Here is a 56,829-nt window from a genome sequence, read left to right on the forward strand (position 1 = left end):
AACACAACGGCCCGGCCAGTTCTCTAACTGGCCGGGCCGTTTGCCTGTGTGACGCTGCGGACGGAATTATTTCTGGTCGATTCCCGAAAGCCGCCACGGGTTGTTGCCCACCGGCCGGGTAAAGGTCCAGAACTCCTCGAATTTCACCGGATCGGTCTTGCTTCCCTCCACCACCTGGCCGCTCGCGTCGTCGGTCGTATAGTCCAGCAGGTTGGCGTAGATCAGGGCCGTGATATAGTCCTGGCCCGACTCCTGCCACGCCTCGCTGACCTCCACGTTGCGCACGGCGATATTCTCCAGCCGGTTCACCCTGTGCTCACGCAGCAGCCGGTCGATATCCTCCTGGAAGATGCGCCGCATATCCGGGGTCAATAACGGCGTCACACTGCTGAGGTCCCGGTTCATCCAGGCACCCTGGATCTTGAAAAAGATATCCATGACCCCGTCCGCGAAGCGTTGTTCATCAAAACCCGGGTCCATCTGCCTGATGTGGGAGAGGCCCGCTGCAAGGTCGCCGGCGGTATCGGCGTAGGCCGACTGGATGGGCCGGGGTGCCTCGGGCTCGGAGTACCCTCCCATGGCAGAGGGGCTCTGGTAGGGGGCGGCTTCATTACGCCTCCCTTTGACGATCCGGTAGACCAGGTAAATGATCCCGGCGATCAGGATGATCTCGAACAGCCCGATCCCGCCGCCAAAGCCTCCCCCCATCCCGCCGCCGAAACCCATGCTGCGGAATAGCATACCGCCCAGCAGGCCGCCCGCAAGACCGCCGGCCATGCTGCGCAGGAAACCGCCGCCGGCAGGCTGGGGGGCCTGGTAGGGCGACGGCGAGAACGGCTGGGGCGCAGCCTGCTGGCTGGGGCGGGGCTGCGAAAAAGGCGACACCGGCTGGGAATAGCTGCGCGACCCGCGGCTGCCGAAGGATTTTCCGCCGCCGGCGCGGGCCTCTGCCTCGACGGTGACGAGGGTTGCGCCTGCCAGCATGGCCACCAGGCTGAAAACCACCACCAACAGATATCTATTTTTCATCGTGACTCCTTTTTAACCGAGGTATGCTTTGCAGAAAGGGTAACCACTGCTGCGCCATATGTCAATGCAGGCGGCGCGCTCCCCGGTATACGAAGGCTGGGCGGCGGCAGGCAGCGCTACATGATGCCGTTGAGTTGCCTGCGCAGCCCGGCGTGGTCCGGCACGTAACGCTCGACCAGGTTCCAGAAGCCGGGTCCGTGGTGCCGCTCCCTGATATGGCACAACTCGTGGATGATCACGTAGTCGAGACACGCCGGAGGGGCTTTGATGAGGTGGAGATTGAGGGCTATGCGGCCGGTGCGGTACGAATAGCTTCCCCAGCGGCTTTTCATGGAGCGGATCACGATGGGGGGAAGGGGAAGGTCTTCCGCCCCCATCCTCCGATGGCACTCGATTGCCCGTTCCCGAAAGAGCCCCGCCGCCTGATCGCGGTACCATGCGTCGATGAGCAGGCGCGTGGCCCGAGGGCCCAATTCGTCCGGGGCGGCAACCACCAGCGTGTCCCCCCTGAGCGCCACCGCTTCCGCCGTGCCCCGCTCCAGGCTTAATCCATACCCCCGCCCCTGGAACCAGAAGGTCGCGCCGGGGTCGTATGTTTGGCAAGGCTTGGGCGGCGCGCTGTCGAACTCCCGCCATACCTTGGCGATCCACGCGGCCCGCCGGGAGACGAAGTCCCGTATCTCCCCGAGGGAGGTGCGTACCGGAACCCTGACGATCACCGACTTGTCCGGCCTGACCGTCATGCCCAGGGTCCGGCGCCGGGCATGGCAGTACTGGAACGGGATCACCATGCCATGGCATTCGATGGCGTCGAGGCGAAGTTGTACTTTGGAAACGGTCACGATCTCCCCTGCCTGATCCAGCCGATCAGGCTGCCCATGGCGTAGAGCCCCCCCATGGGTACGGCCCAGGCGACAAAGAGCCAGCCCGACAACTTCAGGCGTCTCGATGTCAGGGTTTCCACGGCCTGGCGGTATTCCCTCCCTATCCTGTCAAAGCCCCCATCACCCTCCCTGCCGATCCGGTAGGCCTTGCGGACCTGGGCGATCCATGGGCCATATCCCTGGGTGCGGGCCGCTTCGAATATCTTCTCGGGGGAATCACCCACGAAGGCGAGACCGTCGTACCGGCGCGCCTCTTCCGTAACGGCGAACACCATGGCCTTGTCCACCTGCCGGCGCTCCGGCATGAGCAGCCAACCGGTGGCGACAAGCATGAGCAGATACGCGCCCCCCGTCACCAGCCAGAGACGCTGCCAACTCTTCAGGTCGCAGCGCCGTTGCGCACGGCTCCAGATGCCGGACCGGTCCTTGTGGAGCGTAACATTCATGGCCGTTTTCCCGGCATTGCCGGCGGTCCTTTCCGAGGTTGCCCATTGAGAAGTATGGTACGCCAGAGGCGCCCTCCGGTCAAGGTGATGGGCGTCTGAGCCCCCTGCCCCACAGCCGGTGGCGCGAAACCCGCGTCTGTTCTTGAAAGGAGCTTCTCCGGCGGAAAGAGTGGCAAAATCGGAAAGTGCCATCCTTATGCTATATCGTGTCTATATGCTTACAATGGCTTATATGGGGCAGGCAATACCTCATTTCAGGTACAAAAGATCCGCCCCCTCAAAACAAGGAAAATACAACACGCTGATTATTCATATTTTTTATACATCGACCACAATTGGCACCACTTATGCTCTTTCTTTCGCAGGTTTTTAAATTTCTTCGGAGGTAGTACAAATGAAAAAAGTTCTCTCCACCATCGTTGCCGCTATCGTAGCCCTGTCCTTCTCGGCTGTTGTTTTCGCTGCTGACGCTGCTGCTCCTGCTGCTGACGCCGCTGCTCCGGCTGCTGAAAAAAAAGAAGTGAAGAAACCGGCTAAGAAAGCCAAAAAAGCAAAGAAAGCCAAAAAAGCTGAGAAAAAAGAAGCCGCTCCGGCTGCTGACGCTGCTGCTCCGGCTGCCAAGTAATTCCTTTTCCTCCTAAAGGAAAACAAAAAAAGGCCGCATACATCACTGTATGCGGCCTTTTGCGTCCCGACCCAGACCCTACCGCACGCAGGACATCACCGTTATCCATCGCTTCAAACCACCGACCGGTGCAGCCCCGAACCGGTTTCGCAAAAAAATCCCCCAGCTAATCATCAGCTAAGTTTCCCCCTATAGAGTCCTATCATACGACATCGCCGCAACGATGCCCCAAGGAGAAAATAGTAGAATTCGCAGGAAAAAGATTGAGCCATCTTAGAAAGCAGAGGAAATCACCGGCCGCACCCCCACCTCCCGCCGCGAAATTGCCATGGAAAAATTTAACGAAGCACTGTTTTTGACGATCAACGCCCCGGCGCACCCCCAGGCATTGCTACTGGCCTCAGCGCGTGGGCTGGCCGAGTGGACGATCTGGCTGATACCGCTGATCCTGGCACTCGGCTGGCTCCGCGGGGATGGACGACAGCGCAGGCTGATGCTGGAGGCGGCGGCATCGGGTGGAGCCGGGCTGCTGATCAATCAGGGGATCGGCCTCTTCTGGCAGCATCCGCGCCCCTTTATGATCGGCCTGGGGCACACCTTTCTCGCCCATGCCCCGGACTCATCCTTCCCCAGCGATCATGCGACCCTGATCTGGGCGGTGGCCTTCAGCCTTCTGTTGCACGAACGCACCCGGGCCGCAGGTCTTGCCCTCGCGTTGTTGGGGCTGCCGGTGGCCTGGGCGCGAATCTACCTGGGGGTACACTTCCCACTGGATATGGCCGGCGCGGCCCTGGTATCCCTGACGGCTGCCCGACTGGCCCTGTACCAGAGACGGCACCTTATCGGGCGGCTCTACCGGCCCATCCTGGCATGCTATCGCTTGGCGGCCACGCCGCTGATCCGGCGGGGCTGGATATTGAAGTAACGTCATACGTAAAAAGCTTCGGAAAACTCACATGAAATCACCGCACGAAGAAGGATCAAGCATGAACAGCACCGTTAAAGAGAACGTAAGCAAGGTTCCAGAGGCGGTACTCGTCTTCTGGATCATCAAAATCGCCGCCACCACCCTTGGTGAAACCGGCGGCGACGCAGTATCCATGTCCATGAACCTGGGCTATCTTGTTGCGACGGCACTCTTCGCCGCACTTTTTGCCGCCGCCGTCACCGCCCAGGTCTCAGCCAAGCGCTATCACCCGCTTTTGTATTGGACGACCATCATCGCAACGACCACAGTGGGTACTACGCTGGCCGATTTTTTCGATCGTTCCCTGGGTATCGGCTATGCCGGGGGCGCATCGCTTCTGTTTGCCCTACTCGTGGCTTCCCTGTTCACCTGGTATCGCACCATGGGGTCTGTCTCCATCGATACGGTACGGACAAAAAAGGCAGAGATCTTTTACTGGGTGACGATCATGTTTTCCCAGACCCTCGGCACCGCGCTTGGGGACTGGACCGCTGATACGGCAGGGTTTGGCTACGCGAAAGGCGTCGTTGTGTTCACCATGCTGCTGGTGGCTGTTGTTGCCGCATATTACTGGACACGCATATCCCGTACGACGCTTTTCTGGACGGCATTCATCCTTACGCGCCCGCTCGGGGCGGTGGTTGGCGACCTGCTCGACAAGCCGCACAGTTCCGGAGGACTGGCGCTCAGCCGTTACTCGGCGTCGGCGGTGCTTCTTACGTTGATACTGATAAGCCTGTACAGTTTTCCGCAAATGGCCGCACAGAAACACCACTGATTGAGAACGGGAGACTCTATGCAGGCGAACACATGGCGCGAGGCGTTGCTCGTACTGGTATTTCTGACGGTAGCCACGGCCGTAATTGCCGCTACCGGGGCAGATCTGGTGGTCTCGTCCCATTTCTACCGGTCCGGCGGGTGGCCGGTCGGGGAGCGGTTCCCCTGGAAACTGCTCTATCGCCTGGACCGGTACCCGGCACTCGCCATAGCGCTCTTTGGCCTGTGTGCCGCCTGCTACGGCAACTCGAAATCTTCGTGGCGCCCGTGGCGCCGTCGAGGAATTTTTCTGGTCCTGCTCCTGGCCCTGGGGCCGGGGGTTGTGGTAAATGGCGTTTTCAAGGATCATTGGGGCCGGCCACGGCCCCGTGAGATCGTGCAATTCGGCGGCTCCAAGCAGTTTCTCCACCCCTGGCAGCGGGGCATCGACGGCCAGGGGCGCTCCTTCCCCTGCGGCCACGGTTCGGCGGCGTTCTACCTGGCTGCGCCGTTTTTCATCTATCGCCGCACCAAGCCTGCGCTTGCCGGGAGGTGGCTGGCGGGCGGCCTTGTCTTCGGCCTGCTCATGAGCTACGCCCGCATAGCCCAGGGTGGGCATTTCCTGAGCGATATCCTCTGGGCCTGGGGGATGGTCTATCTGACGGCGCTGGCGCTGTCGGCCCTGCTGTTGCCGCGCGGGGTGGATGTGGTATATTTGGCGAATCACGGTGAATTACAGGAGATCTGATGCGGGTGCTACTGGTTGAAGACGACCGGATGATCGGTGAAGCGACGATGCAGGCGTTGAAGGATGCCGCCTATGCCGTGGACTGGGTGCGGGACGGTGACCAGGCTTTGGATGCCGTCGAGACCGGCGAGTACGACGTGATGCTCCTTGACCTGGGGCTGCCCAAAGAGGACGGCTTGGTGGTTCTGGAGCGGATGCGCAGCCGTGGCGACGCAACCGCCGTGCTGATCGTTACGGCTCGGGACGGCTTGGATGACCGCATCAGGGGGCTGGATCTGGGGGCGGACGACTATCTGGTCAAGCCGTTCGCCGCGGGGGAGTTGCTGGCCCGCATGCGGGCCGTTGCCCGACGCAAGGGGGGGCAGGTTGCAGTGCTGTTAACCAACGGTGCTCTGTGTCTCGATCCGGTGACCAAGGAGGCCGGCTTCGGCGAGCGGCGCTGCCGCCTGTCCGCCCGGGAGTTCGCCCTATTGCAGGCGCTCTTGGTGCGGCCCGGCGCCATCCTGTCGCGCCAGGATCTGGAAACCCGCATCTATGGTTGGAACGAGGAGGTCGAGAGCAATGCCGTCGAGTTTCTGATCCACTCCGTGCGCAAGAAACTCGGCAGTGAGGCGATCAGAAACGTGAGGGGGTTGGGATGGATGGTGGATCGGCACCCATGAATAGGTCTCTGCATCGCCAGCTTTCCGGCTGGATTGCCCTGGTAACGATCATCAGCGGCATAGCCGCCGGCGGATGCTCCTTTTTTTTGGCCTTCCGGGAGGCCCAGGAGCTGCAGGATGACCAGCTCCAACAGGTGGCACTGCTGGTCGGGCGTTCCGACAAGGCCGTGGAGCCCTGGGCCGGAATAACCAAGGCAGAGAAACGGCACGACCCCGATGCGCGGATCATCATCGCCCCTCTGGGGACGCCGGTGTCGGCGGGGCAGAACGTCCAGGTTACGCGGCCCGCGATTCCGCCCGACCTCCCGGAAGGGCTCCAGACCATCGACAGTCAAGGCGAGACCTGGCGGTTGTTTGTTCGCACCCTGCCGTCGGGCTTGAGGATTGCGGTGGGGCAGCCGACGGCCGTTCGCAACGAGACCGCCCGGGAGAGCGGCCTGCGCACCCTGGTGCCGGTGTTGCTGCTGGTGCCCTTCCTAAGCCTTTTGACCGCCTGGCTCGTCCGGCGCGCGCTGGCACCGGTCGCCAGCCTTTCCCGGCAGCTGGACCAACGGGACGACACCAATCTGACAACGCTCCCCGAAAACGGCGTTCCTAAGGAGATCAGGCCATTTGTAACGTCCATCAACGGCCTGATGCAGCGGCTCGACGATACGCTCGCCCAACAACGCCGTTTCATCGCCGATGCCGCCCACGAGTTGCGCTCGCCTTTGACAGCCCTGACCTTGCAGGCGGAAAACCTGGAGCGGAGCGACCAGCCCCGGGAGCGCGAGGAGCGCCTCCGGCACCTCAAGGAAGGTCTGGCCCGTACCCGCTCGCTGCTGGATCAATTACTCTCTCTGGCGCGGCAACAATCCAGTGCCGTTCCCGCGGTCGAATTTCGCCTGGACCGTCTCGTCCAGCAGGTGCTCGAGGATGTGATGCCGATGGCCGCGGCCAAGGGGATCGACCTGGGTTGTGAACGTCTTGAGGAGGTAGTCGTGAATGCCCCTACCGACGCGCTGACCATCCTGATGCGTAACGCCGTCGACAACGCCGTCCGCTATACCCCGGCCGGCGGGATCGTGGATGTGGAACTGTACCGCGAGGAAGGCCGGGTGGTCTTTCAGGTGGCCGACAACGGCCGGGGGATTCCGTCCGACGAGGAGAAGAGGATCTTTGAGCCGTTTTACCGGGTCATTGGCACCGATGAAACCGGCAGCGGCCTGGGGTTGGCCATAGTGCGCAGTATTGCCGACCGGTTGGGCGGGACCGTCACGCTTCGTAATCGGGAAGGTGCCGCAGGAGCCCTGTTTCGTTATCTATTTCCGCCCGGCTGACCCGCTTGAGGAGGCCCCCTCACGGGTTCAGGATTCTTTCCTTCAACCTCAGAATGTGCGCACTCCCTAAGGTCTTCATCCCTATGGTCACCTCAGAGGGCATTGCTGCGCCGCTCACGTCGTGGTTGACCCCTCTGTCAAAAAATCGCACATCATTTTCCCCCTCTTTCGGCTAAATTTTTACACATGCAGTGGCACCCTAAGCTGTCCCAAACGGCCACATCATGGTTCCGGTAACACTGCCCTGTAAAAAAACCACCGCAGCTGTGTCACTCCTTGCACACTTTCCGTTTTCAGTATAGTATCCCACAATAACACTCCATAAAATGCAAGGGACACCGCCATGGAACCGATCATCACCTTCAAGGAGCGCTGCCGGCTCTGCTACTCGTGCGTACGCAGCTGCCCGGTAAAGGCCATCAAGGTCGATAACGGATTTGCCCAGATCATGTACAACCGCTGCATCGGCTGCGGCAACTGCCTGAGCTGCCCGCAACAGGCAAAGGCCGTGGTGGACAGGATGGGGCAGACCCAAGAACTGCTGACATCGGGCGCGCCCGTTGTGGCCGTGCTGGGGTGCTCCTTCCCGGCATTCTTCCACGCCATCACTCCCGGGCAGCTGGTGGCCGCGCTGAAAAATCTCGGTTTCCGCGAGGTGCATGAGGGGGCCTACGGCGCCCGCATGATTGCCGACGCGTACAAAGAGGTGCTGCAACAGACCAAGATTCCCCTGGTCTCCTCCCACTGCCCTGCGGTGGTCAGCCTGATCGAACGCCATTACCCCAAGCTGATCCCGAACCTGGCGGGGGTCGTTTCACCCATGATCGCCATGGGTCGTTTCATCAAGGGCATCCTCGGCAAGGATACCAAGGTCATCTATATCAGCACCTGCATTGCCGGCAAATTCGAGGTACAGGCGGCGGAATCGTCCAGCGCCATCGATGTGGTCCTCACCTACCAGGAGATCGATAAATTTTTCAAGGGGCGGGGCATCAACCCGGCATCCCTGGCGGAAGCGCCCTTCGATGGCCTTGACCCGGACAACGCACGCATATTCACCCTTACCGGCGGCCCGCTCAAGGTGTTCGAGGTTGAACCGGATTTCCTGGATACGGAGATCATCTCCGCCGAGGGCGAAAATCACGCCATCGACATCATCCGCGATCTTGCTGCCGGGCGGATCACGCCATCTTTTGTGGATTTACGGCTCTGTGACGGCGGCTGCGTCGACGGCCCCGCCCGTAATCAGGCCCTTAATCATTTTTATAAACGCAAACTGATCGTCAATTACAACGACAGTACGCTCCCCTACAAAACGGCGCCACACTACCGCTCCACGGCATCCATACCCGACCTGATGCGCCCTTACTCGGACAAATCGTGCCGGCTGCCGAGTCCGGGCAAAGACGACATCAAACGCATCCTGCACTCCACCAACAAGTTTACGCAAAGCGACGAGCTCAATTGCCGCGCCTGCGGCTATAACACCTGCCGGGAACATGCCGTGGCCGTTTTTCAGGGGTTGGCGGACATCGAGATGTGCCTCCCCCACAATTTGCAGCAGGTTGAGGACGACCGGGGGCGGTTGATGCAGAAGTACGAGTTGATCCGGCGCGAACTGGACCGGCAGCTGGGCGACGACCCGATTGTGGGGAACGACAGCAAGATCCAGGAGGTGCTGGAACTGATCCGCCAAGTGGGGCCGACGCCGACCACGGTCCTCATCAGGGGCGAGACCGGCACCGGCAAGGAGTTGACGGCCCGGGCCATCCACCGCCTGAGCCTGCGCAACGACAAGCCGCTGGTCACGGTCAACTGCACGACCATTACCGACTCCCTGTTGGAGAGTGAGTTGTTCGGTCACAAGAAAGGGGCATTCACCGGCGCCATCGGCGACAAGAAGGGGCTCTTCGAGGCCGCCAATGGCGGCACCATCTTCCTGGACGAGATCGGGGACATCACCCCCAAGCTGCAGGCGGAGCTTTTGCGGGTTCTCGACCTGGGCGAGGTGCGGCCGGTGGGGGGGGCGGCGCCCAAAAAGGTGGATGTGCGCCTGATTGCCGCCACCAACAAGGATCTGGAACAGGGCGTGAGCGAAGGGTGGTTCCGTGAAGACCTCTACTACCGTCTGAACGTCTTCAATATTCATCTGCCGCCGCTGCGCAACCGGCAGGACTCCATCCCGAGCCTGGCCGAGCATTTCCTCGACAAGGCCCGCAAAAAATTGAACAAGAACATCGCCGGGATCGAGGACCGGGCCGTCAAGGCCATGCAGCACTACCCCTGGCCCGGCAATATCCGCGAGATGCAGAACGTTATCGAGCGCTCCTCGGTCCTCACCAAGGGCACGATCATCAGGCTGGAGAACCTTCCCACCATCTTTGCCGACACCTACGAACGGTGCAGCAACGGAGAGGTCAACCGCCGCCATGCCTCGTTCAAAGCCGAACGGGAGCTGCACATCAGCCGCACCGAAAAAAACCTGATCCAGCGCTATCTCGAAGAAACCGGCGGCAACGTGGCCAAGGCGGCCCGGCTGGCCAATATCCCCCGACGGACCTTTTACCGCCTTCTGGAAAAACACGGCCTTGAAATCGTCCAGCGGGTGCGGACCAAGTCAGCGGAACAGGAGACCCCGGAATAGTGTATACTTTTGACCATGCGTGCGCCAGATTGTGCACACTTTTCTTCCAAGCCAAGGACGAATGGCTTACCTCTAATCAGTAACATACCGTTTATATTACTTAATTTTGTGTATACTCCGTTTTGGCATAGATATGGCAATAGAATGAGCACTTACTTAAGCGTGCCATATCACACCACATAAAAAAAACGGAGGAACCGAACATGGGCAGAATGAGAGAAAATCCGCGTTACAACGTAATTTCGATGCGCATCAGTGACGAGGAGCGCGAGCACCTGGAAAATCTGATGAGCAAGACCAAAAAGAGCGTATCCGACATCATGCGCGAGGCCATGGAATACTTCTCGGCCCAACATGACCAGCAGACGAACCTGGAGCAGAAGGCCGCCTAAGACCTCATTCTACAGGCATACGGGACACACGCAAAAGGCGTGGGTAGTTATATCTACCCACGCCTTTTGTTTCGCAACCACTGGCCACAGAGCCGTTCAGTTTATCAGGATCTCGAACTGCTCCTGGTGGAAACCGGGCTTGGCCCGCACGGTAATACGCTTCTTGAAGCGCTTTTCCAACTCCTCCAGCCCCCGCCGCTCCTCATCGTAGAGCAGGTCCGCCACCTGGGGATGGACCGACACCGTAGCCTTGGTCCCCTTGATATCCAGCATCTCGCGGCGCAACTCCCGGAAGATCTCATGGCACACCGTAATCTTCGACTTGATGTAACCGCGCCCCTCGCAGTACGGGCACGGCTCGCACATCATCCGACCGATGCTCTCCCGTACACGCTTGCGGGTCATCTCCACCAGGCCCAGTTCTGAAATTTTGAGGATGTTGCTCTTCGACTTGTCCCCCTTGAGGGCCTCCTCCAGCGCGGTGAAGACCTTGTCCCGGTTGACCTCTTTCTCCATGTCGATAAAATCGATGATGATGATGCCGCCGATATTGCGCAGCCGCAGCTGATAGGAGATCTCCTTGACCGCCTCCAGGTTGGTCTTGAGGATGGTGTCCTCGAGATTATGCTTGCCCACGAAGCGCCCGGTGTTCACATCCACGGCGGTGAGCGCCTCGGTCTGCTCGATGATGATATAGCCGCCGCTCTTCAGCCAGACCTTTCTGCCCAGCGCCCGGCTGATCTCCACCTCCAGACCGAAATGGTCGAAGATCGGCTCCTCGTCATCGTAGAGCTCGATGGAATACTTCATCTTGGGCATGAAGGTGGAGATGAACTGGACGATCCGGTCAAAATCCGGCTTCGAGTCCACGATGATCCGGTCCACCTGCTCGGTAACGATGTCGCGCACCACCTTCTGGACCACGTCCAGGTCGGAATGGACCAACGAAGGGGCCGCAGCCTTTTCCCTGCGCTTGGCGATCTCGGCCCACAGCGTGGAAAGATACTGCATGTCCGACAGCAGGTCCTCTTCGCTTTTCCCTTCCGAGACCGTCCTGACGATATACCCCGAGCCGCTCTGCTTGAGGCGGTCGACGATTTCACGCAAACGCTCCCGCTCGGCCTCGTCCTCGATGCGGCGGGAAATGCCCACATGGTCCACCGTCGGCATGTACACCAGATGGCGGCCCGGCAGGGAGATGTGGGAGGTGATGCGCGCACCCTTGGTGCCGATCGGCTCCTTGGAAATCTGGACCAGCAGCTCCTGTCCCTCCTGAAGCAGCTCTTCAATGGGGTGCAACGGCTTGTAGTCGGGATGGGCGGATTCCGGCTGCTCGACGTTGGGCTCATGTTCCTTCTTGCCCTCGTCCAGAAGCGACTCATACTCCTCAATGGCGTCAAAGACATCCGCCACGTACAAAAATGCCGCCTTCTCCAGGCCGATGTCCACGAAGGCAGCCTGCATACCGGGCAACACCCTGATGACCCGTCCCTTGTAGATGTTGCCGACAATCCCCCGTTCGCGGCTGCGCTCGATATAAAGCTCGGCAATGGTGCCGTTTTCAATCAGCGCGATACGCGTCTCGTGGGAGGCGGCGTTGATAACCAGTTCTACTCCCATACAATTTGTCTCCGTCTATATAAAATGCATTCAAAATCAGTCACGTGGCGACGGCGCGGCAAAAACAACATCGAGCTTTTCAACCCGCAGGTCATCCATGGCGAGCGTATCGTTGCCGGTAATGGCGCGGGCATACTCCACCGGCTTGCCCCTGCCGGCAACCAGGTCCAGCGAGTCGGGCCCGGCAACGAGCGAGACGGTTTCCGACCGTAGATCAATAGTTTGACGTTCGCCCTTTTTAATCCGTTGAATGACGAAATCACTGTGCGCCAAAAACTGCTCACATTTTTGAGGCAGATCGCCACAGGGCGCTTTAGTAAAGGTTATGCGATAATGGGTGGCGATCATCTGGGGCGAAAGAGATGGTGATTTCACGTCCACCCGTTCCGCCTCCAGAATCCGCAGCCCCTCGGGCAGGACGCCGTTCAGCCGGCGCTGCACCTCAGCCGCTTCGCAGCCGGCCGCCACAACCATATCCATGTATTCCGCCCTGGATTCTATACCAACCGAGGTGGCGGTGGCAAAGGAGAATTTGGGATGGGGGTGGAAACCTTGGGAAAAAAGGATCGGCACCCCCGCCCGGCTGACGGCGCGCGTGAAGACCGTAATCAGCTCAAGATGGCTCAGAAAACGCATGGCGCCGGTTTTCGCAAAGCGCAGCCGGATACGGGCCGGCAACGGCTCGAACAGTGCCGCGGCAGCCGGTGCCGCCACGGCGTCATGGGGCGAGAGGCGCGGCTCCACGGCGCTGAAGTCGCAGACGCCGCAGGCGCTGCACCGGCCGTGACGGCAATCCTCGGTCGCCGACTCCGCGAAGGCGCGCTCCCGCTCCGCCAGCAAAAACTCCCGCGTAACGCCGCAGTCGAGATGGCCCCACGGCAGGACTTCGTCCAGGGCCCGCCGTCGCAAGTACCATTCGGGCTCGATGCCGCAGTCGGCGAAGGCTTGCCGCCAGCGTTCCGGCGAGAAGTGCTCCCCCCAGCCGTCAAAACGGCAGCCCAGTTCCACCGCCCGCGCCAGCACCGGCGCCAGCCGCCGGTCGCCCCGGGCAAAGACCCCCTCCATGAATGAAAGCGGGGCGTCCTGCCACTTGAAATTGAGCTTGCGTCGTTTCAATTCGCCGCGCAACAGCCCCTGCCGCTCCCTGATCTCGTCCTGGGAGATCTGCGCTTCCCACTGGAAAGGCGTATGTGCCTTGGGAACGAAACTGCTGACCGACACGTTGACCTCGCCCGAAACACCCGACCCTTTGGCCTGGTCCTTGACCCGGCGCGCCAGGGCGGGGATTTCCAGCACATCATCCAGGGTCTCCCCCGGCAGGCCGATCATAAAGTAGAGTTTGATGAGCCGCCACCCGGCCCCATAGACGTTGGCCGCCCCCTCCAGGAGGTCCGCCTCGGTGATGCCCTTGTTGATCACCCCGCGCATCCGTTCGCTGCCCGCCTCCGGGGCCAGGGTGAACCCGGTCTTGCGCACCTTCTTGATCTCGTCGATCAACCCTTCGGTGAGGGTTCCGACCCTGAGCGACGGCAGGGAAACAGCCACCCGGTCATGGGCATAGCGCTCCATCAGCCCGGTCAAAAGCGGGGCGATACAGGAATAGTCCCCCGAAGAGAGCGACAGGAGCGACACCTCGTCATAGCCGGTGGCCTCCAGGGACTTTTCCACCAGATCGAAGATGGTTCCGGGCGAACGCTCGCGCACCGGCCGGTAGATATAGCCGGCCTGGCAGAAACGGCAGCCGCGGGTGCAACCCCGGGCAATCTCCACCGCCACCCGGTCATGGATGGTCTTCATGAAGGGGACGACCGGCGCAGCGGGATAGGGTGCCGTGTCGAGGTTCGCGAGAAACCGGCGGCGCACGCGCCCCACGCCGGGCTTGAGCGGGACAATCTCCGCGATGCTCCCGTCCGGGTGGTAGCGGGGTTCAAAATACGAGGGGACGTATACCCCCTCGATGGCGGCCAGACGCTCCAGGAGCGCCGCCTTCCCCAGGCCTGCACGCTTTGCCAGACGCGCAGCCTCGGCGATCTCCAGCACCGCCTCTTCACCGTCGCCCAGCAGGAAGGCATCGAAGAACGGGGCCAGCGGCTCAGGGTTATAGGCGCACGGGCCGCCGGCGATGACCAGCGGGAAAACGTCATGGCGCTCGTCGGCCAAAAGCGGTATGCCGGCCAGGCGCAGCATGGTGAGGATATTGGTATAGGAGAGCTCGTACTGCAGGGTAAAACCGATGATATCGCAGGCCGCCAGCGGTGTAGCGCTTTCCAGGGTCGCCAGGGGGGAGCCTGCGGCCTCCATCTGGGACTCCATATCCGGCCATGGGGCATAGACGCGCTCCGCCGCAATCCCGTCGGCGGCATTGAGAACATGATACAGGATCCGCAGCCCCAGGTGGCTCATGCCGACTTCATAGACGTCCGGGAACGCCAGGGCAAAACGCAGTTCGGCCTCATCCTTGCGAATGGAGCCCATCTCTCCCCCCATGTAACGGGCGGGCTTTTCAACGGCAAGGAGGTTCATAAATGGAAGACAATCCTTAAGAATGTGATGGCAAGGCAAGGGACTGTAACAAATCGGAAGGGATGATGGCAAGGGAAATAGCCATTTTTTTCTTGCATCGGTTTGTCATTAATGGTAAAGAGAAGATTCTCGTTGCCGAAGTGGCGGAATTGGTAGACGCGCCAGATTCAGGTTCTGGTTCTCGCAAGGGAGTGCTGGTTCGATTCCAGTCTTCGGCACCAGTTAAGGAATTAAGGCTTTGCAGACTTCTGCAAAGCCTTTTCCATTTTCAACCAGCATCCACGCAATCCACGCACGCAGGGCGGCCTTCCGAAACCCGGGCGCCACGACCAACCCCGGGATGGTTTCTCACCGACAGACAACGCGGGTATTCGATCCGCACGGGAAGCAACATGAAGATAATGGTATGGGATCTCATCGAATCGGTTTCAAATGCCCTGGACATGATCAACAGCAACCTGTCCGAGCACCATGGCAAGGTCGCCTATATCTCCATGCGGATCGGCACCATGCTCGGCATGAGCAACAACGACATCGAGAGGATGATCTATGCCGCACTGCTCCACGACTGCGGCGTCTTCACCGGCGACGAGGCGAACTCGATCACGCGCTTTGAATTCGACACCACGGCGAACAACCATGCCGAGATCGGCTCGAAACTCCTCAAGGGCCTTACGTTCATCGATATCTCCGAAATAGTCCGATTCCACCACACCTCCTGGAAGCATGGCGAGGGGGCCGGCACCGGGGACGGCCGCGCCATACCGTTCACCAGCCATATCATCCACCTGGCGGATCGCGTAGCAACCCTTTCCGCGGTCAACAACAACATCCTCTTGCACTCCCACGACATTTTGAAGACCGTCGAAGCGCACGCCGACAGCGTGTTCCATCCCGATATCGTGGCCGCATTCCATGAACTGGCCCAAAGGGATTCGTTTTGGCTCGATATGAACAGCAACGACGTCAAATATCTGGTCAACGGTTCGATCCGTTCTTCTTCCATCGACATCGGCATCGACGAACTTTACGAATTTTCCCGCCTCATCTCCAACATCATCGACTACAAGTGCCGGTTTACGGCGACCCACTCCATCGGCGTCGCCCGGGTGGCACAGGCTGTCAGCCGCAAAATAGGCTTCAGCAGTGCCGAAGGGACCCTTTTCGAGATCGCCGGCCATCTGCACGACCTCGGCAAGCTTTCCGTCCCGGCCGAGATCCTCTACAAGCCGTCGGGCCTGAACAGGGAGGAAATGGCGGTCATGCGGTCCCACTCCTACATAACCTTCGCGGCGCTCAGAAAGGTGCGAGGCATGGAAAACGTCGTCAAGTGGGCGTGCGAACACCACGAGAAGCTGGACGGCAGCGGGTACCCCTTCAGGCGCACGGACAGCGAACTCTCCCTGGGGTCCCGGGTCATGGCGGTCGCCGATATCTTTACGGCCCTCTCCGAGGACAGGCCCTACCGCAAGGGGATGTGCAAGCGCGACACCATCAGCACCCTGAACAGCCTCACCGGCACCCACCTGGACCCCTATGTCACCTCGACGCTGGTCTCGGCCTATGACGAGATCAACGACATCAGGGCCCTGTATCAGAAAAATGCGTTCGACATCTACATGGAGGTCCTCAACTAGGGCCACCAGGGCCGCGCCCCCCTCTAACCGGTGCCTCCCCGCTGCGGGAAATTGTGTTGCCTCGCGGCGTCAATCCTCTTATGCTGTAGCGGTAGCATCATTCCCCCTAAACGAAATGGAGTTGTCATGATTACCCGATTGAAAACGCTTCTCGTCGCTGCCCTTGTCGCAAGCCTCCCCGGCTTGGCAGCCGCTTCCGACCCGGCTCCGGCAGCCGGCACAAAGCCTGCCGCAGCAGCACCCGCCCCCATCGCCCCCGCGCCGGAGAAGAAAACCTCCGAGGCCGCACCGCTCCGCCAGACAACCAAGCTCGGCACCGTTGACCTGGCCCGTGTCGGCGACGAGACCGAACAGGGCAAAGCGGTTCAGGCCAAACTCCAGGCCAAGAAGGACAAGCTCCAAACCAGGGTCGACGGCAAGCGGAAGCAGTTGGACAAACTGCGCGCCGGCATCCAGGCCAAGCTCCCCTCTCTCTCCCCGGCCCAACGCGCCGCCAGGGAAAAGGAATTCCAGAAAAAGGTGGAAGAGTTCCAGAAGTTCGGCAGGCAATTGGAAGAGGAATTGTCCTCCCTGCAGGAAAAGGAAACCAAAGCGCTGTACGATGAAACCGAGCGGGCGGCCGCGGCCTACGGCAAGGCCAACGGCTTTGCCATTATCATCATCAAAAAGCAGATACTCTTCGTCGGCAGCGATGTGGACGCTCAGGACGTGACCGACGCCCTGATCAAGGCGATGGACGAGGCGGCCAAAAAGAAATAGCTTGCCCGCGAAACACGAAACGAAAAGGGGGGCGGCATCGCATGATGCCGCCCCCCTTTTCGTTGTGCTGCCCTGCCCCGTTATGCGGGCCGGATCAATACCGGTAATGCTCCGCCTTGTAGGGGCCTTCCTTCTTCACCCCGATATACGCGGCCTGTTCGTCGCTCAGCACCGACAGTTGGGCATTGAGCTTCTTGAGTTGCAGGCGCGCCACCTTCTCGTCCAGATGTTTGGGCAGGGTGTAGACCCCCACCGGGTATTTGCCCGGATTGGTGAAGATCTCGATCTGGGCGATGGTCTGGTTGGCGAACGAGGAACTCATCACATAGCTGGGGTGGCCGGTGGCGCAGCCCAGATTGACGAGGCGCCCCTTGGCCAGCAGGATGATGCGTTTGCCGTCCGGGAAGATGATGTGATCCACCTGGGGCTTGATCTCCTCCCACTGATATTTCTCCAGGGCGGCAACCTCGATCTCGTTGTCGAAGTGGCCGATGTTGCAGACGATGGCCTGATCCTTCATGCGGGCCATGTGGTCGTGGGTGATGACGTGGTAGTTGCCGGTGCAGGTGACGAAGATGTCGGCCTTGTCGGCGGCGTACTCCATGGTCACCACGCGGTAGCCTTCCATGGCGGCCTGCAGGGCGCAGATCGGATCGACCTCGGTCACCCATACCTGGGCCGACAGCGCCCGCATGGCCTGGGCCGAGCCCTTGCCCACGTCGCCATAGCCGCAGATCAGGGCCACCTTGCCGGCGATCATCACGTCGGTGGCGCGTTTGATGCCGTCCACCAGGGATTCGCGGCAGCCGTAGAGGTTGTCGAACTTGGACTTGGTGACCGAGTCGTTGACGTTGATGGCCGGGAAGCGCAGTTCGCCGCGCTCATGCATCTGGTAGAGGCGGTGCACGCCGGTGGTGGTCTCCTCGGTCACGCCCTGGATCCGGGCGATGCGGGTGGAGTACCAGCTCGGGTCGGCGGCCAGCTTTTTCCCGATGGCGGCGAAGAGGATGGTCTCCTCCTCGGAACCGGGGTTATTGAGCACGCTGCCGTCCTTCTCGGCCCGTGCGCCCAGGTGCAGCAACAGGGTGGCGTCCCCGCCGTCGTCCAGGATCATGTTGGAGAAGCCGGCGTCGGGCCACTCGAAGATCCTGTGGGTGTAGTCCCAGTACTGTTCCAGGCTCTCCCCCTTGACGGCGAAGACCGGTACGCCGGCGGCGGCAATGGCGGCGGCGGCGTGGTCCTGGGTCGAGAAGATGTTGCAGGAGGCCCAGCGCACCTCGGCGCCCAGGGCAACCAGCGTCTCGATCAGCACGGCGGTCTGGATGGTCATGTGCAGCGAACCGGTAATGCGGGCTCCCTTGAGCGGCTTGGCGGCGGCATACTCCTCGCGGATGGCCATCAGGCCCGGCATCTCGGTTTCGGCAATCCTGATCTCCTTGCGGCCCCAATCGGCCAGGGCAAGGTCTGCGACGATAAAATCTTTGGACATCCGTTTACTCTCCTTTATCTGGTATTGTTGTAGGTGCTTCCCGCTTTGGAACCGCCACCCGACGGCATGCTCTTCCCGGCATTGTCACGATGCCCTCACCAGCAGCACCGTCTCCTGCCCGGGCGCTCCTTCGATCCTCTCACAGCGGATGTGGACGAAGCCGGATTGCGTAAGCCACGAGCCCAGCTCTGCCTCCTCAAACCCCAGCCACTGGTCGGCCAACTGTTCCCGGGCCGCTTCCCGTTCATGGCGGGCAAGATCGGCCAGCACCAGTACCCCCCCGGGGGCCAGTACCCGCCTGATTTCGGCAAGTACGGCCGCCGGATTGGCGGCATGATGCAGCACCATGTTGGCCACCACGCACCCCACCGAGGCGTCGGACAGGGGCAGGTGGGTCATCTCCCCCAGGCGCAGCTCGATGCCGCCCGCGCCGTCGTGCGCCAGCCGGCGACGGGCCTCCTCCAGCATGGCGGGGGAATGGTCCACGCCGATCACCCGCGCCGCCCGGGCCGCCAGTTCAGTCAGCAGCCCGCCGGTGCCGGTGCCGATCTCTAAAACGGTACCATCATCGGGCACAAGTTCAAGCAGGTGCCGGCGATACTCCGGGACCGGCAGGAGCGTCCCGGCCAGGTCGTCCCACTGGCGGGCATGGCGGTCGAAGAACTCCTGGCTGCGCCGCCGGCGTTCCTCCAGCACCTCGGCCACTGCGGACAGGTCGCGGCCCCGCTCGGGCAGGCCGGTCAACTCGACCTCGAAAGCCGGGCGGACGGCGGTGAAGAAACGACTCGCCTCGCCCACCCGGTAGTAGCTCCAGGTCCCCTGGTGCTTGACGGTCAGCACGCCGGCCCCGGTCAGGATCTTCAAATGCCGGGAGATGCGAGACTGCCCCATGGCCAGGATGCGGGTCAATTCCTGCACGGTGAATTCGCCGTGCAGCAGCACCGCCACCAGACGGAGGCGGGAAGGGTCGGCAAGGGCTTTGAGGGTATCCAGCAGGTCCATATCATGATTACCAATTTTATTATATCAACTTTTCTTTATATAACATCGGGCCTGGTGACGGTCAAGGGAAAACGGGAGGGGACAGGGTGGTCATGTCAGCGGAGCGCGGAACGGAAACGGCCCGCCGGAAGGAATTCCGGCGGGCCGAGGCAGGTACTCTGTCGTGCAGCGGGGGATAAGAATCAGGCTGCTTCCTGCAGCGCCTCTTCCGCCTCGCCGAACAGCTCGTCGAAGATTTCCTGCACGGTGGTGATGCGATCGGCTTTCCAGGCATTGGTGCCGCAGAAGACCAGACCGGTGTCCACCTCCCCCCGCTGGGCGCGATCAAGGGAGGAAACGATGCAGAAACGTTCGCCGGTTTCCTTGTAGGAGCATTTTTTCAGGCAGCCCATGCGGCAGGGGGTATTGTTCTCCACATCATAGCGGCGGATGTTGTCCTTGTTGCTCAAAATGGCCCGCCCCGGCAGGCCGGCCGGGCTCATGATCAGCCCGATATCCTCCCTGGTGCAGTCAAGGTAGGCCTGCTTGAAGGCATCATCGGCATCGCACTCTTCGGTGCAGACAAAACGGCTGGCCATCTGCACGCCGTCGGCGCCTTCCGCCAGGGCATGCTCCAGGTCGGCCCGGTCCCATACGCCGCCGGCCGCGATCACCGGGACCTCGACGCCGCAGTCGTCGCGGAAAAAAGCCTTGACCTGGCGCACGGTGGCATACTGGTCATACTCGCCGGTGCCGATATTCTCCATCTTTTCACCCAGGTGGCCACCGGCGGTATCCGGGTCTTCCACCACCACCGCATCCGGCAGGCGCTTATAGGCTTTCAGCCATTTGCGGGCAATGAGTTGGGCCGCCCGCAGGGAGGAGACGATCGGCACCAGGGCCACATCGGGATGCTCGGCGGTCAACTCGGGCAGACTCATGGGGAGTCCGGCGCCGCAGACGATCACCTTGGCGCCCGCTTCCACGGCAGCCCTGACGAGTTGTTCGAAATCGGACAACGCGACCATGACGTTGACGCCGATGACCCCGTTCGGTGCAATCTCATAGGCCTTGCGAATCTCCGCCTTGAAGCCCTCGGCATCGGCCTGGAAGAAATTCCGGCCGTTGTAAAAACCGCTGCCCAGGCCGATACCGGCCGCCGCAACCAGCCCTATGCCTCCGCACTTGGCGACGCTGCCGGCCAGACGGCCGGCGGAGATGCGCACCCCCATCCCCCCCTGGATAATCGGATACGGGACGGTGTACTTTCCTATCGTCAACGACTGCGCCATATTTTCCTCCAAAGAGACTCGGACATCTTTGAAGTTATCATACAAGGGATCGGATTTGATGTTTGTAATAGTTTTGTAAAAGCGCCCGGCACCAAGAGCCTTTCCCGGTTGACTCTCCATGGCCGATAAGGAATAATGTCCCTGCCGTCGATGACCCCAGGGAGCAGGAATGAGAAAAACGTTTGTGCACTGCCTTTCGATCCTTCTGGTAAGCACCGCTCTCGCCCATGGCGAGGGGAATGCCGGACCTGCAGAAACACCACCACCGGTGCCCTCGGGGACCATCGCCACCTTCTGGCCGCTGTTCGATTATCGTTCCAGCCCGGCGACCGGCTACAGCAACCTTTCCATCCTGGGGCCGCTCTTCAAACATGAGCACAATGGCGACACGACCAGGACCGCCGTCAGGCCGCTCTTTTTCAAGCAATCGACCCCCGGGGCCGCCGAAAGCGACATCCTCTACCCCCTGGCCTCCACCGGCAGCGGCGAGACCGGTTCCGACACCCAGGTGCTCCACCTGTTCCAAAAACACACCGAACGCGCCGGGACGGCTGAGGAGCGGCACAGCAGCATGCTGTTCCCCTTCTACATCAGCGGCACCTCTGACAAATACGGCCCCTACACCTCCGTATTCCCCCTGTACGGGGACATCTACGAGCGCTTCTGGCGCGACGAGTACCATTACGTCCTGTTTCCCCTCTATGGGCGCACCGTGAAGCGGGGCACCACCTCCATCAACTGGCTCTACCCGATCTTCAACAGCGTGTCAGGCGAAAAAGAAAGCGGCTTCGCCGTCTGGCCCCTGTACGGACAGTCGCGCAAGGAGGGGGTTTACGACAAACGGTTCGCACTCTGGCCGATCTACAGCGACGAGCATCTCGGCCAGGATACGAATAATCCGACCAGAAGCCTCAACCTGCTGCCGTTTTATGCCTCGTCGGAGTCGCCGCAGCGCAGTTCGACCCACATCCCCTGGCCCCTGTGCGGCGTGGTGCGGGACGGCGCGGGGACGGTCGTGGAGCGGGACTTTTTCTGGCCCTTCTGGATGACCGCCACGGGCGCCACTTCCAGCACCGAACGCTTCATCCCCTTTTATGCCGAATCGAAGACCAAGGAGGGGAGCAGCCGCTGGGTCATGTGGCCGATCTACCGCAGAGCGACCATCGACTCCCCCCTGTTCCGCCAGGAGAAGACCAGCCTGTTCTATTTCCTGTTCCACCGCTCCGACGAAGCCTGGCCCCAAGCGGGCAAAGACCGTGCCCAGAGCGCCTTTTGGCCGCTTTACGCCTGGAAGCGGGACGAAAACGGCCTGCGAACCCTCTCCATGCCCGCCCTGGTGGAGCCGGTCATCTGGAACGAGGGGGTCGAACGCAACCTGGCGCCGCTCTGGCGGCTGTTCATCAGCACGTGGGACGACAAGGGTGATGGCGCGACATCGATCCTCTGGAACCTCTTCTGGCGTGAAAAGCGGGGCAACGAGAGCGCCTGGGAACTCTCGCCGCTGGTTTCGTACCGTTCCGCCCGGGAGGGGAGCGAATTCAAACTGTTGAAGGGGCTGTTCGGCTATGCCGCGGACAAGGGGGGGACATCCCTGAGTATCTTCTGGATACCGTTCGGGATATAGGGTATTCTACGCCATGAACCACCCGCACCGTGCGGGAGAAGGCCTCTTTCAGGATAAACCATGACCAAATTTCTCGAATTCATCGGCAAACAACTGATCTACTCGTTCGGCATCGTCGGCGAGGTGCTGATCCTGCTCAAGCGGACGCTGTTCGCCTTCCGCGAGGCGCCCCACAACATGCCGTCCATCCTGGCCCAGATGGCCATCATCGGCTACGAGACCCTGCCGGTGGCCTCGGTGATGGCCTTCTTCGTCGGCATGGTCCTGGCGCTGCAAACCGGGGTGGAACTGTCCAAGTACGGCACCCAGGATATCGTCGGCAGTATCGTCGGCCTCTCCATGGTGCGGGAAATGGGGCCGGTCATGGTCAGCTTCCTGGTGGCGGGCAGGGCGGGCAGCGCCATGGCGGCGGAGATCGGCGTCATGAAGGTCTACGAGGAGATCGACGCCCTCACGACCCTGGAGATCGACCCGGTGCGCTATCTGGCCATGCCGCGCCTGATCGCGGCCCTGATCTGCGTGCCGGTCCTGACCATCTATTCCGACTGCGTCGGCATGCTCGGCGGCGCCATCATCAGCCACCTGCACCCGAAGCTGTTCATCTCCTACGCCACCTACACCGATTCCCTGCGCCTGGCGCTCAAATTCAGGGAGATCGCCGCCGGCCTGATCAAGTCCTTTGTCTTCGGCGGCATCATCGCCGTCATCTGCTGTTACGTGGGATTCAACACCTCGGGGGGGGCGCGGGGGATCGGCGTCTCCACCACCCGTTCGGTGGTGCTCTCCTTCATGCTGATCCTGGTGGCGGATTACTTCCTGACGCGCATACTGATGTAAGCCTGCGGGGTGGCCCCGTTCGTTCAGTCCCGCGGTACGGCCAGCATCCTGTCCAGGGCCAGCCTGGCCTTGACGCGGGTCTCCTCGGTAACGGTGACCACCGGGGACATGGTCTGGAGCGAGTAGAGCACGTCCTCCAGGGAGGTGAGCTTCATGTTGGGGCAGATCAGGGCCGGCGAGGCCAGGATGAACTCCTTGCCGGGATTCTCGATCCGCAGCTTGTAGAGGATGCCGGCCTCGGTGCCGACGATGAACTTCCGGGCCGAACTGGCGCGGCAGTAGTCGTACATCCCGCTGGTGGAGCAGACATGATCGGCCAGGGCCGAGACCTCGGGCGCGCTTTCCGGGTGGCAGATGAACAGGGCGTCGGGGTGTTCGCTCTTTTTCCGCTGAACCGCCTCCACGGTCATGCGTTCGTGGGTCGGGCAGAACCCCTCCCAGAAGACGAAGCGCTTTTCCGGGACGAACCGGGCCACCCAGCGCCCCAGATTGCGGTCCGGCACGAAGATCAACTCATCCTCCGTAAGCGACCTGACCACCCGTAAGGCATTGGCCGAGGTGCAGCAGATATCGGAGTGGGCCTTGATCTCGGCCGACGAGTTGACGTAGGTTACCACCGGCACGCCGGGGTGTTTGGCTTTGAGCGCCTCCAACTCCTCCACCGTGACCATGTCGGCCATGGGACAGCCGGCATCGGGGCGGGGCAGCAGCACCTTTTTGTCGGGGGACAGGATGGCGGCCGACTCGGCCATGAAGTGCACACCGCAAAAGACGATCACATCCGCCTTCGTCTTGGCCGCCTCCACGGAGAGGGCCAGGGAATCTCCGGTGATGTCCGCCATCTCCTGAACCTCGTCCCGCATGTAGTTGTGAGCCAGCAGCACGGCATTGTGCCGTTTGAGCAGTTCCCTGATCTCTTGCCCGATACTGTCGTTCATCGTTCCCGATCCTCCCGGAGGTGCCTGATCATAGTAGGTATTCTCCGCGACCCCTCGCGTTCTGTCTTCCCGCCCCTGGTCAGGCAGGCGGCCATGCTACCCGAAAGTCCCCCAAAACACAAGGCGTGACGCGTGGGACGGAAGAATGCCCGCCGGGAGACATCCGATTGTGGTGTCAATGGTTCTCGGTTTGCGCTTCCACAAGGCTGCCGCAAAAATGCTTCTCGCGGAGTCGCTGCTTTTCAATTTTTCCCGTGGGATTGCGCGGTATCTCTTCGAATATGATTTTGCGCGGCCGCTTGTAGCGCGGCAACCCGGCGCAGAACTGCGCCATCTCGGCTTCAGAGCAGGAAAAGCCCGGCTTCAACTCAATTATCGCCGCGGGTATTTCGCCCAGATGCCGGTCGGGAAGGCCGATTACCGCCACATCCTTGACCGCATCGTACGTATGCAGAAAATTCTCGATCTGCACGGGATACAGGTTCTCGCCACCGCAGATGATCACATCCTTTTTGCGATCGACGAGATAGACAAAACCGTCTTCATCCATGCGCGCCATGTCGCCGGTGTACAGCCACCCGTCCTTGAGCACTTCGGCGGAGGCTTCGGGGTTGTTGTAATAGCATTTCATGACGCCGGGGCCTTTCACGCAAAGCTCGCCGACGTCACCCTGCCTCACCTCACGGCCGCCTGCATCCACGATCTGTAATTCCCATTGGTATCCCGCCTTCCCGATAGCGCCGACTTTATGGCTATTTTCGATGCCGAGATGGACGCAGCCGGGGCCGATGGCTTCCGACAGGCCGTAATTGGTGTCGTAATCGTGGTGGGGGAACTGTTTTTTCCAGCGATTGATCAAACTGGGGGGAACCGGTTGCGCGCCGATATGCATGAGCCTGCACTGCCCCAGATGATATTCCTCCGGCTTTATATCCCCACGGTCGATGGCGTCCAGGATGTCCTGCGCCCACGGAACGAGCAGCCAAAGGACCGTTATCCGCTCCTCGGACACGGTTTTTATGATCCACTCCGGTTTGACGCCGCGCAGCAGAACGGCTTTGCTGCCGGACAGGAGACTGCCGAACCAGTGCATTTTCGCTCCGGTATGGTAGAGCGGCGGAATACAGAGGAAGTTGTCCTCGCGCGTCTGTTTGTGGTGGTTCATTTCAGCGGCGCAGGATGTCATCAGGCTGCGGTGCGCGTGAAGCACCGCCTTTGGGAAACCGGTGGTGCCGGATGAAAAATAGATAACCGCGTCGTCATCGTCGGAGAGCGTGACTTTGGGAGCCGTGGAGGAGCAGCACGCCGTGAGCGCATAGTAGCTTTCGGCAAAAGCGGGGCAACCATGCCCCAAAAACAGCCGTATCTTTACCTTCGGAATCTGCCCGCGGATCGCAGCGACCCTCTCGGTAAATTCCGGCCCGAAAACCAAAATGTCACACTCGGCCAGATCGAGGCAGTATTTGATCTCCTCCTCGGTATATCGGTAGTTGAGCGGCACCGCAATGGCACCGGTCTTCAGGATGCCGAAATAAATCGGCAGCCACTCAAGGCAGTTCATAAGCAGAATGGCAACCTTGTGGCCTCTCTGCAAGCCTCTTTCCCGCAGAAAATTGGCAAAGCGGTTGGCTTTGTCGTCAAACTCGCGCCAGGTAATCTCCCTCCGGTACTTCTTCTCGGGATTGGTTTCCACAAGCTCGTAATCCTTCCAGCTTGCTTTAACCTCTCTGATGCCGGGATTGATTTCGACCAGGCTGATCTCTTCGCCGTACCGGGCAGCGTTGCGGGCAAGAATTTCTGTGATGGGCATTTTCGAGGCCTTCTGACGTACTCATACCGTTTGCGCCGGCAATATGCGGGAATGTAACCGGCACATCACACGTTTGCTTCGCTATGAGTTTAATTTCGAAGGGAGTAGAATAGGAATTTCAGGCTGGCAAGTCAAGAGTGGCGTGGTCAGACGATGCGATGTCCGGGGCTGTTTTCCACAACCCACCCTGTGGCCCGGTTGTAAGCCGTGCTCGCTGCCGCGGCTACAGCCGCCGGGATTGGCATGCTGGCGGCGGGAGCGGACCGAGCTTATTGGGAGAAGTGGCCCCGGAAACGGCCAGGGGCCACGCAGCGGCCCGCATGTCGTCTTTCCCCTTGACAAAAACTCCTTGCAGATGCTAGAAAAAAGATTCTTCGGGATGTAGCGCAGCCTGGTAGCGCACCTGCTTCGGGAGCAGGGGGCCGCTGGTTCAAATCCAGTCATCCCGACCATTTAAAAATAAGGGGTCAGCCGAATACGGTTGGCCCCTTTCTCGTTCCGCCTGCACCCAGCATTTCGCTGGACGACCGATGGCATGGCACGACCATCCCATGATCGCCCTGTCCTCGCCCCTGCCCTTCCTCCCGGACCGCCCCCACTTCGAGCGCAAACAAGGCGGCACGGGGCATGCCTGAGATAAAACAACGCCACGCGCCCAGACATCGGCGGCGATACGTGCTATACTGAACTCTAACAGAAAGGCCAAGACGGCCGCCCAAGAGGAGAAGGCGATGCGCTACCCCGCTTCAGTGCTTGCGATGTTTCTCATCCTTGCCGCCGCACCGGCCCGTGCCGGTGATGTGGCGACGCTTGCCGACTGCACCGCCAAGGTATTCGGAGAGATCAACCGGACCAAGAAATGGTCGGGCAAGGCGCCGGCCGGGTGCCCGGCGTCTATTGCCGTGGAGAAACGGACGGACGGGGTTCTGGTCACCGCATGGGTTATCCGCAGCGCTGAGGGGGGCTGGGTCAGAACCGCATTTTCGGGCGCCATGGGTTACGGCGAGATCGCCAGGAAGAAGGAGCTGGCAAAGGCCGGCCGCGACATCGTGGCGCGGGCCAGGCACCTTGAGCGATGCCTGGATTCCATCAACACGGTCAACGACCCGTTGGACTGCCGCGACCGTGCCACCAAGTCCTATTCCGCCGGAGAGGAAAGCGGCGTGGAGAATGACCGGATCGTCTGGCTTGACGACAACGGCCGCCATGCCGTTCTGGAGTACGCCTTCGGCAACACCGAGTCAACCCCCAGCCCACCCACCGATCTTTTCAACGGTCAGCCGTTGCCGCCAAACATGATCATCGACCTACGCGTGAACCGATAGCGTTAACAGGCTGCTAAAAAATCCAGGTTGTTCAAAAATAGTCAGATCGTCGCACCCGCTAGACAGGCCCAGAGGAGGCAGCCCTCTCTCTATCTCTCCCCCAGAGGGGGAGAGCATGCCTTGCCCTCTCCCTCCGGGAGAGGGATTGGGTGAGGGACCGCAGCGCTACGCCGCACGAAAGGGCCTTCGAGGATGAAGGCCTGATGGCTGTTTTCAACAACCCACCCTTAGCGCTCCAGGATAAAGGTGACCGGCCCGTCGTTCACCAGATGCACCTTCATGTCGGCCTGAAAGATGCCGGTCTGCACCGGCAGACCGAGCCGCTCCACCGCAGCCGTGAAATATTCGTACAGCCGCTTGCCCTCCTCCGGCGGTGCCGCCGTATCGAAGGAGGGGCGCCGCCCCTTGTCGCAATTGCCGGCCAGGGTGAACTGGGAAACCACCAGGACCGCCCCCCCCACATCCGCGAGGGCAAGGTTCATCTTGTCCTCCTCATCCGCGAAGATGCGCAGGCCGGCGATCTTCTCCGCCAGCCAGTCGGCCCGGGACTCGTCATCCCCCTTCTCCACGCCCAAGAGGACCAGGACGCCTTTCCCGATCCGGCCGACCAGGCTTTCGTCCACGGTAACGGAAGCAAAACTGACACGCTGGACAACTGCTTTCATACTGTCCCCCTGAATCCGTGACGCCGCAATGCCGCAACGTCCGGAAGATTCGGAGCCCGCGCGTCGCCATGTCGTACCAGCTCACTCACGAGGCCCGTCCGCCGTCTGATTGTCGCAATCTATTCAAAGGCAAAGGCAGAGGACTTCCGGACCAGTGAAGGCATGAAGGCGTCACGGATTCAGAATCCCCAGTACCTGCCGCCGCGGCTCTGCGGCAGATTTGCCCGTTCAGATCTTGACCAGTTCGTAGCTCCTCGACCCCAGGCCGATCTTCTCGCCATGCTCCAACTGCACCTCCCAGGGGATCTGGGGGTATACGCCGCGGAACTTGTCCCCTCCCGGTTCGTGGCCGCTCTTCAGGGCCGAGCCCTCGTTGCCCCGGGCCCCGTTGACTAGGTCGGCGCAGGCCTGGTCGATGGCCACCGGATCGGTGGAGGCGCAGATGCCGATGTCGTTGACGATCGGCGCATCGGCGTGGCCGTAGCAGTCGCAGGCCGGAGAGACCTGGGTGATGAAACTCAGGTAGACCGACCGCCCCTCCTTGCCGGTCACGGCGCCCTTGGCGTACTCGGCCATCTTCCGCATCACCAGGTCGGCCGCCTCGTTCCATTGGACGTTGATGGCCTTCACCGGGCAGACGCTGATGCAGCGGCTGCAACCGGCGCAGAGCTCGGGATCGATGGTAGCCTTCCCCTCGATGATCCGGATGGCATCGTGGGCACAGGCCTTGAGGCAGGCGCCGCATCCGGTGCAGTACGCTTCCGCCACCTCGGGGGCCACGGTGGAGTGCTGCACCAGCTTTCCCTTGCGGCTGGCGCACCCCATGCCCAGATTTTTGATGGCCCCGCCGAAGCCGGTCAGTTCATGGCATTTGAAGTGGGTCAGGCAGACCAGCGAGTCGGCCTCCACGATCTCGGTGCCGATGTGGACCTTTTTCAGCAGGTCGCCGTCAATGGCGACGTCCGTCTCGGTCACCCCGCGCAGGCCGTCGCTGATGATCAGCGGCGCCCCGGCGCAGGCATAACCGAAGCCGTTTTCGATAGCGCACACCAGGGCCGAGACCGCCTCCTTGCGTTCGCCGGGATACAGGGTCGATGAATCGGTCAGAAAGGGCCTGGCCCCCAGTTTCTTGATCTCCTCCACCACCCGCCGGGCAAAGATCGGGCGGATGAAGGCGCTGTTCCCCTTCTCGCCGAAATGGATCTTGACCGCCGTCAGGTCTCCCTCGGCAATGTGCCGCCCCATACCGGCCAGGGCCAGCAGCTTGCCGATCTTGTCGAACAGATTTTCCTTATGGCCGGCACGCATATCGGCAAAATACACCTTGGACATGGCTTCCTCCACGAAATCGTTTTTTTTGACCCGCGTCAAGCAAAAGCCCGACAATCCGGTATACTGTTCATACCATAGAAACGCTCAAAACTCACCTGCGAGTTTATTCAGACACTCAACACACGGGAGGAAACAATCATGGGAATGTTCTGTAACCAGTGCGAACAGGCGGCAAACGGCGTCGGCTGCAACATCTCCGGCGTCTGCGGCAAGAAACCCGAGGTAGCCACGCTCCAGGATCACCTGGTCTACGGCTTGAAGAGCCTGGCGCTCTACGCCGACAAGCTGGGACGCGACCCCGAAATCGACCGCTTCACCATAGAGGGGCTCTTCACCACCGTCACCAACGTGGATTTCGAGGCGCCCCGCATCGGCGGCATCATCAAGCGTTGCTTTGAGCTCAAGGAAAAGGCCCGCGCGGCCTTGGCCGCCAGCGGCACCACCCTCTCCGGCCCCGTGGCCGAATGGAAACCGGCCGAAGACCTGAACGGCATGATCGTCCAGGGCGAGGCCTACGGCATCAACGCCCAGCACGTCAACGAGGACATCCGTTCCGTGATCGAGATCCTCATGTACGGTCTGAAGGGGATGGCCGCCTATATGGATCACGCCATGATCCTGGGGCGCAGCGACGCAGAGGTGCTGGCCTTTGTCCAGAAGGCGCTGGCCGCCACCACCGACCCCAACCTGGGGCTCATGGACTTCGTCGGCCTCTCCATGGAGTGCGGCAAGCACAACCTGACCGTCATGGGACTTCTGAACGCCGCCCACACCGACACCTACGGCCACCCGGTCCCCACGCCGGTCCAGCTCGGCACCAAGGCGGGCAAGGCCATCCTGGTCTCCGGCCACGACCTGAAGATGCTGGAAGAGCTGCTCAAACAGACCGAAGGCAAAGGGATCAACATCTACACCCACGGCGAGATGCTCCCGGCCCACGGTTATCCGGGGCTGAAGAAATACGGCCATCTGGCCGGCAACTTCGGCGGCGCCTGGCAGGACCAGGCCAAGGAGTTCGTCAACTTCCCCGGCGCCATCATCTTCAACACCAACTGCATCCAGCGCCCGTCCGACAGCTACAAGGACCGCCTCTTCACCTGGGGCCTGGTGGCGTGGCCCGACGTGAAGCATGTGAGCGGCTGGGATTTCTCCGAGGTTATCGCCAAGGCCCAGGAACTGCCCGGCTTCCCCGACAACCCGGGCCAGGAGATCCTGACCGGCTTCGGCCACAACGCCGTCCTGGGCGTGGCCGATAAGGTGGTCGCAGCGGTCAAGTCCGGGGCCATCAAGCACTTCTTCCTGATCGGCGGCTGCGACGGCGCCAAATCGGGACGCAACTACTACACCGAATTCGCCGAGAAACTCCCCCAGGATACGGTCATCCTGACCCTGGCCTGCGGCAAGTTCCGCTTCAACAAGCTGGAGTTCGGGGACATCGGCGGCATCCCGCGGCTGCTGGACGTGGGCCAGTGCAACGACGCCTACTCGGCCATCCAGATCGCCGTGGCCCTGGCGGGCGCCTTCAACTGCGGGGTCAACGACCTGCCGCTCTCCATGATCCTCTCCTGGTACGAGCAGAAGGCCGTGGTCATCCTCCTGACCCTGCTGCACCTGGGGATCAAGAACATCAAGATCGGCCCGTCCCTGCCGGCCTTCATCTCCCCCAACGTGCTTAACTTCCTGGTGGAGAACTTCAACCTCGGCCCCATCACCACGGTCGAGGCGGACATGAAGGCCATCCTGGGGTAACCCTTTTTCGTGCAACACCTGTCGGCAACAAGGCGCGGGCTTCGGCTCCGCGCCTTGTTGCGTTTTTTGACGGACAATCCGGGATTTCCATAACTGCCTGTTTAGAGTGCAGCTATTTTCACTTCATCCCTGCATTGAAGGCTGTAAATACGCTCAAAAATGTGCTATTGGATACATTTGGTCCATTATGAAAACACGGGACCGCATCAGGCATGTTTTACCATTATCAAGGGACGAGACCGATGGGCATAACCACAGGCACGGCAAAAACAAGAATCCGGCAGATCATCTCCCGGCAGGTGATCAGCGTCACGCCGGAAACGCCGGCAGATGAGGCGGTAGCCACCATGGCGCAGGCCAAAATCAGTTGTCTCATCGTGGCGGAAAAAAAGAGGCCGCTGGGGATCTTCACCGAGCGGGACCTGGTCAAGCTGACCAACCAGCGGGTCCCCTTCGGGAACCGGCCGATCCGCGACCTGATGACCAGTCCGGTGGTGACCATCTCCGGCAACCTGAACATCTACGAGGCCTACAGCCTCATGCTCACCAACAGGATCCGCCACCATGTGGTGGTGGACCATGGCGGCAGGATATTGGGGCTCATGACCCAGTCCGACCTGATCAACCACCTGGGGCACGAATACTTCGTGGAGCTGCGCAAGATCGAACAGGTCATGACCACCGGCGTCATGACCGTCGCCAGCGACGCTCCCATCAGCGAGGCCTTGGGCATCATGGCCGGTCCGGGGATCAGTTGCGTGGTCGTGGCGGACCAGCGCATGCCGCTGGGCATCATGACCGAACGGGATGCCGTCCGTTTGGTGGCCAGGGGCGTTGACCTGGAGGCCGTCAAAGTCGGCATGGCCATGAGCAGCCCGGTGCTGACCGTGACCATCGGGACGACGGTGTACGAGGCCGCCCAGGCCATGAAGCGGGAGAAGATCCGCCGGGTGGTGGTGGTCGACAGGGAAGGCAGGATCGAAGGGATCATCACCCAGTCCGATATCATCAAGGGACTGGAAGGGCGCTATATCGAATCCCTGAAGGAGGTCATCCGGAAGAAGGAAAACATCTTTCAGCAGACCGCCCGGGAGCTTCTGGACAAGACCATCTTCCTGGACAACATCCTCCGCTCCTCCATCAGCATGGCGATCGTCGCCACCGACGGCGCCTTGAAGATCAAGTACTTCAACCCGGTGGCGGAACAGGTATTCGGATACGAAGCGGCTTCAGCCATCGGGCGCTCTGCGACCGACGTGCTCGTCCTGGAGGAGATCGCCCCCCTCAGTCTGGCCAAGGCGCGGGAGACCGTGCTGAGCGAGGGGAAATGCACCTTTCCCGCCGAGATACGCAGGGACGGGACCACCTCCTACTACGACGGCAGCCTGTCCGGTATCCTGGACAAGCAGGACAAGCTGGCGGGCTTCGTGCTGATGCTCAACGATATCACCGAACGCAGGCAGCACGAGGACACCATCCATCACCTGGCATACCATGACGCCCTGACCGGCCTGCCCAACCGGATATTGCTCAACGACCGCCTTGGCCAGGCCCTGGCCTCGGCACAGCGCACCGGCACCCGGGGGGCGCTGATGATCCTCGACCTGGACCGTTTCAAGGACATCAACGACAGCCTCGGGCACAGCATGGGCGACCTGCTGCTCAAGGCCGTGGGCGAACGGCTGCGGGGGCTCCTGCGCAAGAGCGATACGGTCTCGCGCATGGGGGGGGACGAATTCGTGCTGCTGCTGCCGTCCATCGCCTCGGCGGAAAGTGCGGCCGTGACCGCGACCAAGATCGTTGCGGCGTTCAACAAGCCATTCGTTTGCAACGGTCATTCCCTCTCCGTAACCGCCAGCATCGGAATCGCGGACTTCCCCGACGACGGCGACGATGCGGAAACCCTGCTGAAAAATTCCGACATCGCCCTGTACCGGGTCAAGGAGGCGGGGAGAAACGACTTCCAGCGTTACACCACGGTGCCGGGAAACGAAGGGCCCCTGGAACAGCAGAAACGAGGGGCAGCATAAGCCGGCTCTTCACACGCCCTATGCGGTTCCCTCGCCGTACAGGCCACTAATCCCGCCGCAAGGGGAGACGGAGAACGACGCAGGTTCCCTCCCCGAATTCACTGGATACCGCAATCGTTCCCAGGTTCTGCTCTACGATGGAACGCACCATGGCGAGTCCCAGACCGGTACCCCGGCCATCCTTTTTGGTGGTGAAAAACGGCTCAAAGATGCGGTTCCTCGTCTCGACATCCATACCCGCCCCATTGTCGGCAAACGTCAGAACGGCATACCGTCCCGGCCGTGTCTCTGCTTCGCCATCAGCGGCATCCTTCACCTCGACGCATTTGGTCGTGATCATGATCCGCCCGCCGTACGGCATGGCGTCACGCGCATTGGCCGCCAGGTTCAGCAGTACCTGCTCGATCTGATAGGCATCGATGGACACCGGCAGCGCCTCCCCGCCGAGTGCCATTTCAAGGGAGATGCGTTCGCCGATCAAACGCTCGACAAATCTTCCGGCATTGCCGACAACCGTATTGAGGTCCGCCTGGGCAGGCTCCATGGCCCTCTTGCGGTTGAATGACAACAAATCAGCAACCAGGACCGAGGCGCGGTTGGTGGCTTCAATAATATTCCGGGCCAGCCTGCCTGCGGGGTCGCCGGAGCCCGATCTGAGTTCTATGAGTTGGGCCGTACCGGCGATAACCGTGACGATATTGTTGAAATCGTGGGCAATCCCGCTGACAAAGACGGCTGCCGGTTCTTCCCCGGCCTGGAGCGGCCGCTGCTCCCCGTTCGCGGCTGTCGGCACATTGCTCATGGGGCCCATTTTCTCAGGCCAATTTGAAACGGCTGACCAGACCTTGCAACTCCTGGGCCTGGTTCGCCAGCTGGGCGGCGGCGGCAGCCGTTTCCTCGGCGCCCCGGGCGGTCTGCTGCACGACGTCGGTGATCTGCTGGATATTGGTGGTCACCTCGCCGGTGGCCGCGGTCTGCTCTTCGGCCGCCGTGGCAATTTGGTTGATCTGCATGCCGACCTCGTTAATCCGGCTGAGGATTTCGTCCAGCGCTTTGCCTGACTTCTGCGAGGTGACCGCACCTTTTTCCACCTCGCTCACCCCCTCTTCCATGGCACGGACAGCTTCCCGCGTCTCGCCCTGGATAGCCTTGATCATCTCCCCGATCTCGCGTGTCGCCTTGGTGGTGCGCTCCGCCAGTGCCCGCACCTCGTCGGCGACCACCGCAAACCCCCGCCCCTGTTCCCCGGCGCGCGCGGCCTCGATGGCGGCATTTAACGCCAAAAGGTTCGTCTGGTCCGCAATATCTTCAATAGTGCCGACAATATTGCCGATCTGTTCCGAACGCGCCCCCAATGCCTCGACCGTCTTCGAGGTCTGACGTACCCGCTCGGCGATCACGTTCATGCCGCTGATGGTTTCGTTCACAACCCCAGCGCCAGCTGTGGCTGAATCGGTCGTCTGTTGGGCGGCATCGGCGGCCATGGTGCAGTTGTGGGCGATATCGCCGCTGGTGGCGGACATCTCTTCGCTGGCGGTGGCCACGGTGTTGGTCTGGGACGCCACCTCCTCCGCCCCGGTGGCGATCTGCTCGGACGTGGAATGGAGCTGGTTGGAGGCGGAGGCGATGGAAGCAGAGATATCCGCAGTACGCGAGATCAATTGGCGCAAATTCTCAACCATGCCCTTCATCGCCACCATCAATTGGCCGGTCTCGTCCTTTGACCGCACATTGACCTCCATTGTCAGGTCCCCCTTGGCAAGACGATGGGCCACATCGACGCCTTCCTCCAGAGGACGCCTAATGGCGCGAGCGATTACAACGGCGAGAATAGCGCCGGTTGCGACACAAAAGAGGAGCGTGCCGAGGATCATCACCCGTGCCGCGCTATAGACGGCCCCGGCCTTCTGGTACTCGCCCTCGCCCCCCTTGACGTTCAACTCGATATCTTTCTGCAGGCTCGCTTCCGCATCATCGTAAAATTTTTTCGCATCACCCCGAAGTAGACCCAGCGCCTCTGCGCTCTTGTTTTGACGGGATAAGTCGATGAACATCTTATGGGCATTCATGTATTGGCCGAAAGCTTTGGTAAACTCTTCGTAGAGCCTCCTCTCCGCGGGGCTGCTGATCATTTTTTGGTAGGTGGCTTCCTCTCTTTTCAGATCCGCGATGGCATCTTCCATACGTTTTTCGTAGGCGTCCATGTCGTCTTTCGTTGTGGAAAGAGCTTGTTGGAGTTCTGCCCGGCGGATGAGCGCAAGCTTCGAGTTGATGACAGAAATGGAGTTTGTGCTGGGCATCCAATTCGTGCCCAATCGGACCGCGCCCTGATTAACCCGCGCCATCTGGTAGATGGCAAAAACGCCCAAAAGCGCGGTCAGAGCAATAACGCAACCAAATGCCGTAAAAAGTTTCGTGCCGATCTTGAGGTTTCCAAACCAGTTCATGAAGTCTTCTCCTTTGAGGTGTGAACGTTCGACTGCCTGAACGGGGGGACCCGATGGCCACCCATTTTTGCCGTGCACTTTTAACAGCTTGTGCTGTTGTGTTTATGATCGTACGCGGCTGCGTGTTTTCCGAGAAGGGCCCGCTCATTATCGTACCGTTACATCGCTCGCCTTACCCGCCTTACCATACAATATACCTATATAATGTAGATTGTTTGTCGCTGATTCTACTTATGATGATGATAAATACCCATTTAATGATGATTATGTCAACACAATCATCATTAAATATTGTTTATATTTTAATACAGTAATGTTCTATAGGCCTATCCTAATAACCATGTGAATTCAGGAGTAAATAATGAAATCCACCAAAGAATTGCTGGGAGCCCGCATCAAGGAATTGCGGAAGTCATGCGGATTTTCACAGGAACGTTTGGCCGAGATGGTGGGGGTCGAGCCAAAGCATATCAGCCGCATCGAGGTGGGCAGCAGCTATCCTTCACTCAATCGTGTGGAGCTGATTGCTAAAGCGCTCGGCAGGCCGATGAAGGATCTTTTCGACTTCATACACTTGGAAAGCCCCGACATACGCGCTGCAAATATGGAAAATATGATTAAAGGAATGAAAGAGGAGCACCAAAGGCTGATTTACAGGATCGTGGGTGCCTTCAGGGAATAGGTGTCTGATTTTCCACAAACCAAAATCAGCCTCACACGGAATGTGAAAATCGCCTATAGCTCTTGTCCAGGAGGATTTGCTCCCCTTGAGCAAACGCAGTGATGCGGTGAGAGTCGGTGTTTATGAATCCTGCCAACCGAGGGGGAAACGGGTGGGGCAATCAAAAGCCCCCGGACTTTACGAGTCCGGGGGCTTTTGATTATGATGAGAAGACAGAGGGCGCAAATATGGCGGAGAGAGAGGGATTCGAACCCTCGGTACGCTATTAACGTACACACGCTTTCCAGGCGTGCTCCTTCAACCGCTCGGACATCTCTCCGCAAGTGAACGGGAAATATAGTATAGTCGGATGCTTTTGTCCAGCATTTCATATTATGCTTTGAAAAACAACAACGATAATTGTACAGTCCGACCGGGAGTGACCACGTTATGAACATTGCCATCATCACCGCCATGCCGGAGGAGACGCGGGCCTGCCTGAAGGCGGCCAAAACAGCGGAGCCACTGAAGGTCGGGCGTTTCAAGGCCTTTCTCTGCCGGGCGCCGGAGCGGAATCTGCTGCTGGTCGAGTCCGGCATGGGCTTCAAAAATGCCGCGGCTGCGGCGGAGGCGCTGCTGGAGGAATACCGGCCCGCCCTGCTCATCTCGGCCGGATTCTGCGGCGGCATAGCGCCGGAATTGCGCGTCGGCGACGTGGCGGTGAGCAGGGAGTTGTGTATCGTCGCCAATGGGGCGGTTCAACCGGTCCCCGTGGCGATTGCCCCTGCGGCCCATAACTTCGTTGCCCGGCAATCGGCGTCGGGTGCGCGGGTGTTCGCCGGCCTGTTTGCCAGCACCCCCTCGATCATGGCGAAAAAAGAACTCGCCTTGCTGCTCCCCCCCGGCGCCCCCTGCCCGGTGGTGGAGATGGAGAGCGCCGCCATCGCCATCGTGGCCGCGGAGAACGGCATCCCCTTCATGGGCATCCGCACCGTCAGCGACGCGGCCGACGAGGAGTTGGGTTTCTCCCTGGACGAATTCACCGACCATAACCTGCGCATCCGCCCCCACAAGGTCGCCCTGACCATCCTGCGCAAACCGTGGATCATACCCCAACTCGTGCGATTGGGCCGCAACAGCCGCATCGCCGCAGACAGCCTTTCCCACGCCATGGCCCGGTTGCTGGCGTCTCTGTAATTCCAAGTTGCAATCAAGATGGCGCTACTATCGACCACCCCTACCCCCTCCTGATTCAGGAGGGGGTAGGGGTGGTTAGGTATCAGCTTGAATGCTTTTTGGAATAAGACCCTTGCCCCTTGACGCAGGGGGGACCCATTCGTTTTCCCAAAGGAATTTCTAGCGGGCTTTCGGTGTGGTTGCCGCCGGGGACCAGGGATAGTCCCGCACATGCTCGCCGAACTCCTCCTTGGTGTAGCGGTTGACCCGCCGCAACGCCAGGGTGATGACGATCACCAGCGGCAGGCTGTACATGAGGATACCGCACAGGGCCATGAAGCGCTCGCCGATCAGGAGGGTCATGGTGATGTCGAAGACGAGCACCGACAGGTAGAGGACCGGCCCCAGCAGGGAGCGGAAGGGGAGATTGCAGACGCCCCTGGGGGCGTCGTTCTGGCGGCGGGCGTCGATCATCTGGAAGGCGGCCACCAGGCAGAAACTGGTCAAGAGCCACCCCCAATAGTTGGAGAGCGGCACGCCGAAGTGGACGCCGTTTTCCCGGTAGCCGTAGATCTGCCCCAGGAACCAGCGCCGTCCCTGGAGAGCCACCGGGTCGATCACGATATCGAGAAAGGTTTGCAGGAACGCCCCGAGGACCAGTGCCGACAGGGAACGGCGGATGGCGCGCGTCTCCAGGGTGGCCACGTTCCAGCGCCAGGACTTGAGGGGCGAAACGATGAACAGGGCCGTGGTGTAGCTGCAATAGGTGAGGAAGACGTAGGAGAGCGAATCGAAGAACGGCACCCCGGCAATCCACAACTCCCTGCTGCTGGTGGTGTCGATGTAGTAGTACCAGCCGTAGGGGAAGCCGGTGTTGATGGAGAGCCACTCCGAGGCAAAGGCGATCAGGTAGCCCACCACGGTGAAGAGCATGGTCCTGCGCCACCCCACATGGGGCACGCAGGCCAGGAGGTACGCCCCGAAGAAGGCAAACACGTAGGGGCGCATGGTGAAGGTGCCGAGGGCGATGTCCAGGTAGGCGTTGCCGGTTGCAGGTGCCATGGCCGAGCTCAGAACAGCGTGCCGACGACGCTGCCGATGACCGAGATGGGGCCGGTATCCTGCAGGCCTTCCATGGTCTTTTCGGTCTTCTTGAGGGTCGATATGGCATTCAGGTACAGCTTGTCGTCGTTGACCAGCTTGCCGATGGTGCCTTCGCCGCTGTTGATCTTGCGGGTGATCTCCTTGAGGTTGACCACCGTGGCCTTCAGCTCGTCGTAGAGAGCAGGGTCGTTGACCAGTTTGCCGGCCGTCCCCTCGCCCTTGTCGATGCGGGCGGCAATGCGGTTCAGCGACCCCATCCCGTCACGCATCTCCCTGACCGTGGCCAGGGCGTCGGTGTAGAGGCGGTCATCGGTGAGAAGCTTGCCGGCCGTTCCTTCGCCCCGTTCCAGGCGGGCGCTGACCGTTTTCAGGCTGCCGGCCACGTCGCGGATGTCCCGCCCCAACTGTTTGTCGTTCACCAGCGTCCCCAGGGCGCCCTCGCCCCGGTCGATCTTGGCGGTAATGCTGGAGATGCTCTTGAGCGAGGTATTCACCGCGGCGCGGTTCTCGTCCAGGATGGCGGAGATCTTGGTCATGACCTCGTTCTGATTGCGGTTCAGATCGACGATCAACTGCTTGGCGTCCTTGGTCAGTCCCCCCACATTATCCATAATGGCGTCGATGCCGAACGCCTCGGTACTCTTTACCGTGCTGCCCGGGGGGAGTTCCGGGCTTGCGGGCGAACCGAAGGAGAGCCCCAGGAACTGGCCCCCCAGCATGCTCGTCATGCGGATGCTGGCCACCGTGTCCTGTTTGATATGGGTGCCCGGCTTGACCTCGAAGTCCACCTCCACCCGGCTGTCCTGAACGGCGATCTTGGAGATCGTCCCCACCTCGACCCCGGCCAGCTTGACGGCGTCCCCCTGCTTGAGCCCGGTGGTGGAGGAGAGAAATACCTTGTAGGGGACTCCCCGGTCAAAGATCTTCCAGCGATTGCCCACCTCCAGCATCAGGCCGAACAGGACGATGCTGAGGATAAAGAACAGGCCGACTTTTGCTTCGTGCGACAGGGTCATACGTGGTTCTCCTACCGTGGCATGACGGCACCCGGTTCCGGTGCCTCCGATCTGCCATTATACCCATCAACGCAAGGTTAGCAATCATATTGTGTTTTTGCGGTCTTCCCGCTATTGTGTCCCTGAATCCGTGGCGCCCACGGATTCAGCCGGTTCTCCATCATCTGTCAGGAGGGATTCATGGTTTCATTCGAAGAAGCCCGGAGCATCATTCTGGCCTCCGTTGCTCCCGTTGGTACGGAGCGCATTCATCTCTTGGACGCCGTTGGCCGTGTCGTGGCCACCGATATGGCCGCGCCGTGGGACATGCCCTTGTGGAACAACTCGGCCATGGACGGCTATGCCGTCAGGTCCGCCGATTGCGGTACAACGCCCTGCACGCTGCGGGTCAGCGGTTTCCTGCCGGCCGGGGCCAAGGCCGACGGCGTGCGTGTGGAACCGGGCTGCGCCGTCAGGATCATGACCGGCGCACCGACCCCCGAAGGGTGCGATGCGGTGGTCCCGGTGGAGGACACCGACAACGGCGACCGGGAGGCCATCCTGAACGAGCCGGTCAAAAAGGGACAGCACATCCGTTTCCAGGGCGAGGATGTGGCCGCCGGGGTGACCTTTGTCCGGGCCGGTTCGATCATCCGCCCCCCGGAGGTGAACATGCTGGCCAGCTTCGGCAAGGCGCTGGTGCCGGTCTACCGCCGCCCCACCGTGGCGATCCTCTCCACCGGCGATGAGCTTGTGGAGGTGGGCACAACGCCCGGGCCGGGGGAGATCGTCAACAGCAACGCCCTCTCCCTGGCGGCCGCGGTACGGGAAGCGGGCGCCGTTCCCCTGATCATCGGCATCGCCCGGGATACCCGCGAAAGCCACCGGGAGAAGCTGCGGGAAGGGCTGAAGGCCGACGTGCTCATCACCTCGGCCGGCGTCTCGGCCGGCGACCGCGACTTGGTGCGCGACGTACTGGAAGAGTTGGGTGCGCGGCAGGTATTCTGGAAGGTCGGCATCAAGCCGGGGGGACCCACGGCCTTTGCCCTCTACGGCACGACCCCCGTGTTCTCCCTCCCCGGCAACCCGGTCTCCACCATGATCACCTTCGAGGAATTCGTGCGGCCGGCCCTGCTCACGATGCAGGGGCATGACCGGGTGCTGCGGCCGCTCTTCAAGGTCGTGCTGCGCGCCGAGATGCGCAAGAAGGCCGGTAAGGTCCAGATCGTGCGCATCCGCCTGGAACGGGTAGACGGGCGCTGGTACGCCACGTCGGCCGGAGACCAGCAGACCGCGATCCTCAAGACCATGGTGGACGCCGAGGCCATCGCCGTCCTGCCGGCCGAGAGCACCCGCTTCGCCGCCGGGGACGAAGTGGATGCCCACTTCTACGGGAACCATATGGATCTGGTGTAAATAGTGAATTGTGCCACTGGGCTGCGGGGACGCGGAAACGTGCCGGATTTTCGGCAATGCCGCCGCCGTTTTTCTCTCAGCCCTGCGCCTCCGTGGCGGAAAGGGAGCTTGTAATGAACGATTATCTCGGTGCCCACATGTCCATCTCCGGCGGCCTGCACCTGGCCATCGACCGGGCCGTTGCCGCCGGCTGCGGCGTGGTGCAGATCTTCACCCGCAACTCGAACCAGTGGAAGGGGAAACCGGTCAGCGAGGCGGACGCCGCCCTGTTCCGGGAGAAATTCGCCGCCTCCGGCCTGCACGAGGTGATTTCCCACGACATCTACCTGATCAACCTGGCGGCGGCCCCCGGCGAGGTGCGGGACAAGAGCCTGGCCGCCTTCCGGGACGAGTTGGAGACCTGCGCCCGCCTCGGCATCGCCAAGGTGGTCATGCACCCCGGCTCGCACCTGGCGGACCCGCCCGAGGTCGGCCTGGGGCGGGTGATCGAGGCATTCGACCAACTCTTCCGCGAGGTTCCCCAGTTTACGGGAAAGGTGCTGCTGGAAACGACCGCCGGGCAGGGGACCAACCTGGGGAGGACCTTCGAGGAGTTGCAGGCCATCATCGACGGCTCGCAATTCCCGGACAAATTCGGCGTCTGCTTCGACACCTGCCACACCTTTGCCGCGGGCTACGACACGGCCACCGAGGAGGGGTACGCCGATACCATGGCCCAGTTCGACCGCATCATCGGCCTGGGACTCCTGCAATGCTTCCACTTCAACGACTCGAAGAAGGGGCTCGGCTCCCGGGTGGACCGGCACGACCACATCGGCCAGGGAGCCCTGGGGCTGAATCCGTTCCGCTTCATCCTCAACGACCCGCGTTTCGTCACCATCCCCAAGATCCTGGAGACCCCCAAGGGGGACAACGACGAGATGGACGGGGTGAACCTGGGGGTGCTGCGGGGGTTGGTGAAGACGCCATAGCAGACTGTTGAAAAAGTGAGGTTGTTCAAAAATAGTCAGATCGTCGCACCCGCAGAATGCCTTGAGGAGGCCCTCACCCGGCCTTTGGCCACCCTCTCCCCGAGGGAGAGGGTAACGGTGTCCCTTCTCCCTTGGGGAGAAGGATAGGATGAGGGGCGCTACGCCGCACGAGAGGGCTTTCGAGGACGAAGGCCTGATGGCTGTTTTTCAACAACCTCTTAGAACAGGTCCAGGTTCTCCAGCGCCTTCAGGGGCTGGTTGCTGAAGCCCGGCTTCTCCTCCCGCCGTGGGCGGGCAGGGGGCTCGACCTGGATGACCGGTTCCTCCGGCGCCTGTTCTCCGCACGCCTCATGCACCACCTCCTGCTCCCCCTCCATGCCGTTGCCCTTGAAAAAATAGCGGTCATAGAGCCGGTGGTGGGACGTCCAGCGGGAAGTGCTGGCGCTCTCCCGGGCGATGTGGGCCTGGATGCCGTTGATCTTGGAATCCATGTCGTCCAGATAGTTGAGGATGGTGGCCTCCACGGTCTTGGGCCGTTTGGGGGAGCCGTATTCGTACTGGCCGTGGTGGGAAAGGAGCATGTGCTTGAGCAGCATGGACAACTCCCGCGGAAAACCCTCCACCATGCGAATCTTGTCCTCCAGCAGCTCCACGCCGATGGTGATGTGCCCCAGGAGTTTCCCCTCGTCCGTATAGTCGAAGGCGCGCTCATAGCTCATCTCATGGATCTTGCCCACATCGTGCAGCAGCGCCCCCACCACCAGCAGGTCCTCATTGATCCCCTCGTACAGCGGCACAATGGTCTTCACCAACCGGGCGACCGAGAGGGAATGCTCCATGAGCCCGCCCAGGTACACGTGGTGCATCCCCTTGGCGGCCGGGGCCGAGCGGTACTTGGCCATGAGCGGTTCATCCGCCAGGAACGCCGCCATGAGCGCCTTGAGGTGCGGATCACCGATGGCGGCAACCGCCGCGTCGAATTCCCGGACCATGTCGTCGCTGTCGCGGGGGGATTCGGGCAGGAAGTCGGCCAGATTGACCGTTTCCTCGGGGATCCGGACGATCTCGGCCACCACCACCTGCATCTTGTTCAGATAGACCGACGCCTTGCCGCGCACCTGCACGAAATCGTCCCGCTCGAAGAGCTTGTCCAGGGCATCCACGTTGTCCCAGACCTTGGCATCCACCTCGCCGCTCTTGTCCATGAGGCGCAGGTTCATATAGGGTTTGCCGTTCTTGGCCATGGCCATGATCTTTTCCTTGACCAGAAAAACAGCGGAGACCGGGTCCCGGTCCTTGATATCGGCTACGAATTGTTTTGCCACGCGGTGCTCCTTTACCTCTTGATTTACGAACAAGCTCTCGACAACTCAGGTTGTTCAAAAATAGTCAGATCGTCGCGACCGCTAGACAAGCCCTGAGAAGGCCCTCACCCGGCCTTTGGCCACCCTCTCCCAGAGGGAGAGGGTAACGGTATCCCTTCTCCCTTTGGGAGAAGGATAGGATGAGGGGCGCTACGCCGCACAAGAGGGCTTTCGAGGACGAAGGCCTGACGGCTGTTTTTCAACAACCTTTTAGCCGGGCTGCAATGGTGTCCGCGATCCTGATGCCGTCGATGGCCGAACTCATGATGCCGCCGGCATAGCCGGCCCCCTCGCCCACCGGGTACAGCCCCGCAAGTCCCACCGATTCGTAGTGCTCGTTGCGCGGGATGCGCACCGGGGCCGAGGTGCGGGACTCGATACCCACCAGGACGGCCTCGGCGGTGACGAAGCCCCGCAGCTTGCGCCCGAATTCGTTGATCCCTTCCCGCAGTGTTTGGGTGATGAACCGCGGCAACACCGTATCCAGGTCGGCCTCGACGATGCCGGGGCGGTAGCTGGACGAAAGCCGCCCCTTGCCCGGCAACCCCATGAACCCCATCAGGTTGCTCGCCGGGGCGTGGTAGCCGCCTCCCCCCGCCAAAAATGCCTGGTGCTCCCAATGGCGCTGGAACCGGACGCCAGCCAGGGGGTCCGGGCCGCCGAAGTCGTCCGGGGCGACGTTCACCACCAGAGCGCTGTTGGCGAACGGGGTATCGCGCATCTGGCCGCTCATGCCGTTGGTGACCACGCCCCCCTCTTCCGATGCACCGCCGATGACCACGCCGCCGGGGCACATGCAGAAGGAATAGGCGCTGCGGCCGGTGGCACTGTTGTTCCAGGTGACGGCATAGTCGGCAGCCGGCAGGCTGGGATGGCGCGGGCCGCCGTACTGGATCCGGTCGATCAGGGCCTGGGGATGCTCCACCCGGAGCCCCATGGCGAAGGCCTTGCGCTCCAGCGGCACCTTGCGCCTCTCCAGCATCTCGTAGGTGTCCCGGGCACTGTGGCCGCTGGCCAGGACGAGCAGGTCGCACGGCAACTCCTCCCCGTCGTTGACAACGATCGAGGAAACGGCCCCCCTGGTGGTGACGATATCGGTGAGCCGGCAGCCGAAACGGATGGCGAAGCCCTTTTCCAGCAGATGCCGCCGCATGGCGCTGACGACCGTGCGCAAGCGGTCGGTGCCGATATGGGGCTTGGCCAGGTAGCGGATCTCCGGCGGCGCGCCGAAACCGGCCATCTGTTCCAGCACCCAGCCCCCCAGCGGGTCCCTGGAGCGGCAGGTCAACTTGCCGTCCGAGAAGGTGCCGGCCCCCCCTTCGCCGAACTGGACATTGCTCTCCGGGTCCAGCACCCCCGTTTTCCAGAACTTCTGCACATCCAGGCTGCGCTGTTCCACCGGCTGGCCCCGTTCGACAAGAACGGCGGCCAGGCCGTACTCCGCCAGGCGCAGCGCCGCGAACAACCCGGCCGGGCCGCTGCCCACAATGACGATCCGCTGGGATGACCTGACCGCCGGGAAGAGTGCCGGCGCCGCTTCCGGTTGCCATTCCAGGTCCGGCTCACGGTCAAGGCGGGCCAGGAGGGGCGCATCGTCAACGAGGGAGAAGGAAACGGTGTAGATCACCTTGATGCGCGGCTTGCGGCGGGCATCGATCCCCTTGCGGAGGATGCGGAACCCTTGCAGGGCTGCGGGGGGAACGCCGAGCTGTCCGGCGACAAGCGCCGGCAGGCGGTCCTCCCCGTCATGCGGCGAGAGAATGAGATTGCGATAGATAAACGGCATCCGTCAGCCTTGCTGAATCTTTTTCCGTCCCAGGAGTTGCTCGACAATGATGACGATATCCACCGCTTTGGTGGACTTGGGGATATGCACCTTGGCTCCCATGTCGGGGGCGTCATGCTCGTGGGGAGGTTCATGGAACATGGAGGTCAACAGGACGATCACCGGTTGTTTGTCGCCCGCCAGGCGGCCGATCTCCATGCAGGTGCTGACGCCCCCCATGCGCGGCATGACGAGGTCGGAGAGCACGGCGTCGGGGGCCTTTTCCAGGAACACCTTGATCCCCTCAATGCCGTCGCTGGCGTTAAAGACCGTAAACCCGTTCTCGTTGAAGGCGTCGGAAAGCACTTTCTGAAAAAAGGGGTCGTCATCGATAATCAGGATTTTTCCGCGCGATTCCTTCATGGCCGGCCCGTTCAAGGAAAATAAGGGTAACTATATCCCACTTATGGTGCAAAAGAAAAGTGGAATGCTCGGGCGCCGTGGGATTTTAGTGCTTCAGGCTTGTATAACGGCGGGAAATTCCAGGCGGAAAACCGTCCCCTCCGCTGAAGTTTTTTCAACGGAAACAGCTCCCTGGTAGATGCGGGCAATACGCTGGACCACCGGCAGCCCCATGCCGGTGCCCCGGGATTTGGTGGTGAAAAACGGCTCGAAGATGTTCGGCAGGGTCTCGGCGGGGATGCCCCCCCCGCTGTCGCCGACCTTGACCACCACCCAGCCGTTTTCCTCATAAATTTCTATATCGAGACGGCCGCCGCCGGGCATCTCGTCCAGGGCGTTCAGAAACAGATTGGTGAAGATCTGCTCCACCTCCGCAGGGTCGGCCTTGATGGCCGGCGGCACGCCGTGATAGCGGCGTTCAACGCGAATATTGCCGGTTTCGATCTGGGGCGAGAAGGCATCGATGACATTATCCACGACCCGGTCGATCTGCACGTCCGAGGAGATCGTGCGGCTGCGGCGGGAGGCGTCCAACAGCTTGCAGATGATGGAATCGATCCGGTCGATCTCCTTCAAGATCTTGCCCAGGTACTCCTGTTGCTCCTGGTCGGTGGTGTTCTGCCGCATGAGTTGGGCAAAGAGCGAGATGGAATTGAGCGGATTGCGGACCTCGTGGGCCATGCCGGCGGAAAGATAGCCAAGGGCGGCCAGCTTTTCCGATTGGGCGATCTCCGACTGGGCCTTCTGCAGCGCCTCGGTCTTCTCCCGGACCCGCTTCTGCAACTCCTGGTTCCAATCGTCGATCTCCTCGAGGAGCCGCACATGCTCCTGCTGCAACGCCTTGTTGTGGAGCTCGATCTCCCGGATGCGCAGGACGTTGTCGAGGCGGTCGATCAGGTCGCGGTTGTTGAACGGCTTGAGGATGTACTCGGAGGCGCCCCCCTTCATCAACTCAACGGCAATCTCCTCGTTCCCCTTGCCGGTGAACATGATGACATAGGTAGCCGGATAACGCGCCTTGATCTCCCGCAAGGTCGTAAGACCGTCCATCTCGGGCATCATGTAGTCCAGAAGCGCCAGCTCCGGCGCCTGGGTGGCAATGATGTCCATCCCCTGGCGGGCCGTGGAGGCGGTAAGCACATGATACCCTTTTCGGGAGAGGATCAGGGCGGCGAGTTCGAGGATATGGTGGTCGTCGTCGATGACGACGACCACGGCCTTGCTATCGGGAAGCGGGGGATTCATAGCCGGGAGCGCCACGCCGAAACGGTGCCTGGCGCACCGTTCATTGTCCCGCCGGCAGACGGATCGTCAGGACCGGGCAGGAAGCCCCGCGGACGACGCGTTCGGCGGTGCTGCCGAAGATCAGGTGGTCAAGACCGGTACGGCCGTGGGTGCCGAGCACGATCAGCGAAGCGGCCGTTTCCTCGGCCGTGCGGATGACCTCCTCGTAGGGGATGCCGGTGACGATGGAGGTGGTGAAGCTGGTAAAAGCGCCCATCTTCGCACCACAGAATTTGGCCATCATCTTTTCGGCCCCCTCTTCGATCTCTTTCTCCAACTGCTCGAAGGAGATGTGGGGGACATAGAAACCGCGCAAATCAACCGGCTCGTTGATGACATGCAGTACCATAAGCTGGGCATCGAATTGTTTCGCCAAGGTCAAGGCATAGTCGAAGGCATAGTCGGAGTTTTCCGAGAAGTCGATGGCCGTCAGAATCCTGGTGAACGGTTTCATGTCGCAACCCCCTCATGTCAATGGAGTAACACCGATTTCACATCAAGGTGTAAAATGCCGCACCGGCGCACAATCAATTGAATATTTTCCTGATGATTTTTTTGAGCTCATCGATCTTGACCGGCTTGTTGATATACTCGAAAGCCCCCAGATTCATGGCCTCGATATACGACTCGACCTCGCCATAGGCGGTAACCATAATCACATTGCTGTCAGGGTGGCTTCTGCTCAATTCCCGCAAAAAGGTCATCCCGTTCATCTCCGGCATATTGATGTCGGTGATGATCAACTCAACCTCCTTGCCCCGCAGGTAATTGAGCGCCTCGTAACCGTTGCCGGCCGACGCCACCTCATACCCCTCACGGGCCAGGATTTTCGAGAGCGCAATACGGGCGTTCTCCTCATCATCGACCACCAGTATGCGTTTTTGTTGCTCAACCACAGAGGGCTCCCCGCTTCAGACTGTGTAGTGTGAGTCTAGCACGGGGCGCCGCCGTGTCAAGAAATCGGGGGCTTTTTCTCCCCGTTTTTGGCGGACGCAACTTTCTGGCGGAGCTTGATCGCCGAAAGGATCAGGTTTGCGATAATCGAGACAAAGTAGATCTCGTCTTCGGGAAAGCTCCGCATGGAGGTAGTCTGGAGGTTGATGACCCCGTAGACGTCCTTCTTGTCGGTTATGGGGAAGGAAAGCATGGAGTTGTATTTCTCTTCGTTCAGTTCGGGGAAGACCTTGTAACGCGGGTCCTGGGAGGCGCGGCTCAGGTTGATGGGCTGCATTTCCTTGGCAACGGTGCCGGTAATGCCTTCGCCGATCTTGAGGCGGATCACGCCGATCTTTTCCTGTTCGTACCCGTAGGTCGCCTTCAGGACCAGTTCCCCCCCCTCCATGAGGTAGATGTTGCAGACACTGGCGTGGAGTTGCACGGCCAGCTTGGTCGCCACCATGTGCAGCACTTCGGAGAGTTCAAAATCGGAAGACACCAGCATGCTGACCTCTTCCAGGGAGATGATCTCCATGTGTTCCCGGTTCGCCCGCTGCATGGTCAGCACCATCTTCCCCTTTTCGCTCTCCACGTAGGGGGTGAAATTGGCCTTGTGGTAAAACGGGTTGACGGTCTTGACCTTTTCCGTCTGGGTGCGGAAATCGGAGAAGCCGCAGGAACAGGTCATCTTGACCCGGTAGTTGTCGATACGCTGGCTGCTCATTACCTTACCGCACTTACGGCAACGTGCTGCTATCTGCATGGTGCACTCCTCAGCAGGTTGTTGAAAAACAGCCCTCTCGCCACCGTCCTCGAAAACCCCTTGTGCGGCGTAGCGCCCCTCATCCTATCCTTCTCCCAAAGGGAGAAGGGACACCGTTACCCTCTCCCTCGGGGAGAGGGTGGCCAAAGGCCGGGTGAGGGCCTCCGCGGGGCTTGTCTAGCGGGTGCGACGATCTGACTATTTTTGAACAACCTGAATTTTTCAATAACCTCCTCGGGAGGTCTTACGGACGGATGCCGTTGGCGTCAAGCACAATGGAAACCGGTTTTCCTGCGGGTCCGAGGGATTTGAGCGGTTTGCCGTTTATCTCGACCTCCACCCCGCCCGCATTGGACAATTCAAGGGCGATGTTCTTTTCGGCTTTCCATTCTATGGCATCGCCGGCCATCAGGTCATAGGTTTGGGACACCGCCCCGTCGATGGTGACATTGAGGGTCCCATTCTGGCTCACCTTCATGCGCGCAATGAAACTCTTCGACTGCTCGGCCGATTGGGACGTGGCGCCGCCCTGGTCGGCCGACGGCGTATCCTTGAGTTGCTCGGCGGGGACCGGTTTCTTTTCCGTTTTTTGCGGGGGGGGCGGTGCTTGGGCGCTGGACCGCGGCGGCAGGACCGGGGTCTGCGGCGCGACAGCCGGCACCGGACGCGTTTGGGAAACCTGGGGGGGGGCCTGTTCCTGCTTGGGGGGGGCTTCGGAGCGGTTGATAATGCTCGCCGTGATAATGATCAGCAGCAGCAAAAAAGCCGGCAAAGCGAGTTTTTGCAGGGAGATGCGTTTCTTCGGAATCCGGGCGTCGCCGGCAGCCTTCTTTTGTTGCGCCGTGGCCGACAAGGCGCTGTCCTGGGTTTGCTGCTTATCATACAGCCGGATCATGTCGTCGGGGTTAAGGCCGAGGTAGGTGGCGTAGATACGCAGGAAGCCTTTCAGATAGGCCTGGTTGGCAAACTCCTTGGTTCTTTCGTTTTCCAAGGCCAGAAGATAGTTCTTGCCCATCTTGGTCGCCTCGGCGGCCTCATCGAGGGAGATGCCGTGGTACTCGCGGCATCTCCTGAGGACGGCTCCCAGACTGGTGGGAGAGGAATCTTCTTTGTGCGGCACGGTTTCGGACAAACAGTCCTCGCTTACTTGAGAAGCTCCAGATATCCTATGGATGCATGTCCCAATTCAGAGTCGGGGATGATGCGAAGCACCTCGTTAAAGGAACTTTTGGCGGCATCAAGGTTGTTTTGCTTGAGTTGGGCCAGGCCGAGATAATAATACGCGGCGCCAAACTCTTTGAATATCTCCAGCGCCTTGCGGTATTCGGCGACGGCCTGCTCGGTCCTGTCCATGGCAAACCAGACCCTGCCCAGGGAAAGCCGGGCCACCGGATTGCGCGGATTGGCAACGATCACCGCCCGAAGCTCCTCAAGCGCCTTGGGATAGTCCCCCTTGCCAAGATAGGCCAGCCCCAGGTTGATGGCCGCACTTTCGCTGTCCTGGTAAAAGATGTCGTCCTTGACGATCTTGAACTGCTGGATGGCATTGTCCCACCGTTTGAGTTCGAGATACACCACCCCCAGGTCGTTACGGGCCGGGGAGTAGTTCTGTTTCAGCAGAATGGCCTGCTGGAGCTTCTGCTCAGCCAGATCAAAACGCTTCTTGCCCAGATAGGCCAGACCAAGATTATAGAGCAATTCCGGGTTCTCGGGATCGAATTTCTCCGCCTCGGTCAACTCGATCAACGCACCGGTATAGTTGTGCTCCCCCAGGTAGGAAAGCCCCATCTGATAATGGTAGGAGCCCGGGTTCTTACCCTCCTGCTGGCGCCCGGTGGCGCAACCGGCAGCGACCAACGTCATGAGCAGGCAAACGATGTACAACCGGCAGAATTTCATGGGTATCCGATCAAGCGGTATTCAACCCCGCGGCAAAGCTAGCAAAACAATCCAAACTTGTCAATAAATCAAATGGTTACGATTTGAGATCGTTAATATCCCGAAAACTCGTCAGCGCCTTGAAACTCCGGTAGCGGGCCTCGATTTCCCGGTATTCCAGGCGTTTCATGCGGTCAAGGCTGAAATCCTCCACATTGAAGGAGGCCATCACCGAACCGAAGACGATGGCTTGGCGGATTCCCTCCTCGGACAGGTCCCCCGTATTGGCCAGGTATCCCATGAAGCCTCCGGCAAAGGTATCGCCGGCACCGGTCGGATCAAAGACCTCTTCCAGCGGGTAGGCCGGTGCCGCAAACACGGAATCTGCCGTAAACATCAGCACGCCGTACTCGCCGCGTTTGACCACCAGCCGCTTGCATCCCAGGGCGATGATCTCGCGGGCCGCCCTGACCAGATTCGACTGGTTGGTGAACTGACGCGCTTCCCCCTCGTTGATCACCACGATATCAGCCTTCTGGAGCACCTTCTTCAGCGCCTCGGGCTTGGAAGAAATCCAGAAATTCATGGTGTCGCACGCCACCAGCTTCGGCCGGCGCACTTGGTCCAGCACCTCCATCTGCAGGTCCGGGTCGATGTTCGCCAGGAAGAGATAGTCGGCATCGCGGTAGGATTCGGGCAGGCTGGGGCGGAACTCCGACAGGACGTTGAGCTGCGTGTCCAGGGTCTGGGCCTCGTTCAGGTCGTAACCGTATTTCCCGCTCCAGTGAAAGGTCTTGCCGGGGATCCGCTGAAGACCGTCGGTGTTGATATCCCGGGACTGGAGGAAGCTTATGTGCTCCGCAGGAAAATCCTCCCCCACGACCGCCACCAGCGAGACGTCGGTGAAGAAGCTGGCCGAGGTGGAAAAATAGGTGGCCGAGCCGCCCAGGACATTCTCTCCCCTGCCGAAGGGGGTTTCCACCGTATCAAAGGCGACGGTGCCGACGACAACGATTCCCATAGGAAAACATCTCCTTGTTAAAATACGATTTATAAATATTTGCCGATGAGCAGATCGAGATTTTGTTTCGTCCCGGCCGGGATGACCGACCTGTCGCTGATAATGGCGTACTGGAGGGCGCTGCCGCAGGGGCAGTTCTGCTCCCGGCCATCGATGGCGGCCACGGCGTGGCGGATGATCTCCTTGGCCATGGCGACGTTTTGCTGGATGATCTGGACCACCGCTTCGACCGACACGTCGTCATGGGAGGTGTGCCAGCAATCGTAATCGGTGGAAAGGGCGATGATGCCGTAACAGATCTCGGCTTCGCGCGCCAGCTTGGCCTCGGTCAGATTGGTCATGCCGATGACTGCCGCCTCGCGCTCGCGGTACATGAACGATTCGGCACGGGTTGAGAAGGCCGGCCCCTCCATGCAGATGTAGGTGCCCCCCTTGTGGACGACCGCCCCGGCCTTGAGGGCAGCGGCGTAGAGAGCCTCCGACAGGTCGTTGCAGACCGGATCGGCAAACCCGACATGGGCTACGATCCCCTCGCCGAAGAAGGTGTCCTTGCGAATGCCCTTGGTCCGGTCGATGAACTGGTCGGGGATGACGATGTGGCCCGGGGCGATCATCTCCTTGAGGCTGCCCACGGCCGACACGGAGATGATCCGCTCCACCCCCAGCTTTTTCATGCCATAGATATTGGCGCGGTAGTTGACCTCGGAGGGGAGCAAGCGGTGGCCGCGCCCGTGACGGGGCAGGAACGCCATCCGCACGCCGTTCAGCGTGCCGGTGACATACTCGTCGGAAGGGGCGCCGAAGGGCGTTTCCACCTGGACCCGCCGGACATCCTCCATCCCTTCCATCTCGTAGAGCCCGCTGCCGCCGATAACGCCGATTACCGCATCCGTCATGATCCCGCTCCTTGCCCGAATGTTTCGCTAAAACGCCGTAAACTGTAAGTGTTTTGGGCGCAAACTTCAACCGTTATTTTCCATAATGCCGCTTTCCGGGCGGCTTCTCATGCCGCGCTTTTCCGGCCGGCAAAATTTAGTGCTTGCCTTTCTGCAGCAAGGCCTTTATCATCATCAAAGACTTACACCCGAAACGACGGCATGGTGTCCGTCGTTTTTCTTTTGATCATCGCATTCTGCCCCTCCTGCATTCAATTACCCCATTGAACCAAGCAGACCATTTGGCAGGCGAAGATTATGTCTGCCGCACGGTACTGCCGTCTTTGTCCATGGATCATTCTGGTTGATCCTGCGGCCCGAGCGCGCCTGTCTCTACACCGGTAACACCACAGAAAAGGAATAGACTCAATGACGTTTGACGAACTGGGCCTCAATGCGGCCATCCTCAAGGCGGTGGCCGACTGCGGCTACACGACCCCCACACCCGTACAGGAACAATCCATACCCCTGGCCATGGCCGGCCACGACCTGATCGCCACGGCCCAGACCGGGACCGGCAAAACGGCGGCATTCGTATTGCCGGCCCTGCAGCGCCTGGCCACACCCTCCGCCGTACCCGGCAAGGGCCCCCGCATCCTGGTCCTCACACCGACCCGCGAACTGGCGGGCCAGGTCATGGAGGCTGCCCGTGCCTACGGCCGCAGCTTTCGCCCCCGTTGCGGCACGCTTTTGGGGGGGATGCCCTATCGCGAGCAGTTGCGCCTGCTCTCCGCACCGGTGGACATTATCGTCGCCACGCCGGGCCGTCTGCTGGATCACCTGGAACGCGGCAGCGTCCGCCTGGACCGCCTTGAGATGCTGATCCTGGATGAGGCCGACCGCATGCTGGACATGGGTTTCAGCGAAGACATGGAGAAGATCGTGGCCCGCGCCCCCTCGGACCGCCAGACCATGATGTTTACCGCCACCATGGATGCCACGGTCAGCAGAATGGCGGAACGCATGTTGCGCAACCCGGAACGGGTGGAACTGGCCGTACGGACCGCTTCCCACGCCCTGATCGAACAGCGCCTGCACGTGGCCGACAGCCTGCACCACAAGAAAGAGCTTCTCAACTATCTGGTCAGCGACCAAAAACTCACCAGGGCCATTATCTTCTCGGCCACCAAACGCGACGCCGACGAGCTGGCGCGCGAACTGACCCGCAACGGCCATCAGGCTGCCGCATTGCACGGCGACATGAACCAGATCGCCCGCAACAAGACCATCGAGCGCATGCGCCGCGGCGGCATCCGCCTGTTGGTGGCCACCGATGTGGCCGCACGCGGCCTGGACGTCACCGGGATCAGCCACGTCATCAACTTCGACCTGCCGCGCTTCGCCGAGGACTATGTCCACCGCATCGGCCGCACCGGCCGCGCCGGCGCTTCCGGCATCGCCATCTCCTTTGTGTCACGGTCGGAAGTGAGTTATCTCGAAAAGATCGAGCGTTTCATCGGCAAGAGGCTGCCCGAGCAGAATATCGAAGGGCTGCCCCCTCTGTCCGTCCTGCGGCGGAGCGCCGGAGGGGCGAAACGGCCGGCAGGTTCGGGAGCAAACCGTTTCGGCAAGCCGGGCGGCAAGTCCAACGCCTCGCAGGGGCAGGGGAAACCGTGGAATAATTCCGGGAAGTCCGCCTCCGCCAGGCCGCGGCGCTCCCCGGGCCACCAGCCGGTGGTGGAGTATCGCAACAGGCGGACACCGTCCGAGACCCACTAAACCCTGGACATTGCACGCACAAAAAAACCTCGGAAGCCTTGCCGGCCTCCGAGGTTTTTTTTATTCATCACCGATCATTTTTTGAGCCGCCCCTTGAGTTGGCCGCAGGCCGCCGAGATGTCCCCGCCGCGGCTGTCGCGGGTGATGACCGTCACATGGCGGTCGATCAGGTATTTATGGAAGGCATCCACGGCAGCGCGGGTCGGCGCCGTGAGATCGCACCCCTCATGTTCGTTGAAGGGGATCAGATTCACCTTGTTGGGGATGTCGCTGATCAGGCGCAGCAGGCGCTTGGCATCCTCCAGCGTATCGTTCAGCCCACCCAGCATGACATATTCGAAGGTAACCTTGCGCCGCCCCGGCAACGGAAACTCCTTGCAGGCCCGGAGCAGTTCCCTGAGCGGATACCTCCGGTTGACCGGCATGATCCGGTCGCGCAGTTCGTCGGTGGTGGCATTCAGCGAAACCGCCAGATTGACGGTCGGCACCTCGCGGCCGAGCCGCTCCATCTCCGGCACCAGCCCGCAGGTCGAGACCGTCACGCGCCGGTTGGAAAATTGCAGACCGTTGCCGTCGATCATGATCTGGATGGCCGGGATGACGTGGTCCAGGTTGTGGAGCGGTTCGCCCATGCCCATCATGACGATGTTGCGGATATCGAACTCCCGCCTGACCGCCATGATCTGGTTGATGATCTCGGCCGTGGTCAGGTTGCGGGTCAGCTTGAAGGTCCCGGTGAGGCAGAACTCGCACCCCATGGCGCAGCCGGCCTGGGACGAGATGCACAGGGTGTTGCGCCCCTCGTCCGGGATCAGCACCGCTTCCACGGCGTTGCCGTCGGCAAGGGCGAAGAGATACTTGCGTGTCCCGTCGCTCCCCTCCTCGACCGCCTCCGGCTCAAGGTCGCTGATACAGGCGGTCTCGGCCAACTCGGCCCGCAGCTCCTTGGAGATGTTGCTCATCTCCTCGAACGAATGGGCATTCTGCTGGTAGATCCACTTGAAGATCTGGGTAGCGCGGAAGCGCTCCTTGCCCTTGCCCTGGAGAAACTGCTCCAGAGCCGGCAGCGTCAGATTTTTGAGATCGGTCTTCCCCGTCATCACTGTGTTCATTTCTTTTCCTGGCCGGCATCATCCGGCGTTGCCGGCTGCTGTCCGCTGGCCGGCGGTTCCCCTGAAGGCGTACTTTCCCCTTCCGGCGCCTTCTCCGGTCCCGCATCGACCGGAGGTTCCGCCGACTCGTTCCTGGCCGACGACGACGTCGTGAATACGGGCGCCGTAGCGATGCTCTTGTCCACCTTGCGCTGCATCCCGGCGATATTCGGCTGCTGGGCCAGGGCGGCCTGGTACTCGCCCTCGCTCAGAACCCCCTTCTGGCGTAACAGCCGGAGGATCATGTTGGAGCGGCGCAGCACCTTCCCCAGGTTTTTGTAGGGATTGTAGGCAACCCGCGGGCCGGGCAGCATGGCGGCCAGGAAGGCGCACTCCCTCGGGGTCAGGGCCGAGGCCGGTTTGCCGAAGTAGTAATGGGCGCCGTTGCCGATACCGTAGACCATCGGCCCCAACTCGACCACGTTCAGGTAGAGTTCGATGATGCGCCCCTTGCTCAACTCCTGCTCCATGCGCCAGGCCAGGTAGATCTCCTTGAGCTTGCGGGTGATGGTTTTCTCCCGGGAGAGGAACAGGTTTTTGGCGGTCTGCTGGGTGATGGTGGAGGCGCCTCGTTTGAGGCTCTTCTTTTCCAGGTCGTACTTGATGGCGTTCTTGATGGCCTTGACGTCGAAACCCTCATGGGTATAGAAGTTGCTGTCCTCGGCCAGGATCACGGCCCACTTCATCTCGGGCGGGATACGGCCGGAAGGGGTCCAGTAGCGGTTTGGCGGCCCGACCACAAAGGGATGGTACTCCCCCTGCCAGTCCTTGACCTGAATGGTCATGGTGAATTTTCGGTCGGTCAGGCTGGCAACCGGCGGGGCCAGGCTCAGGGAGATGACGATGTAGGCGAGGTAACAGGCGATGACCAACAGGGTGTAGTAAATGAGCTTTTTCATAAGGCGCTATTATTACCAGAATATGGCCGCGGCGGGAACTATTTTTCCGTGGCTTTTTCTTCCACGGGCGTCGTTTCGGCCGACACAAGGTCAGCCGTTACCTTGCCGAGTGCAATCGAGGTGACGATTCTGACCGGCACCTTGTTGGCGTCATCGGTCATCCAGATCAGGATTTCCCCCGTTCGCCTGAAAATCCCGGCGGTCTGCTGGAGCGGGCGGACAACCACGGTCTTCACTTCCTTCAAATTGGGCAGGCGCACCTTTTCCCGGCGCAGGACCTCTACCGGCACGTCTGCATAGACTTCGCTGTCGTAAATGTGGAGCATCTCCGGCGTACCGACCTGCAAAGCCCGGTTTCTCAGATAGTAAAATCCCGACAGGGTATCGAGCACGTCGCTGGTCGGGATGGATTCCTTGACGCTGCGCCTTTTCAGAAGATCGATCCAGAAAACGCTCTTATCCCGCAAAAACAGGGTAAATCCGATATCGCTTTTAAATGAGCCTTCCTGTTGCTTTATCTTCGTAATGAGGAAGTTCCCGGCGATATGGCGCGTTTCGACGACGTCGTCCACGGGGTAGAGGCTTGAAATTGCGGTATTCGACTTGACCCTCAGGGTAATCCGGACTTCACCGTTTTCATTTTTAGCCTCCAGTTCGGCGTTCCCCACCGGAAGGCCGAGCAGGCTTATGGCGTACGTGAGCTTCTCGTTCTTGGACGCCAGAAACTCTCCCGCCGTCCTCAGAGGCGGGGCGATCACCGGTGCGGTCGCTGCCTTGCGCGCAGCACCCGGCAGCGGAG

50 protein-coding genes and 3 tRNA genes (1 of these 53 cut by a window edge) are annotated in these 56,829 nt (G+C 60.8%); 22 read left to right on the top strand and 31 right to left on the bottom strand.

From position 1 onward, the window contains the following. Positions 1 to 66 precede the first annotated feature (66 nt). From F6V30_RS02840 to F6V30_RS02850, 3 genes are all read right to left on the bottom strand, one after another. Positions 67 to 1,029: a Tim44 domain-containing protein gene (locus tag F6V30_RS02840; protein WP_151154985.1), complete on the bottom strand. Its 963-nt coding sequence runs from the start codon at positions 1,027 to 1,029 to the stop codon at positions 67 to 69. A gap of 116 nt (positions 1,030 to 1,145) precedes the next feature. Continuing rightward, positions 1,146 to 1,871, bottom strand: a complete 726-nt coding sequence (locus tag F6V30_RS02845) for a M48 family metallopeptidase (protein ID WP_151154986.1) — start codon at positions 1,869 to 1,871, stop codon at positions 1,146 to 1,148. Next, positions 1,868 to 2,359 carry a hypothetical protein gene (locus F6V30_RS02850; RefSeq protein ID WP_151154987.1) on the bottom strand — a complete coding sequence of 164 codons (492 nt, stop codon included), beginning with the start codon at positions 2,357 to 2,359 and terminating at the stop codon, positions 1,868 to 1,870. The genes F6V30_RS02845 and F6V30_RS02850 overlap by 4 nt, the downstream gene beginning before the upstream one ends. Positions 2,360 to 2,753: 394 nt before the next feature. Here F6V30_RS02850 and F6V30_RS02855 point away from each other — a divergent pair, with 394 nt between their 5' ends. The 8 genes from F6V30_RS02855 to F6V30_RS02890 all read left to right on the top strand — a co-directional run bounded on the left by F6V30_RS02855 (position 2,754) and on the right by F6V30_RS02890 (position 10,472). Next, complete coding sequence (locus tag F6V30_RS02855; RefSeq protein ID WP_149211975.1) at positions 2,754 to 2,984, top strand: hypothetical protein; 231 nt, start codon at positions 2,754 to 2,756, stop codon at positions 2,982 to 2,984. 328 nt (positions 2,985 to 3,312) lie between these two features. Further along, positions 3,313 to 3,909 (top strand): undecaprenyl-diphosphatase, encoded by a 597-nt coding sequence (locus tag F6V30_RS02860; RefSeq protein ID WP_151154988.1) that lies wholly within the window; start codon positions 3,313 to 3,315, stop codon positions 3,907 to 3,909. Positions 3,910 to 3,970: 61 nt separating this feature from the next. Continuing rightward, on the top strand, positions 3,971 to 4,729 hold the full coding sequence (locus F6V30_RS02865; protein ID WP_151156397.1) for a COG4705 family protein: 759 nt from the start codon (positions 3,971 to 3,973) through the stop codon (positions 4,727 to 4,729). 18 nt (positions 4,730 to 4,747) lie between these two features. Further along, positions 4,748 to 5,455, top strand: coding sequence for a phosphatase PAP2 family protein (locus tag F6V30_RS02870; protein ID WP_151154989.1), 708 nt, complete (start codon positions 4,748 to 4,750; stop codon positions 5,453 to 5,455). Beyond that, positions 5,455 to 6,117, top strand: coding sequence for a response regulator (locus F6V30_RS02875; RefSeq protein ID WP_149307761.1), 663 nt, complete (start codon positions 5,455 to 5,457; stop codon positions 6,115 to 6,117). The genes F6V30_RS02870 and F6V30_RS02875 overlap by 1 nt, the downstream gene beginning before the upstream one ends. Next, on the top strand, positions 6,114 to 7,436 hold the full coding sequence (locus tag F6V30_RS02880) for an ATP-binding protein (protein ID WP_246163154.1): 1,323 nt from the start codon (positions 6,114 to 6,116) through the stop codon (positions 7,434 to 7,436). The genes F6V30_RS02875 and F6V30_RS02880 overlap by 4 nt, the downstream gene beginning before the upstream one ends. A gap of 343 nt (positions 7,437 to 7,779) precedes the next feature. Continuing rightward, positions 7,780 to 10,080, top strand: a complete 2,301-nt coding sequence (locus F6V30_RS02885; RefSeq protein ID WP_151154991.1) for a sigma 54-interacting transcriptional regulator — start codon at positions 7,780 to 7,782, stop codon at positions 10,078 to 10,080. 203 nt (positions 10,081 to 10,283) lie between these two features. Further along, the gene (locus F6V30_RS02890; protein ID WP_149307765.1) at positions 10,284 to 10,472 is read left to right on the top strand and encodes a ribbon-helix-helix domain-containing protein; all 189 of its coding nucleotides are present in this window, start codon (positions 10,284 to 10,286) and stop codon (positions 10,470 to 10,472) included. A 96-nt stretch (positions 10,473 to 10,568) separates the two neighbouring features. On the opposite strand, the gene F6V30_RS02895 is transcribed toward F6V30_RS02890, so the two are convergent. Further along, on the bottom strand, positions 10,569 to 12,092 hold the full coding sequence (locus F6V30_RS02895; RefSeq protein WP_151154992.1) for an Rne/Rng family ribonuclease: 1,524 nt from the start codon (positions 12,090 to 12,092) through the stop codon (positions 10,569 to 10,571). Positions 12,093 to 12,128: 36 nt separating this feature from the next. After that, positions 12,129 to 14,615, bottom strand: coding sequence for a TIGR03960 family B12-binding radical SAM protein (locus F6V30_RS02900; RefSeq protein WP_151154993.1), 2,487 nt, complete (start codon positions 14,613 to 14,615; stop codon positions 12,129 to 12,131). 134 nt (positions 14,616 to 14,749) lie between these two features. Between F6V30_RS02900 and F6V30_RS02905 the strand changes: the two genes are divergently transcribed. From F6V30_RS02905 to F6V30_RS02915, 3 genes are all read left to right on the top strand, one after another. Beyond that, a tRNA-Leu gene (locus F6V30_RS02905) sits at positions 14,750 to 14,836 on the top strand. 171 nt (positions 14,837 to 15,007) lie between these two features. After that, positions 15,008 to 16,252: an HD domain-containing phosphohydrolase gene (locus F6V30_RS02910; protein WP_151154994.1), complete on the top strand. Its 1,245-nt coding sequence runs from the start codon at positions 15,008 to 15,010 to the stop codon at positions 16,250 to 16,252. A 126-nt stretch (positions 16,253 to 16,378) separates the two neighbouring features. Then, a complete protein-coding gene (locus tag F6V30_RS02915; protein ID WP_151154995.1) occupies positions 16,379 to 17,011 on the top strand; it encodes an OmpH/Skp family outer membrane protein in 633 nt (210 codons plus the stop codon). 94 nt (positions 17,012 to 17,105) lie between these two features. Here the strand turns inward: F6V30_RS02915 and ahcY are convergent, their stop codons facing one another. The 3 genes from ahcY to F6V30_RS02930 all read right to left on the bottom strand — a co-directional run bounded on the left by ahcY (position 17,106) and on the right by F6V30_RS02930 (position 20,773). Next, positions 17,106 to 18,500 (bottom strand): adenosylhomocysteinase, encoded by a 1,395-nt coding sequence (gene ahcY, locus F6V30_RS02920; RefSeq protein ID WP_151154996.1) that lies wholly within the window; start codon positions 18,498 to 18,500, stop codon positions 17,106 to 17,108. A gap of 84 nt (positions 18,501 to 18,584) precedes the next feature. After that, entirely contained in the window at positions 18,585 to 19,502 is a 918-nt protein-coding gene (locus tag F6V30_RS02925) for an ArsR/SmtB family transcription factor (protein ID WP_151154997.1), read from the bottom strand. A 182-nt stretch (positions 19,503 to 19,684) separates the two neighbouring features. After that, entirely contained in the window at positions 19,685 to 20,773 is a 1,089-nt protein-coding gene (locus F6V30_RS02930; RefSeq protein WP_151154998.1) for an NAD(P)H-dependent flavin oxidoreductase, read from the bottom strand. A gap of 169 nt (positions 20,774 to 20,942) precedes the next feature. Here F6V30_RS02930 and F6V30_RS02935 point away from each other — a divergent pair, with 169 nt between their 5' ends. Continuing rightward, entirely contained in the window at positions 20,943 to 22,397 is a 1,455-nt protein-coding gene (locus tag F6V30_RS02935) for a hypothetical protein (RefSeq protein ID WP_151154999.1), read from the top strand. 60 nt (positions 22,398 to 22,457) lie between these two features. Then, positions 22,458 to 23,234, top strand: a complete 777-nt coding sequence (locus F6V30_RS02940; protein WP_151155000.1) for an MlaE family ABC transporter permease — start codon at positions 22,458 to 22,460, stop codon at positions 23,232 to 23,234. A gap of 23 nt (positions 23,235 to 23,257) precedes the next feature. Here the strand turns inward: F6V30_RS02940 and nadA are convergent, their stop codons facing one another. After that, the gene (gene nadA, locus F6V30_RS02945; RefSeq protein ID WP_151155001.1) at positions 23,258 to 24,172 is read right to left on the bottom strand and encodes a quinolinate synthase NadA; all 915 of its coding nucleotides are present in this window, start codon (positions 24,170 to 24,172) and stop codon (positions 23,258 to 23,260) included. A gap of 175 nt (positions 24,173 to 24,347) precedes the next feature. Further along, positions 24,348 to 25,982 carry a class I adenylate-forming enzyme family protein gene (locus tag F6V30_RS02950; protein ID WP_151155002.1) on the bottom strand — a complete coding sequence of 545 codons (1,635 nt, stop codon included), beginning with the start codon at positions 25,980 to 25,982 and terminating at the stop codon, positions 24,348 to 24,350. Between the two features lie 375 nt (positions 25,983 to 26,357). Here F6V30_RS02950 and F6V30_RS02955 point away from each other — a divergent pair. After that, positions 26,358 to 26,434 (top strand) — tRNA-Pro (locus tag F6V30_RS02955). Between the two features lie 279 nt (positions 26,435 to 26,713). Continuing rightward, positions 26,714 to 27,307, top strand: coding sequence for a hypothetical protein (locus F6V30_RS02960; protein WP_151155003.1), 594 nt, complete (start codon positions 26,714 to 26,716; stop codon positions 27,305 to 27,307). 227 nt (positions 27,308 to 27,534) lie between these two features. Here the strand turns inward: F6V30_RS02960 and dtd are convergent, their stop codons facing one another. Then, on the bottom strand, positions 27,535 to 27,972 hold the full coding sequence (dtd, locus tag F6V30_RS02965; protein ID WP_151155004.1) for a D-aminoacyl-tRNA deacylase: 438 nt from the start codon (positions 27,970 to 27,972) through the stop codon (positions 27,535 to 27,537). 228 nt (positions 27,973 to 28,200) lie between these two features. Next, positions 28,201 to 29,304, bottom strand: coding sequence for a DUF362 domain-containing protein (locus F6V30_RS02970; protein ID WP_151155005.1), 1,104 nt, complete (start codon positions 29,302 to 29,304; stop codon positions 28,201 to 28,203). Between the two features lie 138 nt (positions 29,305 to 29,442). Between F6V30_RS02970 and hcp the strand changes: the two genes are divergently transcribed. Beyond that, entirely contained in the window at positions 29,443 to 31,053 is a 1,611-nt protein-coding gene (gene hcp, locus F6V30_RS02975; protein WP_151155006.1) for a hydroxylamine reductase, read from the top strand. 242 nt (positions 31,054 to 31,295) lie between these two features. Continuing rightward, positions 31,296 to 33,083, top strand: a complete 1,788-nt coding sequence (locus F6V30_RS02980; protein ID WP_191965556.1) for a diguanylate cyclase domain-containing protein — start codon at positions 31,296 to 31,298, stop codon at positions 33,081 to 33,083. 46 nt (positions 33,084 to 33,129) lie between these two features. Here the strand turns inward: F6V30_RS02980 and F6V30_RS02985 are convergent, their stop codons facing one another. Both F6V30_RS02985 and F6V30_RS02990 read right to left on the bottom strand, forming a co-directional pair. Then, positions 33,130 to 33,885, bottom strand: coding sequence for a sensor histidine kinase (locus tag F6V30_RS02985; RefSeq protein WP_191965557.1), 756 nt, complete (start codon positions 33,883 to 33,885; stop codon positions 33,130 to 33,132). 13 nt (positions 33,886 to 33,898) lie between these two features. Next, positions 33,899 to 35,530, bottom strand: coding sequence for a methyl-accepting chemotaxis protein (locus tag F6V30_RS02990; RefSeq protein ID WP_151155009.1), 1,632 nt, complete (start codon positions 35,528 to 35,530; stop codon positions 33,899 to 33,901). A gap of 361 nt (positions 35,531 to 35,891) precedes the next feature. On the opposite strand from F6V30_RS02990, the gene F6V30_RS02995 reads away from it, so the two are divergent. Further along, positions 35,892 to 36,212, top strand: coding sequence for a helix-turn-helix domain-containing protein (locus F6V30_RS02995; protein ID WP_151155010.1), 321 nt, complete (start codon positions 35,892 to 35,894; stop codon positions 36,210 to 36,212). A 228-nt stretch (positions 36,213 to 36,440) separates the two neighbouring features. Here F6V30_RS02995 and F6V30_RS03000 read toward each other — a convergent pair. Then, positions 36,441 to 36,531: transfer RNA gene (locus tag F6V30_RS03000), tRNA-Ser, on the bottom strand. 110 nt (positions 36,532 to 36,641) lie between these two features. On the opposite strand from F6V30_RS03000, the gene F6V30_RS03005 reads away from it, so the two are divergent. Next, complete coding sequence (locus tag F6V30_RS03005) at positions 36,642 to 37,388, top strand: phosphorylase family protein (protein WP_151155011.1); 747 nt, start codon at positions 36,642 to 36,644, stop codon at positions 37,386 to 37,388. Positions 37,389 to 37,547: 159 nt separating this feature from the next. Here the strand turns inward: F6V30_RS03005 and F6V30_RS03010 are convergent, their stop codons facing one another. Continuing rightward, positions 37,548 to 38,429 (bottom strand): carotenoid biosynthesis protein, encoded by an 882-nt coding sequence (locus tag F6V30_RS03010; protein WP_151155012.1) that lies wholly within the window; start codon positions 38,427 to 38,429, stop codon positions 37,548 to 37,550. A gap of 8 nt (positions 38,430 to 38,437) precedes the next feature. Then, positions 38,438 to 39,487, bottom strand: coding sequence for an MlaD family protein (locus F6V30_RS03015; RefSeq protein ID WP_151155013.1), 1,050 nt, complete (start codon positions 39,485 to 39,487; stop codon positions 38,438 to 38,440). A 180-nt stretch (positions 39,488 to 39,667) separates the two neighbouring features. Here F6V30_RS03015 and F6V30_RS03020 point away from each other — a divergent pair, with 180 nt between their 5' ends. Together F6V30_RS03020 and F6V30_RS03025 are read left to right on the top strand one after the other, a co-directional pair. After that, positions 39,668 to 40,882 carry a molybdopterin molybdotransferase MoeA gene (locus F6V30_RS03020; protein WP_151155014.1) on the top strand — a complete coding sequence of 405 codons (1,215 nt, stop codon included), beginning with the start codon at positions 39,668 to 39,670 and terminating at the stop codon, positions 40,880 to 40,882. A 113-nt stretch (positions 40,883 to 40,995) separates the two neighbouring features. Next, positions 40,996 to 41,853: a deoxyribonuclease IV gene (locus F6V30_RS03025; RefSeq protein WP_151155015.1), complete on the top strand. Its 858-nt coding sequence runs from the start codon at positions 40,996 to 40,998 to the stop codon at positions 41,851 to 41,853. A 218-nt stretch (positions 41,854 to 42,071) separates the two neighbouring features. Here the strand turns inward: F6V30_RS03025 and F6V30_RS03030 are convergent, their stop codons facing one another. The 11 genes from F6V30_RS03030 to mtnP all read right to left on the bottom strand — a co-directional run bounded on the left by F6V30_RS03030 (position 42,072) and on the right by mtnP (position 52,222). After that, positions 42,072 to 43,178 carry a 3'-5' exoribonuclease YhaM family protein gene (locus F6V30_RS03030; RefSeq protein WP_151155016.1) on the bottom strand — a complete coding sequence of 369 codons (1,107 nt, stop codon included), beginning with the start codon at positions 43,176 to 43,178 and terminating at the stop codon, positions 42,072 to 42,074. Between the two features lie 238 nt (positions 43,179 to 43,416). Next, entirely contained in the window at positions 43,417 to 45,003 is a 1,587-nt protein-coding gene (locus F6V30_RS03035) for an NAD(P)/FAD-dependent oxidoreductase (RefSeq protein ID WP_151155017.1), read from the bottom strand. Positions 45,004 to 45,006: 3 nt separating this feature from the next. Then, entirely contained in the window at positions 45,007 to 45,405 is a 399-nt protein-coding gene (locus F6V30_RS03040; protein WP_151155018.1) for a response regulator, read from the bottom strand. 93 nt (positions 45,406 to 45,498) lie between these two features. After that, on the bottom strand, positions 45,499 to 46,689 hold the full coding sequence (locus tag F6V30_RS03045) for a hybrid sensor histidine kinase/response regulator (protein WP_151155019.1): 1,191 nt from the start codon (positions 46,687 to 46,689) through the stop codon (positions 45,499 to 45,501). A gap of 40 nt (positions 46,690 to 46,729) precedes the next feature. Continuing rightward, positions 46,730 to 47,182 (bottom strand): universal stress protein, encoded by a 453-nt coding sequence (locus tag F6V30_RS03050; protein WP_151155020.1) that lies wholly within the window; start codon positions 47,180 to 47,182, stop codon positions 46,730 to 46,732. Between the two features lie 73 nt (positions 47,183 to 47,255). After that, entirely contained in the window at positions 47,256 to 47,624 is a 369-nt protein-coding gene (locus tag F6V30_RS03055) for a response regulator (RefSeq protein WP_149307794.1), read from the bottom strand. A 56-nt stretch (positions 47,625 to 47,680) separates the two neighbouring features. Beyond that, entirely contained in the window at positions 47,681 to 48,427 is a 747-nt protein-coding gene (locus F6V30_RS03060; protein ID WP_151155021.1) for a GAF domain-containing protein, read from the bottom strand. Between the two features lie 244 nt (positions 48,428 to 48,671). Beyond that, a complete protein-coding gene (locus tag F6V30_RS03065) occupies positions 48,672 to 49,559 on the bottom strand; it encodes a helix-turn-helix domain-containing protein (protein ID WP_151155022.1) in 888 nt (295 codons plus the stop codon). An 11-nt stretch (positions 49,560 to 49,570) separates the two neighbouring features. Continuing rightward, positions 49,571 to 50,326 carry a tetratricopeptide repeat protein gene (locus tag F6V30_RS03070; RefSeq protein ID WP_151155023.1) on the bottom strand — a complete coding sequence of 252 codons (756 nt, stop codon included), beginning with the start codon at positions 50,324 to 50,326 and terminating at the stop codon, positions 49,571 to 49,573. A 76-nt stretch (positions 50,327 to 50,402) separates the two neighbouring features. Next, entirely contained in the window at positions 50,403 to 51,326 is a 924-nt protein-coding gene (locus tag F6V30_RS03075) for a PfkB family carbohydrate kinase (protein WP_151155024.1), read from the bottom strand. A 29-nt stretch (positions 51,327 to 51,355) separates the two neighbouring features. Then, positions 51,356 to 52,222, bottom strand: coding sequence for an S-methyl-5'-thioadenosine phosphorylase (mtnP, locus tag F6V30_RS03080; protein ID WP_151155025.1), 867 nt, complete (start codon positions 52,220 to 52,222; stop codon positions 51,356 to 51,358). A 408-nt stretch (positions 52,223 to 52,630) separates the two neighbouring features. On the opposite strand from mtnP, the gene F6V30_RS03085 reads away from it, so the two are divergent. Beyond that, positions 52,631 to 53,980 carry a DEAD/DEAH box helicase gene (locus F6V30_RS03085; protein WP_151155026.1) on the top strand — a complete coding sequence of 450 codons (1,350 nt, stop codon included), beginning with the start codon at positions 52,631 to 52,633 and terminating at the stop codon, positions 53,978 to 53,980. A 74-nt stretch (positions 53,981 to 54,054) separates the two neighbouring features. On the opposite strand, the gene rlmN is transcribed toward F6V30_RS03085, so the two are convergent. The 3 genes in view from rlmN to F6V30_RS03100 are tightly spaced (at most 38 nt apart) and all read right to left on the bottom strand, a layout consistent with a single transcriptional unit that may run on beyond the window. Then, positions 54,055 to 55,092, bottom strand: coding sequence for a dual-specificity RNA methyltransferase RlmN (gene rlmN / locus F6V30_RS03090; RefSeq protein WP_246163157.1), 1,038 nt, complete (start codon positions 55,090 to 55,092; stop codon positions 54,055 to 54,057). Beyond that, positions 55,089 to 56,030 carry a transglycosylase domain-containing protein gene (locus tag F6V30_RS03095; protein WP_151155027.1) on the bottom strand — a complete coding sequence of 314 codons (942 nt, stop codon included), beginning with the start codon at positions 56,028 to 56,030 and terminating at the stop codon, positions 55,089 to 55,091. The genes rlmN and F6V30_RS03095 overlap by 4 nt, the downstream gene beginning before the upstream one ends. Before the next feature lie 38 nt (positions 56,031 to 56,068). Then, on the bottom strand, positions 56,069 to 56,829 hold the 3' portion of the coding sequence (locus F6V30_RS03100; RefSeq protein ID WP_151155028.1) for a DUF3108 domain-containing protein. The gene runs 394 nt beyond the window's last position; only the last 761 of its 1,155 coding nucleotides appear in the window; the start codon falls outside the window, past its right edge; it ends in the stop codon at positions 56,069 to 56,071.

The organism is Oryzomonas sagensis (assembly GCF_008802355.1).
In the GTDB taxonomy this organism is placed as follows: Bacteria; Desulfobacterota; Desulfuromonadia; order Geobacterales; family Pseudopelobacteraceae; genus Oryzomonas; species Oryzomonas sagensis.

Excerpts from the sequence above, each read along its gene's own strand:
- F6V30_RS02900 (WP_151154993.1), bottom strand. The coding sequence starts at position 14,615 with ATGAACCTCCTTGCCGTTGAAAAGCCCGCCCGTTACATGGGGGGAGAG.
- F6V30_RS02935 (WP_151154999.1), top strand. The coding sequence starts at position 20,943 with ATGAGAAAAACGTTTGTGCACTGCCTTTCGATCCTTCTGGTAAGCACC.
- F6V30_RS02910 (WP_151154994.1), top strand. The coding sequence starts at position 15,008 with ATGAAGATAATGGTATGGGATCTCATCGAATCGGTTTCAAATGCCCTG.
- F6V30_RS03050 (WP_151155020.1), bottom strand. The coding sequence starts at position 47,182 with ATGAAACCGTTCACCAGGATTCTGACGGCCATCGACTTCTCGGAAAAC.
- F6V30_RS02865 (WP_151156397.1), top strand. The coding sequence starts at position 3,971 with ATGAACAGCACCGTTAAAGAGAACGTAAGCAAGGTTCCAGAGGCGGTA.
- F6V30_RS02880 (WP_246163154.1), top strand. The coding sequence starts at position 6,114 with ATGAATAGGTCTCTGCATCGCCAGCTTTCCGGCTGGATTGCCCTGGTA.
- F6V30_RS03020 (WP_151155014.1), top strand. The coding sequence starts at position 39,668 with ATGGTTTCATTCGAAGAAGCCCGGAGCATCATTCTGGCCTCCGTTGCT.
- F6V30_RS02895 (WP_151154992.1), bottom strand. The coding sequence starts at position 12,092 with ATGGGAGTAGAACTGGTTATCAACGCCGCCTCCCACGAGACGCGTATC.
- rlmN (WP_246163157.1), bottom strand. The coding sequence starts at position 55,092 with ATGAACACAGTGATGACGGGGAAGACCGATCTCAAAAATCTGACGCTG.
- F6V30_RS03095 (WP_151155027.1), bottom strand. The coding sequence starts at position 56,030 with ATGAAAAAGCTCATTTACTACACCCTGTTGGTCATCGCCTGTTACCTC.
- F6V30_RS03035 (WP_151155017.1), bottom strand. The coding sequence starts at position 45,003 with ATGCCGTTTATCTATCGCAATCTCATTCTCTCGCCGCATGACGGGGAG.
- F6V30_RS02850 (WP_151154987.1), bottom strand. The coding sequence starts at position 2,359 with ATGAATGTTACGCTCCACAAGGACCGGTCCGGCATCTGGAGCCGTGCG.
- hcp (WP_151155006.1), top strand. The coding sequence starts at position 29,443 with ATGGGAATGTTCTGTAACCAGTGCGAACAGGCGGCAAACGGCGTCGGC.
- F6V30_RS03075 (WP_151155024.1), bottom strand. The coding sequence starts at position 51,326 with ATGGGAATCGTTGTCGTCGGCACCGTCGCCTTTGATACGGTGGAAACC.
- mtnP (WP_151155025.1), bottom strand. The coding sequence starts at position 52,222 with ATGACGGATGCGGTAATCGGCGTTATCGGCGGCAGCGGGCTCTACGAG.
- F6V30_RS02840 (WP_151154985.1), bottom strand. The coding sequence starts at position 1,029 with ATGAAAAATAGATATCTGTTGGTGGTGGTTTTCAGCCTGGTGGCCATG.
- F6V30_RS03060 (WP_151155021.1), bottom strand. The coding sequence starts at position 48,427 with ATGCAGATAGCAGCACGTTGCCGTAAGTGCGGTAAGGTAATGAGCAGC.
- F6V30_RS03005 (WP_151155011.1), top strand. The coding sequence starts at position 36,642 with ATGAACATTGCCATCATCACCGCCATGCCGGAGGAGACGCGGGCCTGC.
- F6V30_RS03085 (WP_151155026.1), top strand. The coding sequence starts at position 52,631 with ATGACGTTTGACGAACTGGGCCTCAATGCGGCCATCCTCAAGGCGGTG.
- F6V30_RS02970 (WP_151155005.1), bottom strand. The coding sequence starts at position 29,304 with ATGTCCAAGGTGTATTTTGCCGATATGCGTGCCGGCCATAAGGAAAAT.
- F6V30_RS02860 (WP_151154988.1), top strand. The coding sequence starts at position 3,313 with ATGGAAAAATTTAACGAAGCACTGTTTTTGACGATCAACGCCCCGGCG.
- F6V30_RS02940 (WP_151155000.1), top strand. The coding sequence starts at position 22,458 with ATGACCAAATTTCTCGAATTCATCGGCAAACAACTGATCTACTCGTTC.
- dtd (WP_151155004.1), bottom strand. The coding sequence starts at position 27,972 with ATGAAAGCAGTTGTCCAGCGTGTCAGTTTTGCTTCCGTTACCGTGGAC.
- F6V30_RS02960 (WP_151155003.1), top strand. The coding sequence starts at position 26,714 with ATGCGCTACCCCGCTTCAGTGCTTGCGATGTTTCTCATCCTTGCCGCC.
- F6V30_RS03040 (WP_151155018.1), bottom strand. The coding sequence starts at position 45,405 with ATGAAGGAATCGCGCGGAAAAATCCTGATTATCGATGACGACCCCTTT.
- F6V30_RS02980 (WP_191965556.1), top strand. The coding sequence starts at position 31,296 with ATGGGCATAACCACAGGCACGGCAAAAACAAGAATCCGGCAGATCATC.
- F6V30_RS03025 (WP_151155015.1), top strand. The coding sequence starts at position 40,996 with ATGAACGATTATCTCGGTGCCCACATGTCCATCTCCGGCGGCCTGCAC.
- F6V30_RS02855 (WP_149211975.1), top strand. The coding sequence starts at position 2,754 with ATGAAAAAAGTTCTCTCCACCATCGTTGCCGCTATCGTAGCCCTGTCC.
- F6V30_RS03070 (WP_151155023.1), bottom strand. The coding sequence starts at position 50,326 with ATGAAATTCTGCCGGTTGTACATCGTTTGCCTGCTCATGACGTTGGTC.
- F6V30_RS03015 (WP_151155013.1), bottom strand. The coding sequence starts at position 39,487 with ATGACCCTGTCGCACGAAGCAAAAGTCGGCCTGTTCTTTATCCTCAGC.
- F6V30_RS02870 (WP_151154989.1), top strand. The coding sequence starts at position 4,748 with ATGCAGGCGAACACATGGCGCGAGGCGTTGCTCGTACTGGTATTTCTG.
- F6V30_RS02875 (WP_149307761.1), top strand. The coding sequence starts at position 5,455 with ATGCGGGTGCTACTGGTTGAAGACGACCGGATGATCGGTGAAGCGACG.
- F6V30_RS02925 (WP_151154997.1), bottom strand. The coding sequence starts at position 19,502 with ATGGACCTGCTGGATACCCTCAAAGCCCTTGCCGACCCTTCCCGCCTC.
- F6V30_RS02890 (WP_149307765.1), top strand. The coding sequence starts at position 10,284 with ATGGGCAGAATGAGAGAAAATCCGCGTTACAACGTAATTTCGATGCGC.
- F6V30_RS02930 (WP_151154998.1), bottom strand. The coding sequence starts at position 20,773 with ATGGCGCAGTCGTTGACGATAGGAAAGTACACCGTCCCGTATCCGATT.
- F6V30_RS03045 (WP_151155019.1), bottom strand. The coding sequence starts at position 46,689 with ATGAATCCCCCGCTTCCCGATAGCAAGGCCGTGGTCGTCGTCATCGAC.
- F6V30_RS02885 (WP_151154991.1), top strand. The coding sequence starts at position 7,780 with ATGGAACCGATCATCACCTTCAAGGAGCGCTGCCGGCTCTGCTACTCG.
- ahcY (WP_151154996.1), bottom strand. The coding sequence starts at position 18,500 with ATGTCCAAAGATTTTATCGTCGCAGACCTTGCCCTGGCCGATTGGGGC.
- F6V30_RS02990 (WP_151155009.1), bottom strand. The coding sequence starts at position 35,530 with ATGAACTGGTTTGGAAACCTCAAGATCGGCACGAAACTTTTTACGGCA.
- F6V30_RS02995 (WP_151155010.1), top strand. The coding sequence starts at position 35,892 with ATGAAATCCACCAAAGAATTGCTGGGAGCCCGCATCAAGGAATTGCGG.
- F6V30_RS02915 (WP_151154995.1), top strand. The coding sequence starts at position 16,379 with ATGATTACCCGATTGAAAACGCTTCTCGTCGCTGCCCTTGTCGCAAGC.
- nadA (WP_151155001.1), bottom strand. The coding sequence starts at position 24,172 with ATGAACGACAGTATCGGGCAAGAGATCAGGGAACTGCTCAAACGGCAC.
- F6V30_RS02950 (WP_151155002.1), bottom strand. The coding sequence starts at position 25,982 with ATGCCCATCACAGAAATTCTTGCCCGCAACGCTGCCCGGTACGGCGAA.
- F6V30_RS02985 (WP_191965557.1), bottom strand. The coding sequence starts at position 33,885 with ATGAGCAATGTGCCGACAGCCGCGAACGGGGAGCAGCGGCCGCTCCAG.
- F6V30_RS03010 (WP_151155012.1), bottom strand. The coding sequence starts at position 38,429 with ATGGCACCTGCAACCGGCAACGCCTACCTGGACATCGCCCTCGGCACC.